Origin of the sequence: Streptomyces sp. NBC_01707 (assembly GCF_041438805.1) — a bacterium.
In the GTDB taxonomy this organism is placed as follows: Bacteria; Actinomycetota; Actinomycetes; order Streptomycetales; family Streptomycetaceae; genus Streptomyces.
In genome coordinates this window covers 4,188,343-4,244,830 of sequence record NZ_CP109190.1, presented here as the reverse complement: position 1 = coordinate 4,244,830, position 56,488 = coordinate 4,188,343, and the positions used below count along the sequence as shown (strand labels likewise).

Here is a 56,488-nt window from a genome sequence, read left to right as displayed (position 1 = left end):
GACGAGCCGACCGGCAACCTCGACGAGTCCATGCGCGACGAGGTCATGGAGGTGCTGGAGACGATGTGGAAGGAGCACGGGCTGACCTTCATCATGGTCACCCACGACAGCGCGATCGCCCGCAGGGCGCCGCGGCTGGCGACCATCCGCAAGGGCCGCGTCACGGTCACGGAGAACGCGGCGGCCTGACGCAGGCCCCACCGGCCTCCCCTGCGCGGGGCGGCGGCGGACGGAGTCGACTTCGTCCGCCGCCGCCCCGCGCCCCCGTTCGTGCATCCCACTAATCTCACACCCATGACCGCTGCCATCACCGCCATGATCACCGCAGTCGTCGGCGTGCTGGGCACCCTGTTCGCCCCGATGCTCGCCCAGCGGCTGACCGCGCGGCAGCGCGTCGAGGAAGCCGAACTGGCCGACTCGCGAAGGAGGTTCGAGGAACGCCGCGCCCAGTACACGGCCATGAACCGAGCCTCCCGGCAGTTCCACACCCTCCTCAAGGACGCCCTCCACCGGATCAGGGACCGCGTCTACACCGAGCAGGAACGCGCCCAGCTCGAAGAGGCCCGCCTCGACCACCGCGACCGCTACGCCGAGGCGCAGATGATCGTCCCCGAGCGGATCCTGCAGGCGTCGCGTGACCTCAACCGGGTTCTCGCCGACGGTGACACGGCCATCAAACGCCTGGACCGCGGGGTGGCCGGCGACAGCGAGAGCGTCGAAAGGGCCCTGGAGAACCTCAAGGCGGCGGACCCGCACCTCGACACCATGCGGAAGCTGATGCGGGAGGACCTGGGCATCAGCGACTGAGTCCGCTACCCCGGAGGTAATCGACGGCCCGTACGCCCGCGGGCAGCATGGTGCACACCGGCTGACGGAACCACCGCAGCACGCAGATCCGGAGGGCGAGACCATGACCGCGTACGCCATAGGCCACCTGCACCCCGCCGCGCACCCCGGCGAGGAGGTCCTCACGTACATCGAACGCATCCAGTCGACCATGGACCCGTTCGGTGGCCGGTTCCTCGTCCATGGCAAGCAGGTCGAGGTCGTCGAGGGCGACTGGCCGGGTGCGCTCGTCATCATCGGCTTCCCCGACCTGGCCGCCGCCCGCGGCTGGTACGAGTCGGCCGCCTACCAGGAGCTGCTGCCGCTGCGGACGCGGAACATGGCGGGCGACGTGGTGCTCGTCGAAGGCGTCGGACCTGAGTACGACGCGTCCGCGACCGCGGCCGCGATGCGGGCGGCGGCCCCGCCGGTCATCAGCTGACGACGACCGGCCCGGAGCCCGTACGGTCCGCAGATCGGCCCCGCGCGAACGCGACACCGGCCCGCTCATCCGTCGCGTTCGGCCGCTTCATCCGCCCCGGACCCAGCGCGGTGCTGCTTCCCGGGCGCCGGCCTGTGCCGGAAGGTCTCCGCCAGTGCGGTGTTCGCGACCATCACGACGGCGAGCGCCACCGCTCCCGCCGGGTGGCCGACCCGATACAGCCCGAAGGCGCCGCCGCCCAGCACCACGGCCTTGACCGCGAGCACGCCCGCCATCGGCAGCCGGATCCGGGCGCGTGGCGCGGCGAACAGCCCCCACAGGGCGATGGCGAGCGCGGTGATCCCGACGGCCAGCAGCAGTTGCCGGGCCAGGTTGCCGTCACCGGCGTGGAAGCCCCACCAGGACAGACACGCCAGCGCCGCCAACTCCAGAACGAACGCCAGGACCTCGTTGGCCGCCCACCACGGGCGTCCGGTCAGAGCAGGGATCCCCCTGTCGTCCGTGCGGTACTCACGCATCGGTGCCCCCTCGGCGTCCACGTCTGCGAGCGTACCGGCCCGGTCAGCGCCGACGTCACCCGGCGGAGGCACCCCGCAGCACCGCGGAGCTGCTCGTTGATCCGCGACGATCCATGATCCGCAGCGGCCCCGGCGAGGACACGGCGGCCGACGACCGCAGGGGCCGGCTGGACGGTCACGGAATCGCTCGGAACCCTCGCGCGTTGCAGCAGGTGGATGGGATGCCGGTGGCGTGTGAACCGAGCAGCCCGAGTGACTCAGCTGACACATATTGGAGGGCTGCAATGGCGGCGCAGACGCAGAGGGCCGTGCTGGCGGGCGGATGCTTCTGGGGGATGCAGGACCTGATCCGCCGGGTTCCGGGCGTGACGGCGACTCGGGTCGGATACACCGGCGGTGACGTGCCGAACGCGACGTACCGTAACCATGGCACGCACGCGGAGGCCATCGAGATCCTTTTCGACCCCGAGAGGACCGACTTCCGCGCGATCCTGGAGTTGTTCTTCCAGATCCACGACCCGAGCACCAGGAACCGTCAGGGCAACGACATCGGCCTCAGCTACCGCTCGGCGATCTATTACGTGGATGACGAGCAGAAGCGGATCGCGGAGGACACGATCGCGGATGTGGACGCCTCCGGACTGTGGCCGGGCAAGGTCGTCACCGAGGTCGAGCCGGTCGGCCCCTTCTGGGAGGCCGAGCCCGAGCACCAGGACTACCTGGAGCGTTACCCGGAGGGTTACACCTGCCATTTCCCGCGCCCGGGATGGCGGCTGCCCGCCCGCGCGAAGGGCTGACGGCGAGAGGCGGGCCCGGCGTCGGGCGCACGCCGACGTCGTACCGGGTAACGCCGGGGGATGGCCTTGCTATGCGGTGGGGGCGCCGGGGAATCCGGCGCCCCCACCGCGTACCGGTCAGTTCCCGCCCGCGGCCAGGACCTGCGCGGCGCAGAAGTCGCGGGACTGGACGTAGCGCGCCTTCGGGTCCCCGGAGTACGTCCACGGGGCGCTGTCGATGTAGCCGTCGATCGCGCGGTACTGCTCCAGCGCCGCGTCGTACCGGTCCTGCCAGTAGAGCAGCCAGGCGAGCATATGGCGGACCCGGACGATCCGCCGGTCCTCGGGGTCGGCCGCCGCGGCGGCCGCCACGTCGATCAGGCAGGCGTCGACTGCGGCGATCAGCTCGGGGCTCTTGTAGAACACGTCCGGGTCCAGATCCTGCTCCGCCGACTCCTGCTCGAACGCGGCGTACAGCGGCAGGAGGGAGAGCAGCCGGCCGGGGCTGCCCTTCTGCGCAGCCTCGCGCGCGAAGTGTTCGGCCAGCTCGTGCGAGCCGCGCCACTTGCGGCACCAGTACTGGAGCGCCGAGGTGTGAGCCGCGAGGTGGTGGGCGTCGCGCTTCTCGACCTCGGCCCACAGAGCGCGGAAGTCGTCGTGCCCGTAGCCGAGGCCGAGGGCGCAGGAGATCTCGGCGATGTACGGGCCCGGGTCGTCGCCGGCCAGCTCCTGGGCCTCGTGACAGGCCTCCCGGGCCTGGGCCATCATCCGGTGGAAGCCGGCGAACTGCTCCTGCGTGGTGTACTTCGCCTGCTTCGCACCACGGATGTCCGCGGCGACGCTGATCAGGGCGCCGGCGTGGACGAAGGCCGCTCCCGCGTCCTCGGGCTGCGCGGCGCGCCAGGCCAGCAGCCACGTGTCGTCGGCCGCGGCCTCGTCCTGGAGGACGCCGGCGCGCCGGTAGCGCTCCTGCCAGTCCCGGCCCGCCTCGGCGAGGAAGGCGGCGCCCGCCTGCCAGTTCCCGGACCGGACGGTGGCGCGTATCTCCTCGTCGCGCGGGTCGGGGGCGGCGGCGTGCGCGGTGTCCAGCTCGTCGGCCGGTACGAGGCCGAGCTCCGCGGCGGCCCGCGCCGGGCCGGAGTTCCGGCTCCGGCGCGCGCGGGGCGCCGAGGGGGCTGCGCCGGACGCGCCTTCCACGAACTCCGTCGTCTTCTTGCGCGCCTTCAGCCAGAAGTACACGCCGAGAGCGATCGCCAGCAGGGGTATCAGTCGTGCCACGGGGGTTCCGGTCCAATCCAGAAAGATGAGCTCGGGGAGGGGAAGGAGGAGTAGAGGAGTAGGGGGAGGCGAGAGGCCCTAGGGAGCGAGCAGTTTGCGCAGCGGTTCCGTGTCCGGCACATCCGCCACCGCCGCATCCAGCGCCGCCGGGAGCGTCTCCTCGTACCCCTCGGGCAGCTTCAGTGTCGCGGAGTCGGTCCAGGACAGCTGCCAGCGGGCCCGCCCCTGCCGTACCAGCTCGCCGCCGGCCAGCTGCAGCAGTCCCGCGCGCAGCCGGGGCCTGGCGAACTCGCGGGCCGCGCGGCCGGTCGCGGCGTGGGCCTCGTCCGACTTGGGCAGGCGGTCGGCGATCTGCCACAGCGCACCCGCGTCGATCGCGTCGAGTGCGGCGGTCAGCGAGCCGTCGCTGCCGGTCACCTCGCCGACCACCGCGCCGAACCCCTGCGCCGACTGCTCGGCGTACGCGGCCATCGACTCGTGCACCAGCTCCGGCCAGTCGACGCGGCGCAGCCGCAGTGCCTCAGGGGTCAGCACCGACTCCTCGACGGCGGCGAGCGTCCGCTCGGCATCGGCGAGCAGGCCCAGCGACGGCTCCACGGGCTCCGACGCGCGCCCGTCGTCCGGCAGCGCCTCGATCCGGGCGACGCGCTCCGCGATCGGCGGGTGCGAATCGTAAGGGGAGGCCGGCTCGGACGGCAGGGAGCCGCGCATCTCGTCCAGCTCGTCCTTACGGGCGGCCAGCAGATGCCGTACGCCGCCGAAGACCTGGCCGGGCGGCGGCAGCATCCCGGCCTCGACGCCGAGCGTGGCGTACGCGTTCATGTAGAAGCCGTGGGCGGCGTCGAGCGCCGGGAGCTCGCGCAGCGCCGACGCGGTCGCGTCACGGCCCGCGATCCGGGCCGCGGCGACATCGGCGGCGAGCTCCTCGCGGCGGGCTCCGGAGAGCGTGGCACGGATGTAGAACTTCGCGTACGCCGTGTACACCGCCGCCATCGCGCGGTACGAGAGACCCGCACCGCCGGTGTCGATCTCCTTGGCCCGCTTGCCCTTGGCGACGGCCTTCGCCGCCTTCTTCTCCTGGCGGGCCTGCTCCTTGGCGACGGTCCGGCCCGCTCGCTCCTGGAAGTGGGCGATGGTGCGGACCACCTGGGTACGGCCGCGTGCGGTGATCGCGGAGAGACGGGTGTCGGAGTTGCCGTAATGGCCCATCTCATGGGCGAGCACGGAGCGCAGCTGGGCCTCGGACAGTCCGGCCATCAGCGGCAGACCGAGGCGGAGCCGGCGCCTTCCGCCGACCAGGCCGAGGAACCTGGCGTCCTCGCTGACCGAGGCGTTCACCTCGCCGTCGAGCACGATCTCGTCGGGGGCACGGGTGCCGATCTGCCGGGCGATGTCGCGGACGGCGGCCCAGAGCCGGGGCTCCTGGCTGTCGGTGACCGGCAGCCCGGTCAGGCCGTCGTCCTTCGGCGTACGCAGCATGAACATGCCCCGCACGATCGGGATCGCCAGCACGACGCTGAGGATGAACAGCTTCGCGGCGACACTGCCCGTCGTCCACGTGAACGCGGCCCAGTCGAGGGCGCCGAGGGCGGCGAGCAGGACGAGGCTCAGCAGATAGAAGCCGGCAAGCAGGACAAGAGCGCGGGTGGCGCGCAGAGTTGGGCCCATCGGGCAGATCCCCCACAGGGACAGGTCTGGTGACAACGGTGTGGCAAGGGTGGTGTGGGGGGAACCGGAGTATGACCTACCGCAGGTCGGCGGGGCAACGTGGTCCGTGAGCGGCCCGGGACCCGCGGCGGAACAATCGCCACACAGGGGCTGAACAGGCACGGAGCCGCCGCGCGACTACCTCGGCAGCGTCGCAGGACTGCCGCCGTTCGCCTCGTACCCGGCGACCGCGAGCGCCCGGTACACCGTGTACTCGGCGGCCGGGTCGGAGTTCTGCGTCCACGGCAGCGCGCCCACATGCCCGTCGATGTGGACGAGTTGGTTCATCGCCTCCGACCAGCGCTCCATCCGCACCAGGAACAGCACCAGCAGATGCCGGACATGGGCGAGCATCGGATCGTCGGGCCGCGCCGCGTGCACCGCGAACAGCGCGCCCTCGACCGCCTTCGTCACCACCAGACCCTTGTAGAAGCCGCTGACGAGATTGACCTCGGGCAGATGCTCGTACACCGCGAACAGCGGCAGCGCGGCCAGAAGCGAGCCCTGCGGGGCGCGGGCGGCCGCCGAGACGGCGAAGCGATCGGCCTCCTCGCGGGAGCCGTGCCACTTCTCGCACCAGAAGTGCAGCGCCGCGATGTGCGCGCCCATGTGTGCCGGGGACCGATCGATGATCTTCACCCAGAGCTGGTCGAACTCCTCGTGGGAGTAGCCGAGTCCGCGGGCGACGGCCAGTTCGACGATGTACGGGACCGGGTCACCGGGCGCCAGCAGGGCCGCCTCGCCGCAGACCGTACGGGCCTCCTCCAGGATGATCCGGAAGTCGTCCGTCCCCGCGGTGGAGGACCGCCACGCCTGCTGGACGAGGAACTCGGCATGCACGGCCGCACCGCCCGCGTCCTTCGGCGACTCGGCCCGCCATGACCGCAGCCACGCACCACCGGCACCCGGGGCCTGCATCAGCTCGAGCGACGCGGCGCCGGCGAACGCCTGCACCCGCTGCCACCGCACCTCGCTCTCCTTCGGCGTCCCGGCCAGCAACTGCGAGGCCGCCCGCCAGTCCTGTGTGCGCTGCACGACATCGAGGACATCGAGGAGATCCTGATCGGGGCCCGGCATCCGGACGTCCAGCTCCTCCTGGCGGACGAAGCCGTACGTGTCGGGGTCGGCGGCGTCCGGGGAACCGGGCGCGACCTGGTGGATGCCGGACCTGCGGCGCAGCACGAAGGGGCCGATCACCGCGGCGAGCATGCACAGCGCGATGAGGAACCAGAGAATCTCCATACGCCTATTGTCACCGGACGGCGCAGTGGGGGTGGATCACCCCTGTGACGAACTACGCTCGGGCCCCATGAGCGACCAGCACAGCTTCGAGACCCTCGCGATCCACGCGGGCAACACCGCCGATCCCCTCACCGGCGCCGTTGTTCCGCCCATCTATCAGGTGTCCACGTACAAGCAGGACGGCGTCGGCGGGCTCCGCGGCGGCTACGAGTACAGCCGCAGCGCCAACCCGACGCGCACCGCACTGGAGGAGAACCTCGCGGCCGTCGAGGGCGGCCGCCGCGGTCTCGCCTTCGCGTCCGGGCTCGCGGCGGAGGACTGCCTGCTGCGTACGCTGCTGTATCCCGGCGCCCATGTCGTCATCCCGAACGACGCGTACGGCGGCACCTTCCGGCTCTTCGCCAAGGTGGTCAAGCGGTGGGGCGTCGACTTCTCCGTCGCGGACACCTCCGACCCGGCGGCGGTCCGGGCCGCGGTCAACGACCGTACGAAGGTCGTCTGGGTGGAGACGCCGTCCAACCCGCTGCTCGGTATCACCGACATCGCGGCCGTCGCGGACGTGGCCCGCACCGCGGGTGCCCGGCTGGTCGTCGACAACACCTTCGCCAGCCCCTATCTGCAGCAGCCGATCGCGCTCGGCGCGGACGTCGTCGTGCACTCGCTGACCAAGTACATGGGTGGCCACTCGGACGTCGTCGGCGGTGCGCTGATCGCAGCGGACGCGGGACTCGGCGAAGAACTGGCGTACCACCAGAACGCGATGGGGGCGGTCGCCGGACCGTTCGACTCCTGGCTGGTGCTGCGCGGCATCAAGACGCTGCCGGTCCGGATGGACCGGCACAGCGAGAATGCCGCCAAGGTCGCCGAACTGCTGACGCGGCACCCCAAGGTGACCCAGGTCCTGTATCCGGGGCTGCCGGAGCACCCGGGGCACGAGATCGCCGCCAAGCAGATGAAGGCGTTCGGCGGCATGGTGTCGTTCCGCGTCGAGGGCGGCGAGGAGGCGGCAGTCGAGGTCTGCAACCGGGCGAAGCTGTTCACGCTCGGCGAGTCCCTCGGCGGCGTCGAGTCCCTGGTGGAGCACCCGGGCCGGATGACGCACGCCTCGGTGGCGGGCTCGGCGCTGGAGGTGCCGGCCGACCTGGTCCGGCTGTCCGTCGGCATCGAGTCCGCGGACGACCTGCTGGCCGACCTGACGCAGGCACTCGGCTAGAACCTGCCCGTCCTGGGACGGGTGCGGTGACACCGAAGCGCCGGGCGGGCCGACTCGCTGCCCGCCCGGCGCGTCACCGGACGGCTTTCCTCGTCATGACGGCCTCCTCGGCTCGTTCCGCACGACGCCCGGTCCAGGTGATCCCGCGCGAAACCGGGCTCACCAGCCTTCCAGGGGTGGTGTCGTGTCGGCGGGCGGCACCTGCCACGGCTGGGTGACCACCGCCCACACCATGAACGCCCCCACCGCGAGGAACAGCACCGTCAGCACCAGCGCGCGGGCAACCCGGTGGCGGCGCAGCAGGCGGCCGCCGCGCTCCGTCGCCCGCTCCGCCAGACCGGCGGGGACCTGCGGATGCGGTCCGTCCAGCATCCGCCGGACGTGATCCTCCCTGCGGACGGGGCGCTTCACGGCGCGGCCCCCAGCGACCCCACGGTCCATCGCCTGGTCCTGCGCCGCGGGGTGGGCCCCCGGGGGTCGCCCATGGTGGCCACCGAGCGGTTGCAGATCGCCCTGACCCGGTCCACCGGAAGCCCCAGCAGCGCGGCGGTCTGTTCCTCCGGCACACCCTCGTACAGCCGCAGCACGAGAACCAGCCGCGCTTTCGGGGCCAGCGGGTCCAGCAGGCCGCCGCGTGGCCGGTGGTGCCGCCATGCCTCCCGGGCGAACCGGGAGGCCAGCTCCTGCCGGGTGCGGTTGTACGGATCCTCGCCGTGCAGCCGGTCCCAGTCCGCGTATGTACGGGCCAGTGCGGCGGTCAGCAGACGCAGCGCCCGATCGTTGCTCCCGGGCGGCTGCGAGGGTTCGGCGGTGAGCAGCGTGGCAGTGTGCAGCAGACGGCCGGCCGCGCCCGCCACGAAGGCCTCGAACTCCTGGGCGCGGCGCCGCTGAGGACCCGCCTGCCGCTCTCGCACCCCCACATGGCAGCCCCGCCGACCACCCCTGGTCAAGAGGTCGGACCGAGCGAATGCCACCCCCGAGGCATCGCCCGGCACGCCGCCCTGCTCAGTCGGTCGTCGGCTGATGCGTCTGCCGCGCGGCCAGCGACGCGTTGAACCGCGTCAGCAGCGTGCAGAAGGTGTCCCGCTCCTCCGCCGTCCACTCCTGCGTCACCTGCGACATCAGCTCCCGCCGCGATGCCCGCACCTCGTCGAGCCGGGCCTGCCCGCGCGGCGACAGCTGGAGCACGACCGCTCGGCCGTCCTCCGGGTGCGACGTGCGCTTGACCAGACCGGTGTCCACGAGCGGCGCGACCTGGCGGGTCACGGTCGAGGAGTCGATCCCCATCCCCGCGGCCAGCGCCTTGACGCCCATCGGGCCTTCCCGGTCCAACCGGTTGAGCAGCAGATACGCGGCCCGGTCCATCGAATTGCGGACCTGGCCCACACCGCCGAGGCGGGTCTGCTCGGCACGGCGGGCGAACACGGCCACCTGGTGCTGCAGAGCATCGAGGAGGTGGTCGGGACCCAGGGAATCGGGGGTGGCGCCCCCGGAAGGAGACGCAGCTGTCGTCATGTCCTGAGGGGGCATGGCCGGGGGCTCTCTTCGTGCGGTGTCGGATGGGTGGGGGACAGAGTACGCGGCCACGGGGCAACGCGTACCAGTGCCGCACAAACCTGCGGACAACGACGCGGGACGCCGCCGCGGCGGCGTCCCGCACTGCGTCCAGCTGCAAGACTTGCGCTCATGAACTTCCGTACGCCCCACCCGTTTCCCGCAGTGATCCTCGACGACGTCCGGGGCGCGCAGAAGATGCTCTCCGGTGTGGCCCGGATGACCGCGATGGAGGGCAGCCGGCATCTGTCGGAGCTGGTCGGCGCGCCGGTCCACTTCAAGTGCGAGAACCTGCAGCGGACCGGTTCGTTCAAGCTGCGCGGCGCGTACGTACGGATCGCCGGACTGTCCCCGGTGGAGCGGGCGGCCGGGGTCGTCGCCGCGAGCGCCGGAAACCATGCGCAGGGTGTCGCACTCGCCTCTGCGCTGCTGGGCGTACGGGCAACGGTCTTCATGCCCGTCGGGGCGCCGCTGCCGAAGGTCGCCGCGACCCGCGAGTACGGCGCGGAGGTCAGGCTGCACGGCCAGGTCGTCGACGAGACCCTCGCCGCCGCCCAGGAGTACGCCCAGGAGACCGGTGCGGTCTTCATCCACCCCTTCGACCACCCGGACATCATCGCCGGTCAGGGCACCGTCGGCCTGGAGATCCTCGAGCAGTGCCCCGAGGTCCGCACGATCGTCGTCGGCATCGGCGGCGGCGGTCTCGCCGCGGGCATCGCCGTGGCGGTGAAGGCCGTCCGGCCCGACGTGCGGATCATCGGCGTCCAGGCGGCGGGCGCGGCCTGCTACCCGCCCTCCCTGGCGGCCGGTCACCCGGTGGTGATCGACGGGCTGCACACGATGGCGGACGGCATCAAGGTGGGGCGCCCCGGCGACGTGCCGTTCGGGCTCGTCCAGGAGCTGGTCGACGAGGTCCGCACGGTCTCCGAGGCCGAGCTGTCCAGCGCGCTGCTGCTCTGCCTGGAGCGGGCGAAACTCGTGGTGGAGCCGGCCGGGGCGAGCCCCGTCGCGGCGCTGCTGAGCGACCCCCGGTCGTTCCGGGGGCCGGTGGTCGCGCTGCTGTCCGGCGGCAATGTGGACCCGCTGCTGATGCAGCGCATCCTGACCCACGGCATGGCGTCGGCGGGCCGCTACCTGAGCCTGCGGGTGCGGCTCACGGACCGCCCGGGCGCGCTGGCCGCACTGCTCGCCTCGTTGTCCGTCGCGGACGCCAACATCCTCGACATCGGTCATGTACGGACCGATCCGCGGCTCGGGCTCACCGAGGTGGAGGTCGAGCTGCACCTGGAGACCAAGGGGCCGGCCCACTGCGAGGAGGTCACCGCGGCGCTGCGGCAGGCGGGGTACGAGGTGACGGTCTGACACGCGGACCCCTCGGTGTGCGCGTTCACCGGGCGGCGCAAGGCGCACAATCCTAGGATCTGTGAGGGAAGTCACCCGAACGCTCTGGGGGAATCCGTATGCCAGGCGCCATCCATGCCGAAGGCCTGGTGAAGACCTTCGGCGATGTACGAGCACTCGGCGGTGTCGATCTCGACGTGCCGGAAGGCACGGTCCTGGGCCTCCTCGGCCCCAACGGGGCCGGCAAGACGACCGCCGTACGTGTCCTGACGACTCTGCTCAGGCCGGACAGCGGCAGGGCGGTCGTGGCGGGCATCGACGTACTGAAGAGACCCGACGACGTCCGCCGCTCGATCGGACTCTCCGGCCAGTTCGCAGCGGTCGACGAGTATCTGACCGGCCGTGAGAACCTGCAGATGGTCGGTCAGCTCTACCAGATGAGCCGGCGCGACGCGAAGGTCCGGGCGGGGCAGCTGCTGGAACGGTTCAACCTCGCCGACGCGGCCGACCGGCCGACGAAGACGTACTCCGGAGGGATGCGCCGCCGCCTCGACCTCGCGGCCGCGCTCGTCGTCTCCCCGCCGGTGATGTTCATGGACGAGCCGACGACCGGCCTCGACCCGCGCAACCGGCAGCAGCTGTGGGAGGTCATCGAGGAACTCGTCGCGGGCGGCACGACGCTCCTGCTGACCACCCAGTACCTGGAGGAGGCCGACCGCCTGGCGCACGACATCTGCGTCATCGACCACGGCCTCGTCATCGCCCGTGGCACCTCGGACCAGCTCAAGGCCCAGACCGGCGGCGAGCGCGTCGAGGTCGTGGTCCACCAGCCCGACCAGATCGACCCGGCCCGGGCCGTCCTCGCCCAGCTGGGCAAGGGCGAGGTCACCCTCACCCAGCACACCCGGAAACTGACCGTCCCGGTCTCCGGTGGCGCCAAGCTGCTCGCCGAGATCATCCGGGATCTCGACGCCCGAGGGGTCGAGATCGACGACATCGGCCTGCGCCGCCCGACCCTCGACGACGTGTTCCTCTCGCTCACCGGCCATGTGGCCGAGCTGACGGAGACCGACGACAACGGGACCGTCCCCCGCGGACGCGGGGCGCAGACCGGCCGCAAGGCCGGACAGGAGGCCGCGAAGTGACTGCCACGACGGAAACGCTGCACGTCGCGGCCCCCCGCCCGGGCGGCTCCCTGGGCCGCTCGGTCCGCGACTCCCTCGTCGTCGCCCGGCGCAACCTGATCCGGATGACCCGGATCCCCGAGATGGTCATCTTCGGGCTGATCCAGCCGATCATGTTCGTGGTGCTGTTCAGCTACGTCTTCGGCGGCTCGATGATGATCGGCGGTTCCACCAGTCCCGCCGAATACCGCAACTTCCTGATGGCGGGCATCTTCGCCCAGACCGTGACCTTCGCCACCGCCGGTGCCGGCGCCGGTATCGCGGACGACATGCACAAGGGCCTCATCGACCGCTTCCGCTCGCTGCCCATGGCGCGCGGTGCGGTGCTCACCGGCCGTACGCTCGCCGATCTCGTCCAGACGACGCTCACCCTGGTCGTCCTCGCGGTCGTCGCCCTGCTGGTCGGCTGGCGCACCGAGGAGAACGTCGGCAAGGTGCTCGGCGGCTTCGCGCTGCTGCTCCTGCTGGGCTACGCCTTCTCCTGGATCGGGGCACTGATCGGTCTCTCGGTCCGCACTCCCGAAGCGGCCACCTCGGGCGGCCTCATCTGGCTCTTCCCGGTCACGTTCATCTCGAACGCCTTCGTGCCCACCGAGAACATGGCGGGCTGGCTCCAGCCGATCGCCGAATGGAACCCGTTCAGCGCAACCGTGCAGGCCTGCCGCGAGCTCTTCGGGAACCCGGGCGTCTCCCCATCCGACGCCTGGCCCATGCAGCACCCCGTGTGGGCCTCGCTGATCTGGTCCGTACTGATCATCGCGGTCTTCCGCACGCTGGCGGTCCGCAAGTACCGCTCGGCGGCCGCCTGAGGCAGCAAGGAGCCCCGGCCGTCCCGCGGCCGGGGCTCCTTGCTGTTGCGGATGTGGCGGGTCAGCCCGTGTACGGCTTCGCCTCGAGGATCTTCACCGAGGCCCTCTTGCCGTTCGGCAGCTCGTACTCGGCGTCCTCACCCATCTTCTTTCCGTTCACGCCGGAACCGAGCGGAGACTGCGGGGAGTACGTCTCGATGTCCGCGCTCGCGTACTCGCGGGAGGCGAGCAGGAACGTCATGGTGTCGTCGGGATCGCCGTCGAACGCGATGGTGACGACCATGCCGGGCTCGACCACGCCGTCGTCGGCGGGGGCCTCGCCGACCTTCGCATGCTCCAGGAGCTGGGTGAGCTGGCGCACCCGCAACTCCATCTTGCCCTGCTCCTCCTTGGCCGCGTGGTACCCGCCGTTCTCCCGGAGGTCACCCTCCTCACGGGCCGCCGCGATCTTTACGGCGATCTCCGTGCGCGCGGGACCAGACAGGTACTCCAGCTCGGCCTTGAGCTGGTTGTACGCCTCCTGCGTGAGCCAGGTGACGTTTTCGCTGGTCTGGGTCACAGGTGCTCCTAGTCGGTACTGGAAATACAAGCGTCGGTACTGGGAATACAAAGCAACGCCCTACCCAGAAGCATGTGCCTCCACGGGTGGGCGAAACCACGAGCCTAACAATTCCGCAGGAAAAGGGGGAGAAGGTAAACCGCTACGACCGCGTCAACGCAGGTCAGGGACGATAGTCGCAGGTCGGAGCCGGTCCGTGCCGGTCAACGCGACGCCCCGCCGTCGGCGGTGCAGCCCAGCAGTTCCACGCTGGTCGCCCGCGACGTCGTACGCAACGAGACGATCCTGTCGATGCGGTCGGAGCGGTCGTCGAACCGGATGTCCTTCCGGGCCACGTCGTCGCCGTCCACGCGCTGCGAGCGGAGGGTGCAGTAGCCCTTCGCGTCCCGGTCCTTGCGGACCTCCAGGTGGACGTCGACCCGGTCGTCCGAGACGATCTTGAACTTGATCACCTCGGCGCTGACCTTCTGGCCCGCCACGTAGTCGTAGCCGATCCAGCCGACCACGCCGATCAGCGCGACACCCAGCACCGATCCGATGATCTTGAGCTTGCGGTCCGCGCGCTCGTCCGCGGAGCGCCCGTAGCGGCCCTCCGGAAGTGCTTCCCGCACCGCAGTCATGATTGTTCCTTCCGTACCGGGGGATCGCGGAATTTTCCACCCCCGGCTTCGGTCACTATAGAAGTCTGCCACCCGCGGCCGACCGCCACCCCGCACCGACGTCCCTACGGGACGGGCACCATTCAATGGCGACCAATCACTGAGGATCGAGTCTTGACTGAGCAGCTTCGACTGATGGCCGTGCACGCCCACCCCGACGACGAGTCGAGCAAGGGCGCGGCCACCATGGCCAAGTACGTGTCCGAGGGGGTGGACGTGCTGGTCGTGACCTGCACGGGCGGCGAGCGCGGCTCCATCCTCAACCCGAAACTCCAGGGCGACGCGTACATCCAGGAGCACATCCACGAGGTGCGCAAGAAGGAGATGGACGAGGCCCGGGAGATCCTGGGCGTCAGGCAGGAGTGGCTCGGCTTCGTCGACTCCGGGCTGCCCGAGGGCGACCCGCTGCCGCCGCTGCCCGAGGGCTGCTTCGCACTGGAGGACGACGAGAAGGCGGCGGCGCGTCTCGTCCGGAGCATCCGCGCGTTCCGTCCGCACGTCATCACGACGTACGACGAGAACGGCGGGTACCCCCACCCCGACCACATCATGACCCACAAGATCTCGATGATCGCGTTCGACGGCGCCGCGGACACCGAGACGTTCCCCGAGGTGGAGTTCGGCCCGGCGTGGCAGCCGCAGAAGCTCTACTACAACCAGGGCTTCAACCGTCCGCGCACGGTCGCGCTGCACGAGGCGCTGCTCGCCCGCGGCCTGGAGTCGCCGTACGGCGAGTGGCTGGAGCGCTGGAAGGAGTTCGAGCGCGTCGAGCGGACGCTGACCACCCACGTTCCGTGTGCCGAGTTCTTCGAGATCCGGGACAAGGCGCTGATCGCGCACGCCACCCAGATCGACCCCGACGGCGGCTGGTTCCGGGTTCCGATGGACATCCAGCGGGAGGTCTGGCCGACCGAGGAGTACGAGCTGGCGAAGTCTCTCGTCGATACGTCCCTCCCCGAGAGCGACCTCTTCGCGGGCATCCGCGACAATGCCTGATATGTACGCGACCCAGGCACTGACCCACGTCGTTCCTCTCGCCGAGGAATTCGACAAGAACAAGGTGACACCCGGCGTCCTCGGCTTCATCGTCTTCGCGGCGCTCGCGGTGGGCGTGTGGCTGCTGATGAAGTCCATGAACCGGCACATGGGCAGGGTGAACTTCGAGGAGGCGCCGGATCCCGACGCGGTGTCCGCCGACGCCAAGACGTCGGGGACCGCCACCGGGCACGCCCGGTAAGGCTCCGTCCCGACCTGCCGGACGGGCTTGATCCACCGCCCGTCCGGCAGATCCGAGTGCCCGGCATCAGGCCTGGGCACCGTCCTACGGCCTCGCCCCCACCGGTACGCCCATGATTTCGCGGGCGTGGCGGGTCGGAGTCATGCCCAGGCGCCAGGCCTGCCAGCCGTCCTCCAGGTCGACCCCGCGGTTCAGGACCACGGTGAACGCCTCCGCGCAGTCCTCCAGCTTGCTGTCACGGGTCGGACGGCCGGCCCCGAGCAGGTCGGCGAGCTCCTGCTGGGCCACCACCGCGCCCACCTCCGTGCCGCCCGCCGACGCGTACGGCAGCAGAGTGCAGCGCAGGAAGCGGGCCCAGTCGGCGCCCCGCGTGTCGCCGTACGAGTCGAACAGCTGCGCCGCCTCGTCGCACAGAGCCAGTGCCTGCGGCGCGCGGTTGTTGCCCGCGTCGATCAGGACCAGCTCCAGGCAGGTCCACGCCTCGCCGTGGGCGACACCGATCCGCCGGAAGTCGGCCCGGGCGTCGACCAGGAGCTGCCGGGCGAAGCCGGAGTTGCGCAGATTGCCGGTCTGGGCGGCCCGCTGGTCGCGGGTGACCCGGCCCGAGTGGTGCCGGGCACACGCCAGCCCGTACACGTCCCGCATCCGGGAGAACATCGTGCGCGCCCGTTCCAGCTCCCGTACCGCCTGATCGGTGTCGCCCGTCTCCTCAAGGGCCTGCCCCAGGTAGTACAGCGTCCACGCCTCGCCGCGCGCGTCCTCGCTGTCCCGGTGCAGGGACAGCGCCCGGCGCAGCTCGTCGACCGCCGGGGCCGCCTCGCCGTCGAGCAGCCGGGCGCGCGCCAGCTGGGTCAGCGCCCAGGCCTCGCCGCGCTCGTCACGGGTGCGGCCGTACAGATCCAGCGCCGTGCGCAGCGCCTCGTCGGCCCCCGCCACATCGCCCATCCGCAGCAGGGTCTGGCCCAGCTGGAACCGCGCCCACGCCTCGCCGTGCAGCGACTCGCCCTCCCGGTGCAGGATCAGCGCCGTGTCGAGGAGGTCCATGGCCTCGGCGAGACGGCCGCGGTCACGCTCGACGGCGGCCAGCGCGTGCAGCGACCAGGCCCGGTCCGCGGCCTGCCCGTCCGAGGACTGCAGCCCGATCGCCTCACGCAACCGCGCCGCCGCCTCGGTCAGGTTGCCCTGGTGATGCAGGGTGATGCCGAGCGAGCAGAGCGCCAGCGCCGTGCCCGCCTCGTTCTGCGCCTCACGGTAGAGGCCGACGACCGACGACAGGGTGGTACGGGCCTTGTCCAGTTCACCGAGCTGCCGGGCCGCGATACCGGTACGCCACTGCACCGACCGCTCGAGCAGCCCCTTGTCGACGGCCTGCGTCAACTCACTGATCTCGCCCAGCCGGTAGAGGTCGCCGCGCAGCAGGCAGTAGTCGCACAGCGCGCCCAGCAGATCCAGCACGGCCCCCTGGTCGACGCCCTCCGCGTGCCGCAGCGCGGAGGTGATGAAGCTCGACTCGTCGTCCAGCCAGCGCAGCGCCGCGTCCAGCGAGGCGAAGCCGTGCGAGCCGAACTGCCCCGCCCGGGTGGACATCTTGCCGTCGACCATCCGGATCACCGCACCGGCGAGCTCCGCATAGTTGTGGATCAGCCGCTCCTGCGCGGCGGTACGCTCCGCCGCCTCCTCCTCGTCGAGCAGCCGGGCCAGGGCGAAGCCCCGCACCAGATCGTGCAGCCGGTAGCGCGAGCCCCGTACATGATCGAGGAGCCCGGCTCGGCACAGGACCGTCAGCAGGCGCTGCGCCTCCTGCTCCTCGGCGGACAGCAGCGCCGCGGCTGCCGCGGCGCCCAGGCTGGCGCGCCCGGCCAGCGCGAGCCGGCGCAGCAGTCGCCGCGCCTGCTCGGATTGGTCGGTGTAGCGCAGCCACAGGGCACGCTCGACGGGAGCCACCGGACCGTACGCGGCGAGATCGGTGGCCAGCGAGCTGCGGGTACGCGCCCCGAGCGAGGAGCCCGCGACACGCAGTGCCAGCGGCAGGCCGCCGCACAGCTCGGTGACGGTGTCGGTCGACTGGGAGTCGTACGGCCCCAGCTCCTGCTCCTCGGCCGACGCGCGCAGCAGCTCCTCCGCGCCCGCCGCGTCCAGCGGACCCACCGGCAGCTGGTGCACCCAGGCCGGGACGTCGGCAGGCAGGTCCAGGGGCGCGCGGGCGGTGACGAGGACCAGGCTGTCGGAGCGCTCGGGGATGAGCGTGCGGACCTGCGCCGGGTCGCCGGCGTCGTCGAGTACGACCGTCACCGGTGTACCGGTCAGATGCTGGTGGTACAGCTCGCCGAGCCGTCGCACCTGCTGCTCAGCGGAGGACCTTCCCCAGTCCTTCGACCCCGTTCGGCCGGAGGAGCCCCCCTCCCGGAACAGCAGCTGCTCACGGGGCGCTCCCAGGCGGTTCAGCAGATGCAGCAGTGCGTCACGGGTCGGCAGCGGGTTCTCGCCGGTGACGTCGGAGCGCAGATCCACCACGCAGGCACCCCGGAACTGGTCCTTGAGTTCGTGTGCCGCCCGCACGGCGAGGGTGGTGCGCCCCGAGCCGGGCTCGCCGTGCAGCACGACGACGGTCGGCTTCGTCTCCGTCGAGGCCCGGGCCGCGTGCACCCACCGGGCGATCTGTGCCAGCTCGGCCCGGCGGCCCGCGAACGGCCCGTCGGGGGCGGGCAGATGGCTGAAGGACTGGCTGAGCAGCGACCGGGTGCGCGCCGCCGAACTGCGGTCCCCGCCGCGCAGCTGCGGCACGACGGTGGCGGCCTTCTTCTTCGGAACGCGGGACGACGCGGTCAGCATCCGCTGCTGGTCCAGGAACGGGCGTATGCCCCGCACCTCCAGTGCCGCCAGCCACTGCAGCCGCAGCTGCTCGGGGCCGCCGGGCTGACTCAGCGCGCCCGCCTTGCGGTGGGCGGCGGGCCAGTGCGAGGCGGTCACCTTGGCGACGGTGGTCGCGGCGCCCGCGACGGCGACGACGGCGCCCGCGCCGAGCGCAGGCCCGGCCGCAGTGCCGAGCACGACATCCGCGCCGAATGCAGCGGCCGCGGCAACTCCGGTCACCAGTAGGGGGGTTCCCATCGTCGCCTTGCTGAACCGCTTCGACAGGGGCTGCTGTCCGGCCTCCGTCGCGTCGAGTGCCTGGACGTACGCCGCGTACTCCTCACCCGCGTCGGCCACCAGTGAATCGAGGGCGGCCCGCCCGCGCGCCAGCAGCGCCGCGGCGTCGGTCCGGCCGCCCGATCGGCGTACCTCTTCCTCCACGGCGCGTACCAACAGCCGTTCGGCTTCGGCCCGGTGGCTGTCCCGCATGTTCGTCCCCCTCCGAGAGCTTCGGTTCGGGACAAGTGTCCTGTGTGGGGCGGCTGAGCGCGAGAGCAAGCGGGGTAAGTGCCGTCGCCTGAGCAGCTGTTGCGCGCGGTCGACGGGCCCGGATGCCTGGTGGGGCGAAGCATGCCGCTGAGCGCGACAGGCGCTGTGTGCGCCGTCGGCAGCGGGAAGCCCTTGTATGCGCCGAGGGAGCGGCGTGCCCGGCCGAACGGGCGAGAAGGCCGGGCCGAGGTACCCGGTCGGTGGGATTTCCGGCAGCGGCGGGGAGACCTGGCAGGCGTGGGACCGGGAAACGGGCGCTTCCGAGAGCAGCAGGAGCCGGAGAGCACGTGCAACCACATCTGCAGCGGAGCCACCGGCCGGGGCTACGGGCGCTGCGCGATCGGCGGCCCGCTCGCGGACGACGCGATCGGGAGGCATCCGGTCCGGAAGAAGGCGGACCGAGTGGCGGCATCGATCCTGCGGTTCGAGGGCCGGGTCATGGGATGGAGCGGGTCCGTTCAGGCAGGATGGAGGTATGCCGAACCGCCTGGCCCATGAGACGTCTCCGTACCTCCTCCAGCACGCCGACAATCCGGTCGACTGGTGGCCGTGGTCGCCCGAGGCGTTCGAGGAGGCGCGCAGCCGGAACGTGCCGGTGCTGCTGAGCGTCGGCTATGCGAGCTGCCATTGGTGCCATGTCATGGCGCACGAGTCGTTCGAGGACGGGGAGGTCGCCGCTTATCTGAACGCGCACTTCGTCCCGGTGAAGGTCGACCGCGAGGAGCGGCCCGACGTCGACGCCGTGTACATGGAGGCCGTGCAGGCCGCGACCGGTCAGGGCGGCTGGCCCATGACCGTCTTCCTGACCGCCGGCGCCGAGCCCTTCTACTTCGGTACGTACTTCCCGCCCGAGCCCCGCCACGGCATGCCGTCCTTCCTCCAGGTGCTCGAAGGTGTCGTCTCCGCCTGGACCGACCGCCACGACGAGGTCAACGAGGTCGCCGGGCGCATCGTCCGCGATCTGGCGGGCCGCTCGCTGGTGCACGGCGGCGAGGGACTGCCGGGCGAGTCGGAGCTGGCGCAGGCGCTGCTCGGGCTGAGCCGTGAGTACGACGAGAAGCACGGCGGCTTCGGTGGCGCCCCGAAGTTCCCGCCGTCCATGACGATCGAGTTCCTGCTGCGCCACCACGCGCGTACCGGCGCCGAGGGTGCCCTCCAGATGGCCGCCGACACCTGTGAGGCGATGGCCAGGGGCGGGATGTACGACCAGCTCGCCGGCGGGTTCGCCCGGTACTCGGTGGACCGGGAATGGGTCGTGCCGCACTTCGAGAAGATGCTCTACGACAACGCGTTGCTCTGCCGGGTGTACGCCCATCTGTGGCGGGCCACGGGGTCCGAGCTGGCCCGCCGGGTCGCTCTGGAGACCGCCGACTTCATGGTGCGGGAACTGCGTACCGCAGAGGGCGGGTTCGCCTCCGCGCTCGACGCGGACAGCGAGGACGGCGACGGCAAGCACGTGGAGGGCGCGTACTACGTGTGGACGCCCGCGCAGCTGCGCGAGGTGCTGGGTGACGAGGACGCCGCGTTCGCCGCCGAACTCTTCGGGGTGACGGAGGAGGGCACCTTCGAGGAGGGCTCCTCCGTGCTGCAACTGCCGCGCACCGACGCGGCGGTGGATGCGGAACGGGCCGTCGGCGTACGGGCACGGCTGCTGGCGGCCCGCGAGGAGCGGGCGCGTCCCGGACGGGACGACAAGGTGGTGGCGGCCTGGAACGGTCTGGCGATCGCCGCGCTCGCCGAGACCGGGGCGTACTTCGACCGTCCCGATCTGATCGAGCGCGCCACCGAAGCGGCCGACCTGCTGGTCCGGGTCCATATGGGAGATGTCGCCCGGCTGGCCCGTACGTCCAAGGACGGCCGGACGGGAGACAACGCCGGGGTGCTGGAGGACTACGGCGATGTCGCGGAGGGTTTCCTCACGCTGGCCGCCGTCACCGGCGAGGGGGTCTGGCTGGAGTTCGCCGGCTTCCTGCTCGATATCGTGCTTCAGCACTTCACCGGTGAGGGAGGGCAGTTGTACGACACGGCGGACGACGCGGAACAGCTGATCCGCCGCCCGCAGGACCCCACCGACAGTGCGACACCGGCGGGCTGGACGGCGGCGGCCGGTGCGCTGCTCTCGTACGCGGCGTACACCGGCTCGGAGGCCCATCGCGCCGCGGCGGAGGGCGCGTCGGGGGTGGTGAAGGCGCTCGGGCCGCGGGTGCCCCGGTTCATCGGATGGGGCCTCGCGGTCGCGGAGGCGCTGGTCGACGGTCCGCGCGAGGTGGCGGTCAACGGTCCGGTCGGCGGCGAACTGCACCGCACGGCGCTGCTGGGGCGTGCGCCGGGCGCTGTGGTCGCGGTGGGCGGGACGGGCGGTACGGAGTTTCCGCTGCTGGCGGACCGGCCGATGGTGGACGGAGCGCCGACCGCATACGTCTGTCGGCACTTCGTGTGCGATGCGCCGACGACGGATGCGCAGGAGCTGGCGCGGAAGCTCGGGGGGTGACCGGGGGCGGCCGGGCTCGGTCGCGCGGGTGACGACCGCGCCGGAGGCGTCAGAGCGTCAGGCCGCCCTCGAGCGTGTCCAGGGCCTGGTCGACCATCGCGATCAGGTCACCCTTCTGACCGTGCTCGCCCCAGTACAGCGTCACCTCGCGCAGCGCCCCCAGCACCGCCGCGACGAACACCCGGACCTCGAGGTCGTCGGCGCCGCGGCCGCTGCGGTCGGCGAGCACTCGGGCCAGGACCTTCGCGGTGTCCGACATGGTCTCCGACATCCGCGCGCGGATCGCGGGGACCTCCACCATCAGCCGGGTGCGGCGGCGAAGCTCCTCCTCCTCGGTGGCGAGGAGCGTCGCCAGCGCCTCCGTCACGACGAACCGCATCGACTGCAGCGGGGGTTCGTCCGCCGGGCGCTTGCGTGTCTCCGCTTCCAGGAGGGGGTTGTACTCGTCGGTGAGGACGATGTCCTCCTTGGTCGCGAAGTACCGGAATACGGTGCTCGGCGACACCTCGGCTGCTTCCGCGATCTGTTCGATCGTGGTCGCGTCGTACCCCTGCTCGGCGATCAGTCGGTACGTCGAGCGCCGGATAGCCGTCCTGGTCTTGAGCTTCTTCCGTTCGCGCAGCCCCGGCCGGGGCTGCACCTCGACGGAGGTGGGAGGCGAGGTACGGGGGGTGGCGGCCATGATCGCCATTGTCGGGCATCGGCGGGCGCCGGGGCCATGCCGGTGTCCGGCGGTCCGTGCCGGAGCGGGGCATGCGAAGTGGCCGCGGCCTTCGGGTCGCGGCCACTGAGGGGCACAAGGGGAGGGCGCTCAGCTGTGGTTGTACGCCACCAGCGAGATGCCGACGTAGTGCACGACGAACGCCGCCAGGGTCAGCGAGTGGAAGACCTCGTGGAAGCCGAACCATCGGGGTGACGGGTTGGGCCGTTTGATGCCGTAGATGACGCCGCCGGCGCTGTAGAGCAGCCCGCCGACGATCACCAGGACGAGCACCGCGATCCCGCCGGTGCGCATGAAGTCGGGCAGGAAGAAGACCGCCGCCCATCCCATCGCTATGTAGCAGGGTGTGTAGAGCCAGCGGGGGGCGCCGACCCAGAACACCCGGAAGGCGATGCCGGCCACGGCCGCCGCCCAGACCGCCCAGAGCAGCGGGCGCCCGGTCGACTCCGGGAGCAGCAGCAGGGTCAGTGGTGTGTAGGTGCCCGCGATGATCAGGAAGATGTTGGCGTGGTCGAGCCGGCGCAGCACCGCCTCGCCGCGCGGGCCCCATGTGCCGCGGTGATAGACCGCGCTCACTCCGAAGAGCAGGCATGCGGTCACGATGTAGATGCCGCAGGCGATCCGGCCGCGGGTGCTGTCCGTGAGTGCGATCAGCACGATCCCCGCGATCAGTACCGCGGGGAACATTCCGGCGTGCAGCCAGCCGCGCAGGTGTGGCTTCACCGGGAACGGCAGCGCCACCTCGGCCGGGTCGGGCCCGGCTGGTTCGACCTCGGGTTCGGCCTCGGCTGGTTCGGGCGCGGCGGCAGCAGTCATGTCCGCATGCTACCTACGCCTCCGTAAGTTGCGAACATGAGTGGTGATGCTCACGTGGGCGGCCCCCTGGACATATGGGCGAATCGGTCGGATGATCAAATGAGTGCGGTCGGCACCGGATGAGCGGCTACGAAGCATCCGGGTCGCGGCCCCCACGGGGCACCTACCAAGAAGACACCCTCAACAAGGAGCGATCGTGGCGCGCGACATCGCGGCTCCCCTCACTGTTCCCACCCGTCACCAGGAGCTCGTCACCTGGGTGAATGAGATCGCAGCCCTCACCCAGCCGGACCGTGTGGTCTGGTGTGACGGCTCCGAGGCCGAGTACGAGCGCCTGTGCGGGGAGCTCGTGGGCAACGGCACGTTCACCAAGCTCGACGAGACGAAGCGGCCGAACTCGTACTACGCCGCCTCCGACCCGAGCGATGTGGCCCGTGTCGAGGACCGCACCTTCATCTGCTCCGAGAAGGAGGAGGACGCGGGCCCGACGAACCACTGGAAGGCCCCCGCCGAGATGCGGGAGATCTTCACGGGTGAGCAGGGCGTCTTCCGCGGTTCCATGCGCGGTCGCACGATGTACGTCGTCCCGTTCTGCATGGGCCCCGTCGGCTCCCCGCTGTCCGCGATCGGCGTCGAGATCACCGACTCCGCGTACGTCGCCGTCTCCATGCGCACCATGACCCGCATGGGCCAGGAGGTCCTCGACGAGCTCGGCACCGACGGCTTCTTCGTCAAGGCCGTCCACACCCTGGGCGCGCCCCTGGAGGAGGGTCAGCAGGACGTTCCGTGGCCGTGCAACTCCACCAAGTACATCTCGCACTTCCCCGAGGACCGCGAGATCTGGTCGTACGGCTCCGGCTACGGCGGCAACGCGCTGCTCGGCAAGAAGTGCTACGCGCTCCGTATCGCCTCGGTGATGGCCCGTGACGAGGGCTGGCTCGCCGAGCACATGCTGATCCTGAAGCTCACCCCGCCGCGGGGTGAGTCGAAGTACGTGGCCGCCGCGTTCCCGAGCGCCTGCGGCAAGACCAACCTCGCCATGCTGGAGCCCACGATCTCCGGCTGGACCGTCGAGACCATCGGCGACGACATCGCCTGGATGCGGTTCGGTGAGGACGGCCGCCTCTACGCGATCAACCCCGAGGCCGGATTCTTCGGCGTCGCGCCCGGCACCGGCGAGCACACCAATGCCAACGCCATGAAGACCATGTGGGGCAACTCCGTCTTCACGAACGTCGCGCTCACCGACGACGGTGACGTGTGGTGGGAGGGCATGACCGAGACGGCCCCCGCCCACCTCACGGACTGGAAGGGCAACGACTGGACGCCCGCGTCCGAGACGCCCGCCGCCCACCCCAACGCCCGCTTCACCGTGCCGGCCGGGCAGTGCCCGATCATCGCGCCGGAGTGGGAGGACCCGAAGGGTGTGCCGATCTCGGCCATCCTCTTCGGTGGCCGCCGCGCCTCGGCCGTACCGCTGGTCACCGAGTCCTTCGACTGGCAGCACGGTGTCTTCCTCGGCGCGAACGTGGCCTCCGAGAAGACCGCCGCCGCCGAGGGCAAGGTCGGCGAGCTGCGCCGCGACCCGTTCGCCATGCTGCCGTTCTGCGGTTACAACATGGGCGACTACATGAACCACTGGATCAAGGTCGGTGCCGACAAGCCCGACCAGTCCAAGCTGCCGAAGATCTACTACGTGAACTGGTTCCGCAAGAACGAGGCGGGCAAGTTCGTGTGGCCGGGCTTCGGTGAGAACAGCCGCGTCCTGAAGTGGATCGTCGAGCGCCTGGAGGGCAAGGCCGAGGGCGTCGAGACGCCGATCGGCATCCTGCCCGCCAAGGGTTCGCTGGACACCAACGGCCTGGACCTCTCGGAGTCCGAGCTGGACTTCCTGCTCACGGTCGACAAGGAGGTCTGGCGCGAGGAGGCGGCGCTGGTCCCCGAGCACCTCAACACCTTCGGTGACCACACGCCGAAGGAGCTGTGGGACGAGTACCGCGCGCTGGTCCAGCGTCTGGGCTGACGTCCGCCGGGGCGCACTCCCGAAGTGCGCCCCCCATGCACACTCCGCGGCCGGGTCACCCGACATCCACCCTGACCTGTGGTTCAACGGCCCGACGCGGTACGGCCCCCGGAATCCCCTTACGGTTCCGGGGGTCGCCCTTGCCCGCCCCTTTTACAGGGAACGTCCGCACAATGCTGCAGGTCTACGCATGAGATCTGCACATTTCTGCACTATTCCTTCACATGACCTCCGGCGGGGCCGCCGGGAGGCCGGCCGGGCGTGCGGGGCTCAGTTCGCCCCACCCCGGTCCTCCAGATACCGCGTGTGCGTCTGCTGCCGGCGTGCCTCGGCCTCCCGCAACCCCGTGGCCAGCGACTCCGCCTCCCGGTGCAGCAGCGACAGCTGCTGTTCGAGCGGGCGCTCGGGCGGCTCGTTCCCCGGCGTCAGCCGCGTCCACCAGCGGGTCCGCAGATACGTGTCGACTGATTCCGGGATGTCCTGGTGCACGGCGCGGGACAGGGAATGGATGGCTTCCGGGTCGGTGGCGAGGGCCTCGGAGACCCAGCCGGGTGCGAGCAGCCCTTCCAGCAGCCCGGTCAGCTCGACGAGCCGTCCGGAGGCGGCCGGCGGCAGATCCACTTCGGCCAGATACTCCCGCAGGGTCGCGAAGTCGGCCCGCACCGTCTCCAGCTGGGCGGACGGATCGGGGAAGTCCGGCGCGGGCGGCCGCTCGGGCGGGGCGATCAGTGCGCCGGCGCCGTACAGCCCGACGATCACCACCGGCCAGTACGCACCCGCCAGTCCCGTGAAGGTGAGGGCGAGCCCGGCGATCCCGCACGCACTTCCGGTGAGGTTCTTGCGGGACTCGACGTACGCCATGACCCTGCCCGGCGTTCTACTGGTAGCCACGGATCTCCTCGAATGCCCCGTCCAGGGAGCCCGGCCCCTGGTCCTTCGTCGCGTCGAAGAGCCGGCCGCCGGTCAGGGTGGCGATCGCGTCCAGTTCCGCGCGGTCCGAGTCGCCGAAGACGACCGGGAAGACGGGGGTGGCGCGGCGCGCCGCCGGGAGCGAGCGGTAGAAGGCGGTGAAGTCGTCGGCCGAGTCGCCCGTCGTGTTCTCGCCGTCCGTCATCAGGACGATCGAGGTGAACGCGGACTCGGTGTCCGGACCCAGCCGGTCGTAGGCCGACTCCAGACTCGAGAAGATCGCGGTTTCGCCGCTCGCGGTCAGGGCGGCGGTGTCCGCCTTGATCGCCGCGAGGCCGGCCCGTGGGTCGGCGGGATCGACCGTATGCGTACGTGCCCGCTTCACCGACGATCCGAACGGCAGCAAGGTGACCTCCTCGCGTTCCCGGAAGTCCGCGGTCAGCCCGGTCAGCGCCGCCTTCAGCTTCCGTAGCCGCTCGCCCTGCATCGACCCGGACGTGTCCAGCACGTACACGGTGCGCGAGGGCCGCCGGAGCTTGTTCTCGTAACTGTCGAGCAGCCCGTCCGCGACGGATCGCGAGCCGGGGAACGGAAGTTCCCGACGGGCCTCGGCGGCCAGCGGCGCCGCCGGCCGTACGGAGGCGACGACCGGGCGGCGGAACGTCTCCCGGGTCAGCTGCCGCTGAACGGCGGGGGAGCGGAGGTACGAGGTCAGGGCGCGGACCGCGTCCTTGGCGTCGGGCGAGGCGGCGGCGAGCAGGCTCAGCGGGTAGTCGGCCGTCACCACACCGTCGCGCGGGCGGATCACGGTGAGCCCGGTGTGACTGTCCCGGTTGAGGGAGAGCAGCACGGACTCGTAGTTGATCAGCGCGTCGACCGTGCCGCGCCGGGTGTACGCGGTGGCCAGCCAGCCGGAGGAACCCGAGGTCAGCCGCTGCCCGCCGAAGAACTCCTTCAGCTTCCCGTCGGCCTTGCGGACATCGGCGTCGGTCAGCGCGGACTGGGCGCCGGACAGCGCAGAGGCGACCGAAACCAGTGCGGAGAAACCGGAGTTGGAGCGCGCCGGATCCGTCATGCCGTACGTCAGCCGCCCGTCGGCGACCGCCTGGTGCACCTGCGTCCAGGTGACGTCCACCTGGTCCCAGCCGAGTCGTTTCACCACCGACGGCTTGACGCCGAGGGCGACCGGCGACGTCATCAGCGGGGTCTCGGAAGTGATCCGCTTCGCCGCGTCCGGACGGAGCCGCAGATAGTCGTCGGACGACAGCCACACCGCGTCGTACGCCCCGTCCGCCTTCCCGGACCCGAGCTGTTCGACGGCGTCGAGCGTTCCGGTCCAGGTGGGCCGCACGGTGATCCCGGTCGCCTTTCGGGCCTGCTCCAACAGAGGCTTCATATCGGCGAGTTCGCTGGAAGCGAGCACCCGCAGCGTCCCGGTCCGAGGAGCGCCGTCATCCTTCTTCCCGGGCGGCTCGGGACCGTCCGTCGCCGAACACGCCGCCAGCGGTACGAGCACCGCGGCGGCCAGCAGCGACGCGAGTGTGCGCGACACCCGGCGTCGCAGTCTTCTCAGCCGGCTGGTCATCCGAGACCACCGCCCTCGAGGGCGCCCGCGGACCGGCTGCGCTCCAAGTGGCTGCTCGCCTGCTGGAGTTCGGCCGTCAGTGACTCGACGGTCGCCGCCATGGACTCGGTCGCCTGCACCTTGTACGTGTCGATCGCGTCCAGCGTGCGGTAGATCTGCTGGAACGCCGTCCGCAGCGTCTCCGCACCCACCGCAGGGTCGGCGGCGATCCGCTGGATCTCCCCGCTCTGCGTGGCGAGCATCTCCGCATTGCCGCGGATCAGATCCTCCGTCGTGGAGCGCAGCACCTGCACCTGTTCGCTCACCTTGCGCTGGCTCTCCAGCGCCGATGCCAGCATCACGGCGATCCGCAGCGCGGAGACCGTCGTGGTCGCGGCGCGGTCGACGCCCCTGATCAGCTCCTCGTTGTTGCGGCGCACGACGTCCATCGCCAGATACCCCTGCGCGCAGACCGCGAGCTGGGTCAGCAGATCCTGGTGCTTCTGCCGTACAGGGAACAGCACATCGGCCCGCAGGGCGTCCGCCTGCACGGGGTCGGCGGCCTCCGTCGCCCGGATGCGCTGCTCGACGGCGCCGTCCAGGGCCTCGGTGAGGACCACGTACTCCTGGAGCTTGCCCATCGTCTCCCAGAGCCGGGTGCGCTCGGTGTGCAGAGCGGCGTTGTCGCGGCGCAGTTCGTCCTGGCCGCCGCGGAGCGAGCCGACGATCCTGTTGAGGGTGGACTGTGCGGAGGCGTACTTCGCGACATGGTCGCGCAGCCTGTTGCCGCCGGGAAGTCTCGCCAGCAGCCGGCGGGCGCCGCGGCCGGGGGTGTCGCGCGGATCGAGGTCCTCGACGGTGCGGCGCAGCTCGACGAGCGAGGCACCGACCCTCGACTGCGCGTCCCCGTCCCCCGATCCGGCGGAGAGCTCGCGGACCGTACGGTCCAGCATCCGGTTGGACTGCTGGGCGGCGCTGCGGATGTCGCCCTGCCCGAGGGCGGCGATCTCCCCGATCCTGGTGGTGAACTCGGGCGAGCGGGCGTCGAGCCCGGCGAGGCTGCCGACGTACTCGGTGGCACGTCGGGTCATCTCCGTGCGCACCGAGTCGTCGACCGGGACGAGACCGGCGGCCTGCTCGGTACGGACGGGGGCGACGGGCTCGGGCGGAGTGAGGACGAGCGGCTGCGGCTCGGCTCCGGTCATGGGTGAGGTCTCCCGGGAAGCGTGGGTCATCAGCCGCGGGTCCGGCGGGCCATCGCGCGCAGCACCGTTGCGGTGGGCACGGGCGCCTGGCGGATCCCGGTCAGCTGTTGGTCGATGTAGTCGGTGTGACCGGCGGTCGCGGCGGTGAACTCGGCCGCCGCGCCCTGGGGGCGGAAACCGTGCCGTACGGCGAGCTCGCGCAGGCGCCGGTCGGTGGAGAGCAGTTCGCCGAACTGCCGTCCCGAGTCGGTCAGCGGTACGAGGGTGTGGTCGCTGGAGACGGTGGTGTCCGGATAGAGGACGACCAGATCCCCGAGCTCCTGCTTCTGCAGCAGCAGCGAGGCGACCTGTGACTCGTACACCAGGACCAGCGGATTGCCGACTCCGCTGATGAAGTCCCGGAACGGCGCGTCGCTGCTGGTCTGCTGCGCCCCCTGCACCTGGATCAGCTTCTTCATCAGCGGCGCGGTGCGGTCGACAGCGGCCTCGTCGGCGGCGACCCGGCCGCCGTCGGCGACGTACGAGGCGGCGGCGAGGTAGAGCGCGCCGGAGTTGGACGCCACGGGGTCGGTGCTCGTGATGAACACCGTGCCCGTCAACTCAGCATGTTCTCCCGCGCCCTTGAGCTGCTGCCAGGTCCGGTCCGCCTTCGCGGCCTTCAAGTACGGGGCCATGAGCAGCTTTCCGCTGGACTTGCCGCTCAGTGTCGCCAGCCCGTTGTCCGCCAGCACCTGCGCGGCGCCGCGGTGGGCGACGACGACGAGCGGCGAGTAGAAGGGCCGGATCGGTCCGCCCTTGACGGACGACCTGCGCTGCAGCTCATCGGCGGGTGCCTTCGAGCCGGGGAAGGCGAAGTCGTAGTCCTTGAGGGGAAGTTGGTCCATCGCCCAGGACCCGGACGTCTCCGCCTTCACGGTGAACCCCTTGGCAGCAAGGGCCTTCACCACTTCGGGATCGGCGAAGAACTCCGCCTTCTCCGACCCGATCACTCCACGCACGGTCTTCGTTGCCGTGCTCGTGTCCTTGCTGTCGCGGCCTGCTACGACGGCTACTGCCACTCCGCCGATCAGCAGCACCGCCAGGACGATTCCCACGATGCGTCTCACACGGGAAGCGTGCTCGCGGAAACCCACATTCCGGACGGAGTTGAGTGGACGGAAGGTGAAGTGCGCATCCCAGTACGCAACGGGAGCAGCCGATGGCAGATGTGTGGCACCCGGTCCACGCGCCTCCGCGGCCCGTGGACCGGGGCCGTCAGAGGGCGCCGACCAGCCGTACGGGGGCGGGGGCGGGCGCAGTGGTGCCGGACGTGGTGACGGGCGGCGGGGTGGTCGCGGCGGTCATCGCCGCCGTGTGCGCGTCCATCCGCTCGGCCGCGAGGATCGCGGCCGCGGTGTCGGCGCGGGACGCGGCCACCACCAGCGCGCGGCCCGCGAGGGCGTGCGCGCGGCGGTGGAGCGTGTCCGGTGCGGCGTCGGTCAGGCCGGCGTGCCGGGCGGGAGGTGCGCCGCGCAGCCGGGCGACCTGCTCGGCGATGCGGTCGCCCGCCACGCCGAGGCCGAGCTCGTCGGTGACCGCGAGGAGTGCGGCCAGGTGTCCGGCCAGCTGGATGTCCAGCTCCTCCTCGCGGGAGCGGTGCGGGAAGTCGTCGGCGTGGTCGGCCGGTGTGTGGACCGATTTGGTGCGGATCGGTTCGTACATGGATGGCCTCCTGGTGTTACTTGGAACCATCCTAGCTTGGAATCAGTCTAAATTTGTCCACGATCCGATATTGCGTGCCGCCACCAGGGTCAGGGCTGGCTGTATCCGTCCAGGAAGTTCCCGATCCGCTGGACGGCGTCCGTCAGGTCCTCGGTCGAGGGCAGTGTCACGATGCGGAAGTGATCGGGCTCCGGCCAGTTGAACCCCGTACCCTGCACGACCATGATCTTCTCGGCCCGCAGCAGGTCGAGGACCATCTGCCGGTCATCCTTGATCTTGTGCACCTTCGGGTCGAGCCGTGGGAAGAGATACAGCGCCCCCTTCGGCTTCACGCAGGTGACCCCGGGAATCTGTGTCAGCAGGTCGTACGCGACGTCCCGCTGTTCCAGGATCCGGCCGCCCGGCAGCACCAGGTCGTTGATCGACTGCCGCCCGCCGAGCGCCGTGGCCACCGCGTGCTGCGACGGCATGTTGGCGCAGAGTCGCATATTGGCGAGGACGGTCAGCCCCTCGATGTACGAGGAGGCGTGCGCCTTCGGGCCGCAGACCGCCAGCCACCCCGACCGGTATCCGGCGACCCGGTAGTTCTTGGAGAGCCCGTTGAACGTCAGCACCATCAGATCGGGCGCGATGGTCGCGGTCGGGGTGTGGGTCGCTCCGTCGTACAGGATCCGGTCGTAGATCTCGTCGGAGCAGACGACCAGATTGTGGCGCCGGGCGATCTCCGTCAGCCCGCGCAGCATCTCGTCGTCGTAGACCGCACCCGTCGGGTTGTTCGGGTTGATGATCACGATCGCCTTGGTGCGATCGGTGATCTTCCGCTCGATGTCGGCGAGGTCCGGCATCCAGTCGGCCTGCTCGTCGCACCGGTAGTGCACCGCCGTGCCGCCGGCCAGCGACACCGAGGCGGTCCAGAGCGGATAGTCCGGAGCGGGTACGAGCACCTCGTCGCCGTCGTCGAGCAGCGCCTGCATCGACATCTGGATCAGCTCGGAGACGCCGTTGCCCAGGTAGATGTCCTCGACGCCGAGGTCGATCCCCTTGGTCTGGTAGTGCTGCATCACCGCCCGGCGCGCCGACAGCAGGCCCTTCGCGTCGCCGTAGCCGTGCGCCCCGGCGAGGTTGCGCAGGATGTCTTCGAGAATCTCGGGCGGGCACTCGAACCCGAACGCGGCAGGGTTGCCGGTGTTCAGCTTGAGGATGCGGTGACCGGCCGTTTCCAGCCGCATGGCCTCCTCGAGCACCGGGCCCCGGATTTCGTAACAGACATTGGCGAGCTTCGTGGACTGGATGACCTGCATGTCAGCGAGCTTACGGCGGTGTTTCACCGGCTGCGCGGGGATTCCCCGCAGGTTGACCCACCCGGGTAGCGCCGTCCGCCCGCCGCGTCTTCCATCGCCATGTGCGCCCCGCCCCGGACAGTGGGAACCCCTGGCGGCGGCGGGGGCCGGGCTTGGAATAGGGGTGTGAGGGGCCTGACCGGTGAGATGCGCCACGTGAGGGACGCGGGCGGCGGGGGAGGCAGGGCGGGGCCCCGCTGAGCCGAAGCCCTCGGCCCGCCGCGCGGCGCGTTCACTCCGGCAGGCGGGTGCCCTCCGGGAGACGGATGCCGAAGTCGGCCGCGAGGACCCGCAGCACCTCGTCGCCGTCCACGAGTTCCCGCTCCTTGCGCGTACCGTCCGGCGCGGTCTCCACGAGCCTGCGGCCCACCAGTGCGAGATGGGCCTCCGGGGTGGTGCGCTGGACGTACAGCAGGTGCTGGAACGGGGAGCGCGGGTTGGTCGCGATGTGCCAGTTGATGACCTCGTAGTCCGGCGCCTCGAACGGTTCCAGTGTGAACGCGTACTGGTCCTCCCACTTCCCGTCCGGGGTGTGCGTCTGCAGTTTCCACAGCTCCAGCGGCCCGTCGTGCGGTGCGTGGACGAGCCGGTGACGACGCGGGGCGTCGTGGAGCTCCGCGTCCGCCACCAGTCGAATCGGCTCCAGCAGTGAACTGCTCGCACCGAAGCCGACGTCGGCGAGATACGGGGTCGGCTCACCCGGTACCTCGGCCCGCATGAGCATGTGGGTGCGGGGCCGTACGTCCCCGGGCGCGACACCCAGCAGTACGCGGGCGCAGAGCAGCGTGATCTTGAAGCCCAGGGCGGTCAGTGCGGCGGCGAGCAGGCTGTTCTGCTCGTAGCAGTACCCGCCGCGCCGGCTGCGTACGAGCTTCGCCTGCAGATCCGCGAGCGCGAGCGAAGGCGCGCTGCCGAGCACGGGGTCCAGGTTCTCGAACGGGATGCCCAGTGCGTGGGCGCGGTGCACGGAGCGGAGCACCTCCACGGTGGGGACCCGCTCGCCGGTCCAGCCGATACGGGCGAGGTACGCGTCGAGGTCGAGCGCGGACTCGTGGTCGGTCGTCATGGACCGACCGTACGCAATCGAGCCGGCGGGACGTCTCCGGCCGGCGGCGTGATCCGGCCGGAGCGAGGGACTTGCACGGACGCCGGCCAGGGTCCGGGGCTTCCTCGGCAGACCGTGCCCGGTCCGGCCTCAGCAGACCGTGCCCGGCCCGGCCGCCGTGGCTCGCAGCAGGTCGCGCACGAGGTCGAAGTCGATGTTCTCCGGCTTGCGGAAGCGCAGGCACGCCTTGCCCATGTCGTATCCGGCCAGCCGCTCCGCGAAGGCCTCGCGGACGTCGGAGCGCAGCAAGTAGAAGGAGATGTAGTTCTTCTGGCCGGCGAAGGCGACCTCGCCGACGCCGTTCCGTTCGTAGGCGGGCATCCCGTACGCCATCACCTCGGTGAACCCCTTCAGTTCCTGACGGCACATCTGCCGCAACCTGCCCAGGGCCTCCCGGCGCTCCGGCGGGGTCTCGGCCAGGTATCCGTCGACATCTTCAGCCTTGCTCTGCACCATGCGACGACCCTAAGGGCGGTCCCGTTCTCCCTGGCGGGCGCACGCCGACAGCTGCGGCACCTCGCCGCGTCGTCGCACACCCGAATACATCCAGTATGCGGACGTCCCTCCGCCTTACGATGCACCGCATCTGACGCCGTGTACTGATCCACCAGGGATCACGGCACAGCCTCAGGCCGAAAACAGGCTCTTGCTCCGCGCGGGCACGCACTTAACAATGCGCATGACAAAGCCGAAGGAACCCTTCGGTCATAGAGGTCACAGAGGGGACCCCCACATGAACAAGCCTCTCGTCGGCGCGCTCTTCGCCGTTCTGCTCCTCGGAGCGGGAACGGCGCCTGCTGTCGCGGCCACAAGCCACGACGCGGTCGCGCCCACGGCCAAGGTGGCCGCGCCGCAGGCGGTCAAGGCCAAGGCCGTCAACTTCGCCGGGACCGTCGCGCTCAGCAACTGTTCCGGCTCCGTCGTCCGGACCGCAGCTTCGCTGCCGTCCGACCCGGCCCTCGTGCTCTCCAACGGGCACTGCATGGAGACCGGCTTCCCGGGCCCGGGCGAGGTGGTGATGAACCGGTCGTCCACCCGTAGCTTCACCCTGCTGAACTCCGCCGGCACCGGTGTCGGCACCCTGCGCGCCAGCAAGATCGCGTACGGGACGATGACCGACACCGACATCTCGCTGTACCAACTCACCCGCACCTACGCCCAGATCGAGAGCACCTACGGCATCAAGGCGCTGGAGCTCAACGCCGCACATCCGGTCCAGGGCACCGCGATCACGGTGGTCTCCGGCTACTGGAAGCGCACCTACAGCTGCAATGTCGACGGCTTCGTCTACCGCCTCAAGGAGGGCGAGTGGACCTGGAAGGACTCGGTCCGCTACACCTCCGCCTGCCAGACCATCGGCGGCACGTCCGGCTCCCCGGTGATCGACAACGCGACCGGCAAGGTCGTCGCCGTCAACAACACCGGTAACGAGGACGGCCAGCGGTGCACGGACAACAACCCGTGCGAGGTCGACGAGAGCGGCAATGTGACGGTCCGCCAGGGCATCAACTACGCCCAGGAGACCTACGGCATCGTGCCGTGCATCGGCACCGCCAGCAGGATCGACCTCAACCGGGCCGGGTGCACCCTGCCCAAGCCGTAGTCGGTGAGGCGCGCCGTGGGACCCGGACCCGCGGGCCTCACGGCGCAGCCGACCGTCGTACCGCCGCCTCGATCCCGTCCAGCAGCACGCCGAGCCCGACGGTGAACGTCTCGCGGGCCTGGCGCTCCAGGTAGGGCACCGGGTCGTCGGCGGGCGGCGGCTCGGGTGCGCTCTCGCTCTCCAGCCGGCCGACGTCCGGGAAGCGGTCGGCGAAGTCGGGTGCCACTTCGCCGAGCAGCGCCGACCGGGCGAACCACCACTCCTCGTCGGACTGGCCCGTCACCGCCGCGGCCTGCCGGGACTCGGCGACCGTCTGCGCCGAGCCCCGCACGAAGTGGAAGAGCGTGCCGATCAGCCGCCGCACGACATGCGCGTCGAGCCCGGTTCCGTACAGCAGGCGTACGAGGGTGTCGAGTCCGGCGTACTCGTGCGGGCCCAGTACCGGGCGGGCCTGTGAGACCTGGAGCACCCACGGGTGGCGGAGGTGGAAGGTGAGGGTGTCGTCGGCCCAGCTCGTCAGCGACGCGCGCCAGTTGCCCGTGTCGGGGTAGTCGGCGGGCAGTTCGGCGTGCACCGCGTCGTACATCAGGTCCAGCAGCTCGCTCTTGCCGGGCACGTACGTGTAGAGCGCCATGGCGGTCCGGCCCAGTCGCTCGCCCACCGCGCGCATCGACAGTGCCGCCATGCCGTCCTCGTCGGCGACGGCGACGGCGGCGGTCACGATCGCGTCCACGGTGAGGCCCGGCTTGGGCCCGGACCGCGCCGGTCCCGTTCCGCCCGGTGTCCCGGCGTCCTCCGTGCGCCACAGCAGGGCCATCGAACGGCGGGCGTCACCCTGCCCCGCGTAGACCACCACTTGCGACTCCTTACGCCATAAAGTAACTTCGCGATAATGATTTACGGCATAAGCTATCAGGGAGAGAGTGGGTGGCCACGCCGATGAGTCCGTCGCTGCCGGTGTCGTACGTACAGGTCACGGCCGTGGAGCGGATCACGCCCCGGATGGCACGCATCACCTTCACCGGCGATGCGCTGGCCGATGTGATGGAGGACCGGCCTGATCAGCAGATGAAACTCTGCTTCCCGAGGGGGCGGGGCGTGCCGGTCCTGCCGGAACAGCACCCCGACGACACGTACGGGATGCGGTGGTACGAGGCGTATCTCGCGATCCCGGAGGCCGAGCGCCCCTGGACGCGCAGCTTCACGGTCCGGGCGTACGACCGGGCGCGCAATGAGATGACCGTCGACTTCGTGCTCCATGGCGAGACCGGTCCCGCGAGCCGGTGGGGCAGGGCCGCGCACCCCGGTGACGTACTCGGCATGGTCGGCCCGTCGTCGATGTACGCAAGGCCGCTGCCCGCCTCCGACTGGCTGCTGCTCGCCGGGGACGCGACGGCGCTCCCGGCGATCGGGACGCTGCTCGAAGCGCTGCCGGCCGGTATGCCGGCGGTGGCGTACGTCGAGGTCGCCGATGAGCGGGAGGAGCAACGGCTCATGTCCGCCGCCGACGTGGCCGTGCACTGGGTGCACGGCCCGGGGCGGACTCTGGTCGACGCGGTCCGGGCGGCGGACCTGCCCGGTGAGGCGGCGACGGGCGCGGCGTGGCTGGCAGGGGAGTCGGGGGCGGTACGGGCGCTGCGCCGCCACCTGGTCGAGGAGCGCGGGCTGGCCCGGCCGACGGTGGAGTTCAGCGGTTACTGGCGGCGCGCGCTGACCCAGGACGACGCTCCGACCGAGGAGGACCTGGCCTGGGCGAAGGAGCGGGCGGAAGGGTTCTGAGCGCCGTGAGCCGCATGCCTGCGCGGAGGGCTACGACGTCGACCGGACCGCCCGCCCCGCCAGTACGGAAGTCCGCCTGCCGTCCTCGATGACGAAGCGGCCGTCGATCAGGACGTGCGGGATGCCCACCGGCAAGGTGCGCGGCTCCTCGAACGTCGAGCCCGCCGCTACCGTCTCCGGGTCGAAGAGGACGAGGTCGGCGCGGTAGCCCTCGCGGACGTGCCCCCGGTCGGCCAGGCGCAGCCGGGCTGCCGGGCGCGAGGTGAGGTGGGCGACACACTCCTCCAGCGAGAGGATGCCCAATTCCCTTGCGTACCGGCCGAGGTATTGCGGGAACGTGCCGTACGCACGCGGGTGCGGCTTGTCGCCCTGGAGGATGCCGTCGCTGCCGCCCGTGTGGACGCGGTGCCGCATGATCTGCCGGACGTTCTCCTCGTGGCCCACGTGCTGGAGGATCGTCGTGCCGAGCCGGTCGTCGAGGAGCAGGCGGCGGGCGGTGACCCACGGCTCCTCGCCGCGCAGCCGCGCGGACTCGGCGACCGTGCGGCCGACATGTCCGGCCAGCTCCGGCACGCTGACGCCGGAGATCTCGATCGTGTCCCACTCGATCGGCACGCCGTGGCAGCCGTCCGAGCCGAGCTCCTCCAGATGGTGCCGGATCCGTTCGGCCGTCACCTCGTCCGCGAGACGCGTGAGGATCGACTCCGGGCCGCCCTCGCTCGCCCAGCTCGGCAGCATCGCGACGAGCGTCGTGGAGCCGGGCGTGTACGGGTAGGTGTCGAGGGAGATGTCGGCGCCCGCGGCGACGGCCCGGTCCAGGAGGGCGATCAGCTCGGGGGCCCTGCCCTTGTTCACGCCGAAGTTCATGGTGGCGTGGGCGAGATGGAGGGGGCAGCCGGCGTCGCGGGTGAGCTGCACCATCTCCTCGTACGCGGCGAGTGCGCCCGCGCCGTACGAGCGGTGGTGCGGGCAGTAGTAGCCGCCGTGCTCCGCCACGACCCGGCACAGTTCGGTGAGTTCGGCATCCTTGGCGTACATGCCCGGGGTGTAGGTGAGGCCGGACGACATGCCGACCGCGCCCTCCGCCATGCCCTGGGCCACGAGCTCCTTCATCCGGGTCAGCTCGGCCTCGGTGGCCGGGCGGTCGTCCCAGCCGACGGCGTACATCCGGACCGTGCCCTGCGGGATGAGGTAGGCGGCGTTGACCGCGATGCCCTGGCCGCCGAAGTTGCGGTCGAGGCGGTCCAGGTATTCGCCGACCGTGCGCCAGTCGAAGTCGACGTCCGAACCGTCGCCGTTCCAGCCGGTGATCGCCTTCCGTACCTCGGTGAGGGTGCGGTCGTCGACCGGGGCGTACGACAGGCCGTCCTGGCCGAGGACTTCCAGGGTGACGCCCTGGGCAGCCTTCGCGCTGTGTTCCGGATCGCGGAGAAGGGCCAGGTCGCTGTGGGCGTGCATGTCGATGAAACCGGGGGAGAGGGCGAGGCCGGTGGCGTCGAGGGTGCGGGTGGCGGTGGGGCGGGGCCCCGGAGCGCCCTCGGGGTGGATCTCGGCGATCCGGCCTTCGGCGATTTTGACATCGGCCCGGTAGGAGGGGGCGCCGGTGCCGTCGATGACGCCGGCGTTGCGGATGACGAGGTCCATGGTTGTGCAGCCTTTCGGTGACGGTGTCGCCTCCCCCGCCCCACCCCACCCCTCCGCCCCGGGGATCGGGTTCGGGAGGGGCGGAGTGGTGGGAGTCGGCCCCGCAGGGGTCAGAAGAACGTGCGGATGTAGTCCGTGACCGTGCCGTCCGCCTCGACCAGCGGAATCAGCTGCCACTTGTCGAACGACGTGCACGGATGCGAAAGCCCCATCCCCACCCAGTCGCCGACCTCGAGCTCCGCCCCCGCCTCGGTCCGCACCCACGTGTGCTGGTCCGACAGTCCCGTGACCGTGACCCCCGTCGCCGCCCGCACCGAGCCGTCGCGCCCGGACCGGATCACCTGCGCCTCCGGGAGGTCGAGGTCGTACGCCGCGTCCCGCTTCCCCGCGTTGAGGAACGCCTGCTCGGCGGTGGGACGTGACACGACCTGGGCCCACAGCCGGAAGGCCGGCTGCAGCGTCCCCTCCTCGGACACCCGGTTGAACGGTGTGAGTCGCCGGTAGTGACCGTCGTCGTGCGAGACGTACGCACCTGAACGCAGCAACTTCACCACAGGTACGGAGAGTTCGGGGATCTCGGCGAAGACCTCGGCCACCGTGTCGAACCACGCGCTGCCGCCCGCGCTGACCAGAACCGCGTCCGCGCCGGCGAACCGTCCCGCCTTGTCGAAGTCCGCCGCCAGCGCGACGAGCCGGTGCAGCCAATCCCGTACGCGCTCCGGCGACGCGTCGGGCACCTCGCCCTCGTAACCGGCGACGCCCACCAGCCGCAGGGTCCCCGTCGAGGCCACCGCGTCGGCGACCGCCGCGCAGTCGGCCTCGGTACGCGCACCGGTGCGGGCGCCCTCGCCCGCGCCCAGCTCCACCACGACATCCACCGGGCGGGAGGCGCCCGCGGTGCGCAGGGCCTCGTCCATCAGCTCGACACCGCGCACCGAGTCCACGTAACAGACGAAGTGGAACTCCGGGTCGGCCGCCAGCTCACCGGCCAGCCAGCGCAACGCCACCGGGTCGACGAGCTCGTTGGCGAGGAAGATCCGCCGGATGCCGTACGCCCGGTAGACCCTCGCCTGGTGCGGGACGGCCGCGGTGATGCCCCACGCGCCGCGCTTCAGCTGGTCGGCGAAGAGCTGCGGGGACATGGAGGTCTTGCCGTGCGGGGCGAACGCGAGGCCGTGGCGTTCCGCGTAGGCCTCCAGGAGGGCGAGGTTGTGCTCGACCGACTCGGCGGAGAGGGCGAGGACCGGGGTGGTGAAGCCGCCGGTGAAGAGGTTGCGGCGTTCGGCGGCCAGGGCGCCGACGGTCAGGCCGTCCGCGTCGGGCGGGAGTGCCTTGAAGCGGTGGTCGACCCGTTCGTCGGCAAGTCCGGCGAGTTCGGCGAGTCCAGCCGGGGTGACCGGGTGGTCGGCGGCCAAGGGAGCCTCCTCAAGAAGTAATCGTTGCAACATATGCAACAGTCATTGCGCATATCGCTTAACGCTGTCTAACATCCGAGCCGATGCCGGGTCAATGGTGAACGCCGGCGCTGAACGCTGATCATCGAGGAGCCCAGAGTGTCCGGACCCGCAGCGGGGGCGGCCCACGCCGCCACGACGAGCGATGTCGTCTGCCTCGGCGAGTCCATGGTCACGTTCCTGCCCTCGCAGCCCGGACGCCTCGCCGACGTGCCGTCCTTCAGCCGTGCGATCGGGGGCGCCGAGTCCAATGTTGCCTGCGCGCTCGCGGCGGCGGGGCACCGGACGAAGTGGGTCAGCCGCGTCGGCGCGGACGGGTTCGGCGACCATCTGGTCGAGGCGATCTCCCGGTACGGCGTCGACACATCGGCGGTGGAGCGCGACCCGGCCCGCCCCACAGGCATCTACTTCCGTACGGCGACCGACCGCGCGACCGACACCCACGAGGTCGCGTACTACCGGGCCGGGTCCGCGGCGTCGGCGATGTCCCCGGCGAACGTCCCGGCGGAGGACGCGCTCTGCGGCCGCATCCTGCACCTGTCCGGGATCACGGCGGCGCTGTCCGACGACTGCCTGTCCCTGCTCCATTCCCTGACGGCGCCCCGCCCCGGACGCCCGTTGATCTCCTTCGACGTGAACCACCGGACGGGGCTGTGGCGCGACGCCGACGCGGCACCGGCCGTGCTCCTCGACCTGGCCCGCCGCTCCGACCTCGTCTTCGTCGGTGAGGACGAGGCGGAGGAGGCGTGGGGGCTGCACGGCGCGGAGGCGATCCGTGCGGCGCTGCCGGAGCCCGGGGTGCTCGTCGTGAAGCGTGGGGCCGAGGGGGCGACGGTCTTTTCGAGGCCCCACACCGGATCCCGCGCCGCTGTCGGCGGCGGGCCCGAGACTGTCACCACCGTCCCCGCCCTCCGGGTCGACGTCGTCGCCCCGGTCGGCGCCGGCGACGCCTTCGCGGCCGGATTCCTCTCCGCCACCCTCCGCGACCTGCCCGTACGGGACCGCGCCCGGCACGGTCACCTGATGGCCGCCGCCGTCCTCACCGTTCCCGGCGACCTCACCGACCCTCCGGCCCGTGCCCACGCCGACCGGCTGGTGGCTCTCGACGACACCGCCTGGGAGACACTTCGTCTCGGCCCCGGCTGGACAGCGGCCGAGCGGGCAACCGAGGAGGTACCCACCCCATGAGTCAGACCGTCGACCGCGCGCTGAGCATCCTTCCGCTCCTCGCCCAGGGCCCCGCCGATCTCGGCCAGGTCGCCGACCGCCTCGGCGTCCACAAGTCCACCGCGCTGCGCCTGCTCCGTACGCTGCACGAGCACGGGCTCGTCTACCGCCAGCAGGACCAGCGCTACCGCCTCGGCGCCCGCCTGTTCGCCCTGGCGCAGGAGGCCGTCGAGAACCTCGACGTACGCGAGATCGCCCACTCCCACCTCGTCGAGCTCAACGAACAGTGCGGGCACACCGTCCATCTCGCGGTGTACGAGGAGCACGAGGTCCTCTACATCGACAAGGTCGAGAGCCGCTACCCGGTCAGGATGTACTCCCGGATCGGCAAGCCCGTCGCGATCACCGTCGCCGCCGTCGCCAAGCTGCTGCTCGCCGATCTGACCGAGCCGGAACGGCGTGCGATCGCCGAGAAGCTCGACTACCCCATGTACACGTCCCGTTCGATCCCGAACGCCGGCGCGTTCCTCAAGGAGCTCGCCACCGTCCGCGAACAGGGCTGGGCCACCGATCTCGGCGGCCACGAGGAATCCATCAACTGCATCGGCGCCCCCATCCGCGGCGCGGACGGCCGGGTCGTCGCCGCCATGTCGGTGTCCGCGCCGAACGTCGTCGTCACGGCCGAGGAACTCCTCACCCTGCTCCCGCTGGTGCGCCGCACCGCCGACGCCATCACGCGGGAGTACTCCGGCACGCCCACCCCCCGACCCAAGAAGGCCTGAACCGTCATGACCGAGAAGACCGCCCTCACCCCCAGCACCCACACCGCCCCGCCCGCCAAGTTCTCGCACGGCGTGAAGAAGGGGAACATCCTCCAGGTCGCCGGCCAGGTCGGCTTCCTGCCCGCCGTCGAGGGCCAGGCGCCGACCCCGGCCGGTCCGACGCTGCGTGAGCAGACCCTCCAGACGTTCGCCAACGTCAAGTCGATCCTGGAGGAGGGCGGCGCGAGCTGGGACGACGTCATGATGATGCGCGTCTACCTCACGGACGTGGACCACTTCGCGGAGATGAACGAGATCTACAACGCGTACTTCGGCGAGCAGAACCTCAAGGAGGCCCCCGCCGCCCGTACGACGGTCTACGTCGGCCTCCCCAAGGGCCTGCTGATCGAGATCGACGCGCTCGCCGTCCTGAGCTGAACGAGCCGACCGATCCACGGCTGATCCGCTTGCCGCACCGCAGCACCAAGCCCCACGGCACGGCGCCCCGCACCACCGGGACGCCGTGCCGCGCCCCACCCTGCCCGAAGGACCCCCACACCACGGAGTCGTCCCATGCTGCTCGCCGCCACGCCACCTCCGGTCGAGGCACCACCCCACACCGGTGGACTCCTCCTCCTGATCGACGGGACCGCCGGTCTGCTGACCGTCGCCGCCCTCGGAATCGCGCTTCTCCTCTTCCTGATCATCAAGGTCAGGCTGCAGCCGTTCGTCGCGCTGCTCGCCGTCTCCATAGCCGTCGGCCTGGGCGCCGGTCTCTCCGTCACCGAGCTCTTCGGCACGGTGCAGAAATCGGCCGCCGTCTCCGTCATCGAGTCCGGCATGGGCGGCATCCTCGGCCATGTCGCGATCATCATCGGCCTCGGCACGATGCTCGGCGCGATCCTCGAAGTCTCCGGCGGAGCAGAGGTGTTGAGCGCCCGTCTGCTGAACCTCTTCGGTGAGAAGCGGGCCCCGCTCGCCATGGGCCTGACTGGTCTCATCTTCGGTATCCCGGTCTTCTTCGACGTCGGCATCTTCGTCCTCGCGCCGATCGTCTACGCCGCCGCGAAGCGGTCCGGCAAGTCGATCCTGCTGTACGCGATGCCGCTGCTCGCCGGCCTCTCGATGACCCACGCATTCCTGCCGCCGCACCCGGGTCCCGTCGCCGCCGCAGGTCTCTTCCACGTCTCCCTCGGCTGGGTCATCCTCATGGGCGCCGTCGTCGGTATCCCGTCCGTCCTCGCCGCCTGGGTCTACGCCGCCTGGATCGGAAAGCGGATCTTCGTCGAGGTCCCGCAGGACATGGTCGAGGCAGCCGAGGAGGCGAAGGCCGCGGTCGTCGCCGAGCAGCGGGCCGCAGGTGTCTCCCCGCGCGAGGAGCCGGTCGGGCTCGCCACCGTACTGGCGATCATCGGCACCCCGCTGGTGCTGATCCTCGCCGCGACGTTCTCCTCCATCGCCCTGGATCCCTCCACCGTCCGCTCGGTCATCGAGTTCTTCGGCAACCCGTTCGTCGCCCTCTCGATCGCGCTGCTGCTCGCGTACTACCTGCTGGGCATCCGGCGTGGCTGGTCCCGCAAGTCCCTGGAGTCGGTGTCCACTTCGTCGCTGAAGCCGGTCGGCAACATCCTGCTGGTCGTCGGCGCCGGCGGCATCTTCGGCGCCGTCCTGAAGGCCAGCGGCATCGCGGACGCGCTCGCCGACACGTTCAACGACGTCGGCCTGCCGGTCATCCTGCTGGCCTGGCTGATCTCCGTCGTCCTGCGCGTCGCCCAGGGTTCCGCGACGGTCGCGATCGTCACCACGGCGGGCATCGTCGTGCCGCTGGTCGAGGGCCAGGACATGTCGCAGGCGCATCTGGCGCTGATCATCATGGCCATCTCGGCGGGTTCGATCTTCGCCTCGCACGTCAACGACGGCGGCTTCTGGATGGTGTCGAAGTACTTCGGCATCACCGAGCGCGACACCCTGAAGTCCTGGACGGTCCTCGAAACGGTCCTGTCGGTGGCGGGCTTCGCGGTGGCGGCGCTGCTCAGCCTGGTGATCTAGGGTGCTTCGTTCGGATCAGGCGGGATCAGGCTCGGCTCGCGCCTGATCCACTCGGCTCGTGCCTGATCCAAGCGAAAGGCCTCAGGGCCGGCCGGCGGCGGGATCAGTCGGTCTGTGTCGTGCACAGGACGTTCTTCCCGCCGTCCACGTCGTAGATCCAGTAGTTGTTCCGGTCCCCCTGGCTGCGGGCGCAGTAGCCCCGCGGATAGCTCTTCTGCGCCCGGTGGTAGCCAGTGATCTGCAGGGTCGCGTTGTAGCCGGAGGGGACCTTGGCCGCGTCGCAGCTCCAGACGTTCATGAGGAGCGACTTGGTGACGGAGGTGTTGCTGATCTTGGCCACGAAGCACTGGCCCGTGCGGAACTGGCGCTCCAGGCAGAGCGACACGGTGAAGTCCGACACCGAGCCCGCGTGGTACCAGTACGAACGCCCGTTACCGGTCGGGCAGTCCGCGAAGCTGATCCCTTTCCGCGCGGACGTCACCCGGGTGTAGGCGTCGGCGGCACCGCACGACACGGTACGCGGCGCGGTCGTGGACCAGTCGTCGTAGCCGTCGGCGTACGCCGTGAGGCAGTCCCCGGTCGATACGGCGCGGAAAGCGGCATCGGTGGCATCGGGCGTCGGGTCGGGGTCCGCGACGGTGCCTGAGGAGGACGAGCCGCTGCTGCCGGACGACGACGTGTAGCCACTGCTGCTGGAGGTGCCGCCGCCCCCGCTGCTGCTTCCGGCGTCCGGCTCCCACGGCCGCCAGACCACCATCACGAGGAAGATCAGCGGGATGAGCCACCAGCCGCTCGAAGAGCCCTTCTTCGCAGGCGGGGCGGTGACGGACGCCACGGACAAGGGCGGCTGCCGGGACGGCGACGAGGAAGCCCGCTTGCGGGCCCGCTCCTGGCGGCGCTCCTCGGCGCGCCTCTGCTCCGCGACGCGTTCGGCCTCGAGTCGCGCGGCCTGCTCGCGGGCGGCCTGCTTCTCGGCCCGTTCGCGTTCCGCACGCTCGTGCTCGCGCGCCGCGCGTTCCTTTTCGCGCTCCGCCCGTTCGCGTTCCTGCTCCTTCTCCCGTTCCTGTTCCCGCTCGCGTTGCGCCCGCGCCCGGGCGGCCTCCGCCTCCGCGTCCCGGGTGTACATCTGGGTACGGCCCGGATGCGGTACCGCCGATGTCCGCTGATCGACGGTCAGGTCGTCGGGGTCCGCCGCCGCGCCGCGCAGCAGGGCGTGACTCTGGCGTTCGTACACCTCGATCAGGGCTGTCCATCGGGGCGGCAGCCATCGGCTCCCGCTCTGCGAGAGCGGCAGTCCGGCCATCGCCCGGCGGAACTGGTCCAGCACGTCCGCCGGTGCGGGGCGGTCCGCCGGGTGCACCGCCAGACAGGGACGGATGAGAGGTACGAGTTCCTTCGGCAGCCCGTCGAGATCCAGTTCACCGCGCTGCACCCGGGCCAGCAGGGCGAGGGTGTCCCCGTCGGCGCGGTACGGCGGCCGCCCCGTGGTGAGGTGGAAGAGCGTCGCGCCCAGCGAGTACACGTCGGACGCCGCCGTCGACGTCTCGCCGCGTGCCTGCTCGGGCGAGGTGAAGGCGATGGTTCCGAGGGTGAGGCTGGTCCGGGTGAGGTCGCTGGCGTGCGAGATGCCGAAGTCGATCAGCCGGGGGCCCGTCAGCGGAAGCAGGATGTTCTGCGGCTTCACATCCCGGTGGATGATGCCCTCGCGGTGCAGCGTGACGAGCGCCTCGGCCGTTCCGGCAGCCAGCCACCGTACGGCGGACGCGGGTAACACCCCTGCGGCTCGGACGAGTTCGGAGAGGGCGGGTGCGGCGATGTAGTCGATGGCCATCCAGGGCTGCACGGCGTCCGGGTCCGCTTCCCGTACCCGCGCCGTGAACGAGCTGTCGATCCGCTGCGCCAGCTTCACCTCGCGGGCGAACCGGCGCCGGTCGACGTCGCTGACCTCGCCCTCGGCCAGCAGTGTCTTGACCGCCACGAGCTGCCCGTCGGCGGCCTGGGCGAGGTAGATCCGTCCCATGCCGCCGGACGCCAGCCGGCCGAGCAGCCGGTTGGTCCCGAGTGCTGCCGGATCGCTGTCGCTCAGCCCTTCCAGCCGTGCCCCCGCCATGTAGCTCCCCCCGTCACTTCATCGCGCGGTGAACAGGGTCCCACGAGGGCTCGGAAGGTGCCACGACTCACTCTGTACCAGGTCGGCAACTTCCCTTTCCCGCAAGGAAATACGGGCGAGGGTGACCGGAGGTCGCGGCCGGCACTCGGACGCGGACATGCAGCAGCGCCACCGGGGGAGCGGTGGCGCTGCTGGTCACTGATACCGGACGGTGGTTACGGCAGGCCGTGCACGTGCGGGCCCACCGCGTTCGACCAGGCGTTGCCCGACTTGGCGTCCCAGTTGGTCGACCAGGTCATCGCGCCGCGCAGCGACGGGTAGGTCCTGGACGGTTTGAACGAGCCGCAGTTCGTGCCACGGGCGAGGCAGTCCAGGGCGTTGTTCACGATCGTCGGCGAGACGTAGCCGCTGCCCGCGCCGCTGGTCGATGCGGGCACACCGAGCCCGACCTGGTCCGGTGAGAGGCCGCCCTCCAGCTGGATGCAGGCGAGCGCGGTGAGGAAGTCCACCGAGCCCTGCGAGTAGACCTTGCCGTCGCAGCCGAGCATCGAACCGCTGTTGTAGTACTGCATGTTGACGACGGTCAGGATGTCCTTGATGTTGAGCGCCGTCTTGAAGTACTCGTTCGACGTCGACTGCATGTCGATGGTCTGCGGCGCCATCGTGATGACGAGCTTGGAGCCCGCCTTCGACGAGAGAGACCGGAGCGCCTGCGTCATGTACGTGGAGTTGAGGCCGTTCTCCAGGTCGATGTCGACCCCGTCGAAGCCGTACGTCTGCATCATCGAGTAGACGGAGTTCGCGAAGTTCGTCGCGGAGGTGGAGTCGTTGATCGAGACGGTGCCGTTCTGGCCGCCGATCGAGATGATCACGGACTTGCCGGCCGCCTGCTTGGCCTTGATGTCGGCCTTGAACTGGTCGACGGTGTAGCCGCCGAGCCCCGCCGAGTCGAGGTTGAAGGTGACGCCGCCCGGGGTGCCGGTCGCGTCGGCGAAGGAGACCGCGATGATGTCGTAGTTGGCCGGCACGTCGCTGATCTTCTGGACGGTGGCGCCGTTGTTGAAGTTCTGCCAGTAGCCGGTCACCGCGTGCTTGGGCACGGTCCCGCCGCCCCCGCCGCCACCCGTGGCCGAGGTGGTGCCGGTCACCGCCGTGGACTTGGCGGACTCACCGGCCGCGTTGGTCGCGGACACCTGGAAGGAGTACGAGGTCGAGGCGGTCAGTCCGGTCGCGGTGGCCGAGGCCCCGCTCACCGACTGCACCTTGGTGCCGTTCCGGTAGACGTTGTAGCCCGTCGCTCCGGACACGGCGTTCCAGGACAGGGCCACGGAGGACGAGGTCACGGAGCCCACCGCGAGACCGGCCGGGGTGGCGGGCACGGTCGGCGCCGGGTCACCGCCGCCGCCCCCGTCCGGCCCGGTGACGGAGATGTCGTCGGCGAGGTAGGGGGCCTGCCCGTACCAGCCGTGGAGGTACACGGTCACCGAGGTGGTGCTCGGGCCGGTCGTGAAGCTGGTGGAGAGCTTGGTCCAGCCGCTGGAGTCGGGGGTCCAGGTCGACACGTCGGTCGTTCCGGTGCCGGTCGCGCCGATGTACGTGTATCCGCCCTGCACCCAGCCGCTGAGGGCGTACGTGGAGTTCGGCTTCACGGCCACGGCCTGTGTGCACTGGGCGTTGTCCTGGCCGGCCGGGGTCGCCTTCAGGGCCGCGGCTCCCCCGTGCACGGGGGAGGAGACGGTGGTACCGCTGCCGTTGGAACAGGTCCAGTTGGCGAGTCCGGACTCGAATCCCGCGTTCTTGGCGTTGTTGACGTCGGCGGCCTGGGCGGTGCCGACGAGACCGGTGAAGGTCACCGCCGCTGCGGCGACGACGGCCATGACGGAGCCGAGGACCGGGCGGATGCGGCGTCTGCCGTGCCGGGTGCCGGGTGAGCGTTCCACGTGCTTGCCTCCGTGGGGGAGTCGGGGATGCAGGGGGATGCATCGGGGGTGCAGGCCGGTGCCGGGGGGTATGACACGGGCGTGAACGTGCTGCGCATGGAGGTGCGTTGAAGAACGGTGGCCACCGTTGGCCGACAAAGCTGGTCCAGACCAATCGAGTTGTCAAGACCTCTGGCGACCACGGGTTCCGAAGAGGGGTGCGGCGGGCGTGCGCCGGCCGGGGTCCGGATCGCCGTGGTTGCCCTCCAGGGGCACGATCGGCCTCTGTCGTCAGCGAGTCGGGTGGTCGGCGGGTCAGGTCGGCCTGGGTGGTCGGACGGTGACGGAATTCGCGCCTCCGGAATGGTGCACCAACACCCGAGATCCATTCTGACGTGCGCGAATGAATTCAGTCCGACGAAAATCGGAAGGCGTTTCGGTAACCCTCCGCAGTGGTACAGAAGTTAACCACTCTCTGTTTCGCCCGATTTCGCACCGGGCTGTCGCCCGCCTGTCGCGAGGGTGTTGCCCGGATGTAGCTGTACTGGTCCACGAAAGGTGTTCTCTGGCTGGTAAGACGTGGATAAAGTGCTGTGGCAGAAGCACGGAGCAGGAGCGATTGCGGCCGCCGTCAGCGCGACGGTGGCCGGAGCCGAACGGGGACCAGCGTGCCGACCGCAATAGCAGTGACCAGTGCTGATCTTGTGCTGCCACCGACCGATCAGCAGACACCCACGGCGGCCTTGCTGCAGGCTCCGGAAGACCAGACGATGGATCTGGCGATCAGTGACATGCATGTGCTGCTGGAGCAGCACGGCTATGTCGTCGCCGTCTACTCGGCCGGTCTGCCGGCCGCCCACGAGCGCAGGCTGCATTCCGTCAGATCGGTCCTGGAGAGCGACCGGATCGCCCTGCTCAAGGTGGATCTCCCGCCGCTCGGTATCGCCGTACTCGTAAGACAGCTGCGCCAGTTGTCGATCTGCGACTTCAGCCCCGGGGTGGTCGCCTCCGCCGCCCGGCTGCTGCCGCACTACATCCACGCGGGCGCCCTGCTGAACTCGGTCACCAAGCTGGACCGGGTTCCGGTCAGTCTCAAGACGCATGCCAAATCATGGGTGCCGGGCTCCCAGTTCGCCGTGGTCGCGGGGCCGAACCCGCAGCTCGTCAAGGTCGGCCCGGCCGTGGAGCCGCCGTCCGGGCCGGAGTTCGGAACGCATCTCCTGATCGCCAAGGGCCAGTCGCAGTCGGACTGGGTGCACACGACTCTGGCTCCCGCCTGGAAGGTCCAGGCCATCCAGGAGGCCACTCTGCCTTCTGACTCCTCGCGCTGGTGGGGAACCGGAAAGCTGGTGGAATTTGCCGCCTATCTTCCGGACATCTCCGTTCTGTACCAACTGGTGGCCTCCGTAAGGCGCGAGAACTGTCACTGGTGCGGAATGGAACTCATCGGAGATCGTTGTGGGTTCTGTTCCTCACCACTTCCTCCACCCGAGAACCGAATGCACCCCGGAAGTGTCCTGAACCAAGGAGCGGCCGTGCAGCCACGGTCGTGACGTCCCCGCATTTCCGCAACACGCGTAGATGCAGACGTCGTACAGGCACAGTCCCAGACGCGAATCCCGACCGACTTCCAGACGTACGCCCAGTCACCGCGCATCCTTCTGTCCGCTGCCCCACGCATCCGATACGAACGAGGTTGTCCGGCCCATGAACTCCCGCCAGCGCCGCGGCGTGATACTCCTGCTCCTGTCAGTCCTGTGCGCCTTCGGCGCCTTCGCCGGCGTGCTCTCGGTGATCAGTGACGTCAACTCGAAGGTCGGTCCCGAGGTGTCGGCCTACCAGCTGAAGTCCGACATCGCCCCCTACACGGCGCTGTCCTCCGGACAGTTCGAGAAGATCAAGATGCCGAAGCGCTGGCTGTCGACCAACGCCGTGACCGACCTCTCCGAGATCAACGGAAAGATCGCCGTCACACAGCTGCGCAAGGGCTCGCTGCTCCAGTCGGACATGATGCAGAAGAGTCCCGAACTGCAGCCCGGTGAGCAGGAGATCGCCATCATGATCGACGCCGCCACCGGCGTCGCCGGCAAGATCACCCCCGGTTCGACGGTCAACATCTACGCCACGTTCGCCGGCGAGCAGGACGGCGCCCCGTCCCAGTCGAAGGTCATCGTCTCCAACGCCAAGGTGCTGGACGTCGGCAAGCTGACCGCACTGGAGCCCGGCCGGGACGCCAAGACGAACATGGGTACCGAGGCCGTCCCCATCACGTTCGCGCTCAACACGCTCGACACCCAGCGCATCGCCTACGCCGAGTCCTTCGCGGAGCACGTACGCCTCGCGCTCCTGGCCTCCGGCAGCGACAGCACCATCCGACCGGGCGACCGCACCTACACGCTCGACAAGGACAAGTGAGGATCGAATGACCACAAGGATCCTCCCGGCCGTCGGTGACCCCGACGCGGCCAGATCCGTCACCACCCTGCTCAGCCAGCTTCCCGACGCAGAGCCGGCCGCACCGGTCGGCGACTCGACACAGCTCATCGACACCCTCGCCCGCCTTGCCGGCGAGTCGCTCGACGAGCTGCCCGAGGTCGTGCTGGTCCATGAGCGGATCGGTCCGGTGCCGGCTCTGGAGCTGATCCGGGAGGTCTCCCTGCGCTTCCCCGCCATCGGGGTCGTGCTGATCACCGCGGATGCCAGCCCCGGGCTGTTCTCCGCGGCGATGGAATCGGGCGCCCGCGGCCTGGTCACCCTGCCGGTGAGTTACGAGGAACTCGCCAACCGGGTCCAGTCCGCAGCCCAGTGGTCGGTCGGGGTCCGTCGTCACCTGGGCAGCGGAGGGGACGTCTTCACCGGCCCGGGCGGCACCGTCATCACCGTCAGCGGCGCCAAGGGCGGTGTGGGGGCGACCGTCACGGCGGTCCAACTCGCCCTGGCGTCACAGGCGTCGGGGCAGACTGTCGCGTTGGTCGACATGGACCTCCAGTCCGGCGACATCGCCTCGTACCTCGACGTGCAGTTCCGGCGCTCCATCGTCGACCTGGCGGCGATCGCCGACATATCGCCCCGCGTCCTGTCCGACGCCGTGTTCAGCCACAGCACCGGGCTCGCCCTGCTGCTGGCGCCGGGGGAGGGGGAGCGCGGTGAGGAGGTCAGCGACCGGTCGGCCCGCCAGATCGTCAGCGCCCTGCGCTCGCGGTACGAGGTGGTGGTCATCGACTGCGGCAGCCAGCTCCAGGGAGCCGGCGCGGCGGCCATCGAAATGGCCGACACGGCGGTGCTGGTCACCACCCCCGACGTGATCGCGGTGCGCGGCGCGAAGCGCACCGTACGGATGTGGGAGCGGCTCCAGATCCGTAAGGCGGAGGAGACGCTCACTCTCGTCAACCGGTTCATCCGCAACACCGAGATCCAGCCGCCGCTGATCGAGAAGATCACCGGGACCAGGATGGCGAACACGGCCGTTCCCGCGAACTTCAAGGAGCTCCAGGGCGCCGTCGACGCGGGCCGGATGCACGAACTCGATGCCAAGAGCACGGTGAAGCAGGCGCTCTGGGGCCTGGCCGGTGAGCTGGGGATAGTGAAGCTCCCCGCCGGCACGGACAGGAGCGGTGGGAAGAACGCCGGAAAGTTCAAGAACGACCGAGGCTCCATCGGGCGCCCGCGCAGACGGCGCGACGGTGACTCCGGGGGCCGTGGGACGACCGAGGGGACACGTTGACCAATGGCAGCCACCGAGATGAGAGGCCTGAGGATACGGAGGAGGCGTGACGGTGATTCCTTCCGTGAGCGCGATCGCGGCCAGACCGCGATCGAGTTCGTGGGCGTCACGCCGCTGATCATCCTGTTACTGATCGCGCTCTGGCAGTGCGCGTTGATCGGCTACACGTTCAGCCTGGCGTCGAACGCGGCAGACGAGGCGGCCCGGGCGGGTACCGGGGCGGAGTACCTTCCGACGCTGGCCTGCAAGCGCGCGGCCCGGGAGGACCTGCCGGACGCCTGGGAGAGCAAGTCGAGAACGCACTGCCAGGCGACGCCCACCCTGTACAAGGCCGAGGTCAGCCTGAAGGTGCCGGTCCTGGTGCCCGGCGTACTCAACTGGCCGATGACGATCACCGGCGAAGCCGCGTCGCCGACGGAGGGCTGACCGATGAGCGAGAGCACAGGCACCTCCCGCCGTGACCGCGGCCAGGTGGCCATCGAGTACATGGGCTTCATCCCGCTGCTGCTCCTGGTGGGCCTCCTGGCGATCCAGCTGGGCGTGGCCGCGTACACGGCCAACCAGGCCGGCACGGGCGCCCGCGCGGCGGCCCGCACGGCCAGCCACGACATGCCGCTGACGCTTCCCGAAAAGGCGGGCCGGGACGCGATGAGCGACTGGCTCGCCGACGACTCGCTCTTCATCCCGAGCTACGGCATCGACGAGGTGACCTACACCGCACGCGTCAAGATCCCCTCCGTCGTCCCTGGACTCAGCTGGGGCTACGCCAACCGAAGCTCCACGTTCCCCCGGGAGTGACCGAGCCCCGCATCGCGCGGCCGGAGCACCATCTGTACGTCGGATCAAGGGAGTTACGGAATGAGCCTGCGGGCCCGCATCACCGCCCCCGAGAAGAACAGCGGGGGGCGGGAGGACAGCCACATGGTGGCCACCTACCGCGCCAAGCTGCTCGAGGAGATCGACCTCGCGGAGATGTCCTCGCTGGCCGCCGCCGACCGGCGGGCCCGCCTGGAGCGCGTACTCAGCCACATCATCAGCCGTGAGGGCCCGGTCCTCTCGACTGTCGAACGCACCCAGCTGATCCGCCGTGTCGTCGACGAGGCCCTCGGCCTCGGCATCCTGGAGCCGCTCCTCGAGGACGCGTCCATCACCGAAATCATGGTGAACGGACCGGACCAGATCTTCGTCGAGCGCAGCGGAAAGGTCGAGCAGCTCCCGATGCGGTTCGGTTCGCACGAGCAGTTGATGCAGACCATCGAGCGCATCGTGTCGACCGTCAACCGCCGTGTGGACGAGCAGAATCCGATGGTCGACGCGCGACTGCCCAGCGGTGAACGTGTCAACGTGATCATCCCGCCGCTGTCCCTGACCGGCGCGACGCTCACCATCCGACGGTTCCCGCGTGCGTTCACGCTCCAGGAGATGATCAACATCGGCTCGCTCGACGAGCAGATGCTGATCCTGCTGTCCGGGCTCGTCCAGGCCAAGCTCAACATCATCGTCTCCGGTGCCACCGGTACGGGCAAGACGACGCTCCTCAACGCACTCTCCGGTCTGATTCCGAACAGCGAGCGCATCGTCACCATCGAGGACTCCGCCGAGCTCCAGCTCCAGCAGAGCCATGTGATCCGGCTGGAGTCCCGCCCGGCGAACGTCGAGGGGAAGGGCCAGATCACCATCCGTGACCTGGTCCGCAACTCGCTGCGTATGCGCCCCGACCGGATCGTCGTCGGTGAGGTCCGTGGCGGCGAGTCGCTCGACATGCTCCAGGCGATGTCGACGGGTCACGACGGCTCGCTCGCCACCGTCCACGCCAACAACGCCGAGGACGCACTGATGCGTCTGCAGACCCTGGCCTCGATGTCGGAGATCAAGATCCCGTTCGAGGCGCTGCACGACCAGATCAACAGCGCCGTCGACGTCATCGTCCAGCTCACCCGGCACGCCGACGGCTCCCGCAAGGTGACCGAGATCGCCGTCCTCGACTCGCACGGCCGCGACGCCTACCGCATCGTGTCCGTCGCCCGGTTCCGCGCCCAGCCGATGGCCGCGGACGGGCGGATCTACGGCGAGTTCCAGTACCTCCCGCTCCCGCGCAAGATCGCCGACCGTCTCTACATGGCCAGCCAGCCCATCCCGCAGGCCTTCGGAGTCGCCGTGTCCGACGAACAGCTCGCCACCCGAGAGGCCAAGTAGGTACCGCGCCATGAACAATCTCCCTCTGCTCACGATCGGCGTCACGCTGCTCTTCGGAGTGACAGGCGTCATGGGCCTGTACGCCTACTCCGGCGGGAAGGCCGACCGGGACGCCCTCGTCGACCGGCTGTCGCACACCGGCCAGATCCCGGCAGCCGGTCGCCACCGCCGGTTCCAGGGCGTCGACCGCAGGCTGCGCAAGACGGGCCTGGGCCGCAGGCTGGAGCTGAAGCTCGCCGCCACGGGTCTGGAGATCACCCCGGGCGAGTTCTTCGTCTACGCGCTCTTCGCCATGGCCGTACTCTGGATGGCCGCCTCGTCGATCCTCGCCAGCTTCTTCGGCCCGGTCGCGGCGCTCATCGGTCTCTGGGGCACGAATGCCTTCCTGAACTGGCAGCGGACCAAGCGCACCGAGCGCTTCATCAACCAGCTTCCCGAGCTCTCCCGCATCCTGGCCAACGCCACCCAGGCGGGCCTCGCCCTGCGTACCGCCATCAGCATGGCGGCGGACGAGATGGAGGACCCGGCGGGAGAGGAACTGGCCCGGGTCGCCCGCCGCCTCGCCGTCGGCGAGTCGCTGGACGACGCGATGAGCGAGCTGACCGACCGGCTGCCGTCGCGCGAGCTCGTCGTCCTGGTGACGACCCTGGTCCTGTCCAACCGGGCCGGCGGTACGGTCGTCAGCTCGCTGCGCAACCTCACGGAGACGCTGGAGGAGCGCAAGGAGACCAGGCGTGAGGTCAAGACGCAGCTGTCACAGGTGACCGTCACCGCATACGCCGTGCCGGTCTTCGGCTTCGGCGCGATGCTCCTGATGAACGCGGTGATGCCGGGCGCACTCGACCGGATGACCGGTGCCCTCATCGGCCAGGTCGCCGTGATCGTCTCCCTCGTCCTGTACACGATCGGATTCATCGTGATCCGACGCATGTCCCGTATCGACGTCTGAGGGGAGGAGCTGACATGGACCTGTTGCTTGCGCTCGTCGTGGGTCTCGCGGTGTTCGGAGCCATCGCCGGCATCCGTATGTACCGTGCCGACGCCAAACTCCCCGGCGACCTCGCCATCGCCCTGGAGGTCGGCGCCACCCGCACCAGCGCGGTGGGTTCCGGCATCGACCGGCTCGGCATGCGCTGGGCCCCCATGGTGCTGCGGATGATGGGCCCCAAGGCCGTCAACAAGAAGCGCCGCCAGATCGACATGGCGGGCAACCCCGGCGGTCTGACCATCGACCGCTACGCCGCGCGCCGCTTCGTCTACGGTGCCCTCGGCCTGCTCGGCGCCTTCTCGATGATCCTGCGCGGCCAGCTCTTCCTCTCCCTTCTGCTGATCGCCTTCGGCCTGTTCTGGGTGGAGGTCGGCATCTGGTCGGCGGTCCGGGTCCGCAAGGACCACATCGAGCGGACGCTCCCCGACTTCCTCGACGTCCTGGCCGTCGTCGTCTCGGCGGGCCTCGGCTTCCGGCAGGCACTGGGGCGCGTCGCCGACAAGTACGAGGGCCCGTGGGCCGACGAACTCCGCATCACCCTGCGTCAGATGGACATGGGCGTCAGCCGTCGCCAGGCCTTCGAGGAGCTGCGCAAGCGCAACGACTCGGAACAGGTCGCGATGTTCGTGACCACGCTCCAGCAGGGTGAGGAGCTGGGCGCCCCGATCGTCGACACGCTGATCCAGATCGCCAACGACATGCGCCGTACGGACGCCCAGAACGCCCGCCGGAAGGCCGCCAGGGCCGTTCCGAAGGCCACCTTCGCGGTCACGACCTTCCTGCTCCCGGGAACCCTGGTCCTGCTGACGGTCGGCTTCGTCTACGGAGCCAACGTCGACTTCAGCTTCCTCACGGGCGGATGACATGCATGACGGGGATCTTGAGCACGATGACCAGGGGGAGGTGACAGGCTCATGTCGTTCCAGCTCGGCAGTTCACAGCTCGGACTGACCGCCGAAGTACGTCAGGCGATGGCCGACCCCGGATCGCGCCCGGCGTTCGCGATCCAGCTCAACGCGCTCCAGGCCATGTGCCGCCAGGTCTTCGGCTTCCGGCTCGCGATGATCGCCATAGCCACGCCGTTCGCGATCGATCACACGGCGTCGGGCGTGGCCACCTGGCTGATCGGCTCGGCCGTCCTCGTCACCTTCATGGGGTCGTACGTCCTCTTCCGGGACTGGGAGCGCTTCGGCCCCGTCCTCCTGCGCCATCCCTGGCTGCTGGGCATCGACGCGTTGTTCGGAGCCCTGCTGCTGATCACCGCCACCCCCGAGTCCACTCTCGCCTACGTCACCGTGTGCACCCCGCTGCTGGCGGGACTCGTCTACGGCTGGCGGGGTGCGGCGGTCTTCGCGGCGCTCCAGACACTGATCGTCTTCGGCGTGTACGGGACCGACTCGAGGCTGCAGGCGAGCGACGCCACCGCGCTGCTCCTGCCCGGCTTCTGCGTGATCGCGGGCGCCGTCGGAGTCACCCTGCGCAATCTCCTCCTCCGCTTCGGCACGGCCAGCCAGGCCCTCACCGAGACCAGGGCCCGGCTCGCCGTGAACGAGGCCGTGGAGGGCGAGCGCACCCGGCTCGCCCGCGAGATGCACGATTCGGTGGCCAAGACGCTGCACGGCCTGGCGCTGGCCGCCGACGGCCTGGCCAGCTCCTCCGACCGGATGGACCCCCTCACCGTCAAGCACCAGGCCGAACTGGTCGCCCGATCCGCCCGCCGGGCAGCGGCGGAGTCGCGGGAGCTGCTCTCCGACCTGCGCCGCGACTCCGGACTCGACGGCGGTGTGGACGTCGTCTCCGAACTCCGGTCGAGGGCGGACGACTTCACCCGGCGCCACGGACTCACAGCCACCTTCCGGATACTCAACGGGGCCCCGGTCCCGCTCGTGCCCCAGGTGGTTGCCCGCCAGCTGCTCACCGTCGCCTCCGAAGCGATGGAGAACGCCCATCGCCATGCCCACCCGACCTATCTCATCGTGCTGGCCGGCGTGAAGGGCGATGTCCTGCGCGTCAGCGTGTACGACGACGGGCGTGGTCTGCCCCCGGGCACCACGCTCGACGACCTCAAGCGCGCCGGCCACTTCGGTCTCGTCGGCATGGTCGAACGTGCCGCGTCCATCGGGGCCCGTATCCGCATCGGCAAGGGCAAGGCGGCCAAGGGGACCGAAGTACGCCTGGAACTTCCGGTGGCCGCTCTCGCAGCCGGCCCCCACGCACAACAACAGAACTGACCCGCTCCACACCACCCCCCCAAGAACCTGAGAGGAGGTCGCAGATGCCGGACGACGTCTCCCGTGCGTCGGGCCAGAACTGGGCCGCACAGAACCACGCCTCCCAGCACACGTCCTCGCACGTCACCCCGCTCAACTCGGAGCTCAGCTCCTCCGGGTTCCCCGTCCCCCAGCAGTCCGCGGCATCCGAGGCCACGCCTCACCCCTTTCCCGCCGCTCCTCCGACGCCGGTGGCCGCACCG

Annotated in this window: 53 protein-coding genes (2 of these 53 running past the window's edge); 28 read left to right on the top strand and 25 right to left on the bottom strand. The window is 70.4% G+C overall.

The window, feature by feature from the left end:
• The 3 genes from OG963_RS18965 to OG963_RS18955 all read left to right on the top strand — a co-directional run.
• Positions 1–189: the 3' end of an ABC transporter ATP-binding protein gene (locus OG963_RS18965; protein ID WP_030914729.1), read on the top strand. 495 nt of this gene lie to the left of the window's left edge; the window shows 189 of its 684 coding nt (coding positions 496–684); the start codon falls outside the window, past its left edge; the stop codon is at positions 187–189.
• A 105-nt stretch (positions 190–294) separates the two neighbouring features.
• Positions 295–807: a hypothetical protein gene (locus OG963_RS18960; RefSeq protein WP_093773044.1), complete on the top strand. Its 513-nt coding sequence runs from the start codon at positions 295–297 to the stop codon at positions 805–807.
• Positions 808–910: 103 nt separating this feature from the next.
• Positions 911–1,267, top strand: coding sequence for a DUF1330 domain-containing protein (locus OG963_RS18955; protein WP_319736900.1), 357 nt, complete (start codon positions 911–913; stop codon positions 1,265–1,267).
• Between the two features lie 65 nt (positions 1,268–1,332).
• Here the strand turns inward: OG963_RS18955 and OG963_RS18950 are convergent, their stop codons facing one another.
• The gene (locus OG963_RS18950) at positions 1,333–1,746 is read right to left on the bottom strand and encodes a YrdB family protein (RefSeq protein WP_093773413.1); all 414 of its coding nucleotides are present in this window, start codon (positions 1,744–1,746) and stop codon (positions 1,333–1,335) included.
• A gap of 323 nt (positions 1,747–2,069) precedes the next feature.
• On the opposite strand from OG963_RS18950, the gene msrA reads away from it, so the two are divergent.
• Positions 2,070–2,582 carry a peptide-methionine (S)-S-oxide reductase MsrA gene (msrA, locus tag OG963_RS18945; RefSeq protein WP_371799268.1) on the top strand — a complete coding sequence of 171 codons (513 nt, stop codon included), beginning with the start codon at positions 2,070–2,072 and terminating at the stop codon, positions 2,580–2,582.
• Between the two features lie 117 nt (positions 2,583–2,699).
• On the opposite strand, the gene OG963_RS18940 is transcribed toward msrA, so the two are convergent.
• The 3 genes from OG963_RS18940 to OG963_RS18930 all read right to left on the bottom strand — a co-directional run bounded on the left by OG963_RS18940 (position 2,700) and on the right by OG963_RS18930 (position 6,788).
• On the bottom strand, positions 2,700–3,839 hold the full coding sequence (locus OG963_RS18940) for a hypothetical protein (protein WP_371799267.1): 1,140 nt from the start codon (positions 3,837–3,839) through the stop codon (positions 2,700–2,702).
• A gap of 78 nt (positions 3,840–3,917) precedes the next feature.
• The gene (locus OG963_RS18935) at positions 3,918–5,507 is read right to left on the bottom strand and encodes a M48 family metallopeptidase (RefSeq protein WP_093929502.1); all 1,590 of its coding nucleotides are present in this window, start codon (positions 5,505–5,507) and stop codon (positions 3,918–3,920) included.
• 177 nt (positions 5,508–5,684) lie between these two features.
• Positions 5,685–6,788 (bottom strand): hypothetical protein, encoded by a 1,104-nt coding sequence (locus OG963_RS18930; RefSeq protein WP_030914747.1) that lies wholly within the window; start codon positions 6,786–6,788, stop codon positions 5,685–5,687.
• A 67-nt stretch (positions 6,789–6,855) separates the two neighbouring features.
• Here OG963_RS18930 and OG963_RS18925 point away from each other — a divergent pair, with 67 nt between their 5' ends.
• Entirely contained in the window at positions 6,856–8,001 is a 1,146-nt protein-coding gene (locus OG963_RS18925; protein WP_093773034.1) for a cystathionine gamma-synthase, read from the top strand.
• Between the two features lie 159 nt (positions 8,002–8,160).
• On the opposite strand, the gene OG963_RS18920 is transcribed toward OG963_RS18925, so the two are convergent.
• The 3 genes from OG963_RS18920 to OG963_RS18910 all read right to left on the bottom strand — a co-directional run bounded on the left by OG963_RS18920 (position 8,161) and on the right by OG963_RS18910 (position 9,531).
• Complete coding sequence (locus OG963_RS18920) at positions 8,161–8,373, bottom strand: hypothetical protein (protein WP_107441109.1); 213 nt, start codon at positions 8,371–8,373, stop codon at positions 8,161–8,163.
• Positions 8,374–8,408: 35 nt separating this feature from the next.
• Positions 8,409–8,915: a sigma factor-like helix-turn-helix DNA-binding protein gene (locus OG963_RS18915; protein WP_051877947.1), complete on the bottom strand. Its 507-nt coding sequence runs from the start codon at positions 8,913–8,915 to the stop codon at positions 8,409–8,411.
• Between the two features lie 91 nt (positions 8,916–9,006).
• Complete coding sequence (locus tag OG963_RS18910; protein ID WP_030914757.1) at positions 9,007–9,531, bottom strand: MarR family winged helix-turn-helix transcriptional regulator; 525 nt, start codon at positions 9,529–9,531, stop codon at positions 9,007–9,009.
• Positions 9,532–9,687: 156 nt separating this feature from the next.
• On the opposite strand from OG963_RS18910, the gene ilvA reads away from it, so the two are divergent.
• The 3 genes from ilvA (at position 9,688) to OG963_RS18895 (ending at position 12,889) form a co-directional block, all read left to right on the top strand.
• Complete coding sequence (gene ilvA, locus OG963_RS18905; RefSeq protein WP_093773032.1) at positions 9,688–10,917, top strand: threonine ammonia-lyase; 1,230 nt, start codon at positions 9,688–9,690, stop codon at positions 10,915–10,917.
• Positions 10,918–11,015: 98 nt separating this feature from the next.
• Positions 11,016–12,041 carry an ATP-binding cassette domain-containing protein gene (locus OG963_RS18900; RefSeq protein WP_107441100.1) on the top strand — a complete coding sequence of 342 codons (1,026 nt, stop codon included), beginning with the start codon at positions 11,016–11,018 and terminating at the stop codon, positions 12,039–12,041.
• A complete protein-coding gene (locus OG963_RS18895; RefSeq protein WP_030914764.1) occupies positions 12,038–12,889 on the top strand; it encodes an ABC transporter permease in 852 nt (283 codons plus the stop codon). The genes OG963_RS18900 and OG963_RS18895 overlap by 4 nt, the downstream gene beginning before the upstream one ends.
• Before the next feature lie 61 nt (positions 12,890–12,950).
• Here OG963_RS18895 and greA read toward each other — a convergent pair whose 3' ends face one another.
• The gene (gene greA / locus OG963_RS18890) at positions 12,951–13,448 is read right to left on the bottom strand and encodes a transcription elongation factor GreA (protein WP_313938893.1); all 498 of its coding nucleotides are present in this window, start codon (positions 13,446–13,448) and stop codon (positions 12,951–12,953) included.
• Between the two features lie 203 nt (positions 13,449–13,651).
• Positions 13,652–14,068, bottom strand: a complete 417-nt coding sequence (locus OG963_RS18885; RefSeq protein ID WP_093773030.1) for a DUF4307 domain-containing protein — start codon at positions 14,066–14,068, stop codon at positions 13,652–13,654.
• Between the two features lie 153 nt (positions 14,069–14,221).
• Here OG963_RS18885 and mca point away from each other — a divergent pair, with 153 nt between their 5' ends.
• Positions 14,222–15,103 (top strand): mycothiol conjugate amidase Mca, encoded by an 882-nt coding sequence (gene mca, locus OG963_RS18880; protein ID WP_030914768.1) that lies wholly within the window; start codon positions 14,222–14,224, stop codon positions 15,101–15,103.
• A gap of 1 nt (position 15,104) precedes the next feature.
• Entirely contained in the window at positions 15,105–15,344 is a 240-nt protein-coding gene (locus OG963_RS18875) for a hypothetical protein (RefSeq protein WP_093773028.1), read from the top strand.
• 84 nt (positions 15,345–15,428) lie between these two features.
• On the opposite strand, the gene OG963_RS18870 is transcribed toward OG963_RS18875, so the two are convergent.
• Positions 15,429–18,686, bottom strand: coding sequence for a tetratricopeptide repeat protein (locus tag OG963_RS18870; RefSeq protein ID WP_371799266.1), 3,258 nt, complete (start codon positions 18,684–18,686; stop codon positions 15,429–15,431).
• 535 nt (positions 18,687–19,221) lie between these two features.
• Here OG963_RS18870 and OG963_RS18865 point away from each other — a divergent pair.
• Positions 19,222–21,237, top strand: coding sequence for a thioredoxin domain-containing protein (locus tag OG963_RS18865; RefSeq protein ID WP_093773024.1), 2,016 nt, complete (start codon positions 19,222–19,224; stop codon positions 21,235–21,237).
• A gap of 49 nt (positions 21,238–21,286) precedes the next feature.
• Here the strand turns inward: OG963_RS18865 and OG963_RS18860 are convergent, their stop codons facing one another.
• A complete protein-coding gene (locus OG963_RS18860) occupies positions 21,287–21,919 on the bottom strand; it encodes a TetR/AcrR family transcriptional regulator (RefSeq protein ID WP_093773411.1) in 633 nt (210 codons plus the stop codon).
• A gap of 129 nt (positions 21,920–22,048) precedes the next feature.
• On the bottom strand, positions 22,049–22,774 hold the full coding sequence (locus OG963_RS18855) for a hemolysin III family protein (protein ID WP_030914778.1): 726 nt from the start codon (positions 22,772–22,774) through the stop codon (positions 22,049–22,051).
• A 196-nt stretch (positions 22,775–22,970) separates the two neighbouring features.
• Here OG963_RS18855 and OG963_RS18850 point away from each other — a divergent pair, with 196 nt between their 5' ends.
• Positions 22,971–24,797: a phosphoenolpyruvate carboxykinase (GTP) gene (locus OG963_RS18850; RefSeq protein WP_093773022.1), complete on the top strand. Its 1,827-nt coding sequence runs from the start codon at positions 22,971–22,973 to the stop codon at positions 24,795–24,797.
• Between the two features lie 270 nt (positions 24,798–25,067).
• On the opposite strand, the gene OG963_RS18845 is transcribed toward OG963_RS18850, so the two are convergent.
• The 8 genes from OG963_RS18845 to OG963_RS18810 form a co-directional block, all read right to left on the bottom strand.
• Positions 25,068–25,688 (bottom strand): hypothetical protein, encoded by a 621-nt coding sequence (locus OG963_RS18845; protein WP_371127903.1) that lies wholly within the window; start codon positions 25,686–25,688, stop codon positions 25,068–25,070.
• Positions 25,675–27,291, bottom strand: a complete 1,617-nt coding sequence (locus OG963_RS18840; RefSeq protein WP_093773018.1) for a substrate-binding and VWA domain-containing protein — start codon at positions 27,289–27,291, stop codon at positions 25,675–25,677. The genes OG963_RS18845 and OG963_RS18840 overlap by 14 nt, the downstream gene beginning before the upstream one ends.
• Entirely contained in the window at positions 27,288–28,505 is a 1,218-nt protein-coding gene (locus OG963_RS18835; protein ID WP_093773016.1) for a toxic anion resistance protein, read from the bottom strand. Before OG963_RS18835 ends, OG963_RS18840 begins: the two co-directional genes overlap by 4 nt.
• Positions 28,505–29,608 (bottom strand): substrate-binding domain-containing protein, encoded by a 1,104-nt coding sequence (locus tag OG963_RS18830; RefSeq protein WP_176902148.1) that lies wholly within the window; start codon positions 29,606–29,608, stop codon positions 28,505–28,507. The genes OG963_RS18835 and OG963_RS18830 overlap by 1 nt, the downstream gene beginning before the upstream one ends.
• Positions 29,609–29,729: 121 nt before the next feature.
• Positions 29,730–30,176, bottom strand: a complete 447-nt coding sequence (locus OG963_RS18825; protein ID WP_256223449.1) for a hypothetical protein — start codon at positions 30,174–30,176, stop codon at positions 29,730–29,732.
• Between the two features lie 89 nt (positions 30,177–30,265).
• Complete coding sequence (locus OG963_RS18820) at positions 30,266–31,477, bottom strand: pyridoxal phosphate-dependent aminotransferase (RefSeq protein WP_093773014.1); 1,212 nt, start codon at positions 31,475–31,477, stop codon at positions 30,266–30,268.
• Between the two features lie 271 nt (positions 31,478–31,748).
• On the bottom strand, positions 31,749–32,582 hold the full coding sequence (locus OG963_RS18815; RefSeq protein WP_093773012.1) for an arylamine N-acetyltransferase: 834 nt from the start codon (positions 32,580–32,582) through the stop codon (positions 31,749–31,751).
• Positions 32,583–32,711: 129 nt separating this feature from the next.
• Positions 32,712–33,077, bottom strand: a complete 366-nt coding sequence (locus OG963_RS18810) for an iron chaperone (RefSeq protein ID WP_093773010.1) — start codon at positions 33,075–33,077, stop codon at positions 32,712–32,714.
• A 277-nt stretch (positions 33,078–33,354) separates the two neighbouring features.
• Between OG963_RS18810 and OG963_RS18805 the strand changes: the two genes are divergently transcribed.
• Positions 33,355–34,224 carry a serine protease gene (locus OG963_RS18805; RefSeq protein WP_093929496.1) on the top strand — a complete coding sequence of 290 codons (870 nt, stop codon included), beginning with the start codon at positions 33,355–33,357 and terminating at the stop codon, positions 34,222–34,224.
• Between the two features lie 37 nt (positions 34,225–34,261).
• Here the strand turns inward: OG963_RS18805 and OG963_RS18800 are convergent, their stop codons facing one another.
• Positions 34,262–35,080: a TetR/AcrR family transcriptional regulator C-terminal domain-containing protein gene (locus tag OG963_RS18800; RefSeq protein ID WP_371799265.1), complete on the bottom strand. Its 819-nt coding sequence runs from the start codon at positions 35,078–35,080 to the stop codon at positions 34,262–34,264.
• 83 nt (positions 35,081–35,163) lie between these two features.
• Between OG963_RS18800 and OG963_RS18795 the strand changes: the two genes are divergently transcribed.
• Entirely contained in the window at positions 35,164–36,003 is an 840-nt protein-coding gene (locus tag OG963_RS18795) for a siderophore-interacting protein (protein ID WP_371800307.1), read from the top strand.
• 30 nt (positions 36,004–36,033) lie between these two features.
• Here the strand turns inward: OG963_RS18795 and OG963_RS18790 are convergent, their stop codons facing one another.
• The gene (locus OG963_RS18790) at positions 36,034–37,647 is read right to left on the bottom strand and encodes an amidohydrolase family protein (RefSeq protein WP_371799264.1); all 1,614 of its coding nucleotides are present in this window, start codon (positions 37,645–37,647) and stop codon (positions 36,034–36,036) included.
• 110 nt (positions 37,648–37,757) lie between these two features.
• Positions 37,758–39,062: an alanine racemase gene (locus OG963_RS18785; protein ID WP_319324616.1), complete on the bottom strand. Its 1,305-nt coding sequence runs from the start codon at positions 39,060–39,062 to the stop codon at positions 37,758–37,760.
• Positions 39,063–39,200: 138 nt separating this feature from the next.
• Here OG963_RS18785 and OG963_RS18780 point away from each other — a divergent pair, with 138 nt between their 5' ends.
• From OG963_RS18780 to OG963_RS18765, 4 genes are all read left to right on the top strand, one after another.
• Positions 39,201–40,289: a sugar kinase gene (locus tag OG963_RS18780; RefSeq protein WP_093773002.1), complete on the top strand. Its 1,089-nt coding sequence runs from the start codon at positions 39,201–39,203 to the stop codon at positions 40,287–40,289.
• Positions 40,286–41,050 carry an IclR family transcriptional regulator gene (locus OG963_RS18775; RefSeq protein WP_093773000.1) on the top strand — a complete coding sequence of 255 codons (765 nt, stop codon included), beginning with the start codon at positions 40,286–40,288 and terminating at the stop codon, positions 41,048–41,050. The genes OG963_RS18780 and OG963_RS18775 overlap by 4 nt, the downstream gene beginning before the upstream one ends.
• 6 nt (positions 41,051–41,056) lie before the next feature.
• The gene (locus OG963_RS18770) at positions 41,057–41,467 is read left to right on the top strand and encodes a RidA family protein (RefSeq protein WP_093772998.1); all 411 of its coding nucleotides are present in this window, start codon (positions 41,057–41,059) and stop codon (positions 41,465–41,467) included.
• 135 nt (positions 41,468–41,602) lie between these two features.
• Positions 41,603–43,078, top strand: coding sequence for a GntP family permease (locus tag OG963_RS18765; RefSeq protein WP_093772996.1), 1,476 nt, complete (start codon positions 41,603–41,605; stop codon positions 43,076–43,078).
• A 103-nt stretch (positions 43,079–43,181) separates the two neighbouring features.
• Here the strand turns inward: OG963_RS18765 and OG963_RS18760 are convergent, their stop codons facing one another.
• Both OG963_RS18760 and OG963_RS18755 read right to left on the bottom strand, forming a co-directional pair.
• Positions 43,182–45,188, bottom strand: a complete 2,007-nt coding sequence (locus OG963_RS18760; RefSeq protein WP_371799263.1) for a serine/threonine-protein kinase — start codon at positions 45,186–45,188, stop codon at positions 43,182–43,184.
• 215 nt (positions 45,189–45,403) lie between these two features.
• The gene (locus OG963_RS18755; RefSeq protein ID WP_371799262.1) at positions 45,404–47,128 is read right to left on the bottom strand and encodes a chitinase; all 1,725 of its coding nucleotides are present in this window, start codon (positions 47,126–47,128) and stop codon (positions 45,404–45,406) included.
• A gap of 665 nt (positions 47,129–47,793) precedes the next feature.
• Between OG963_RS18755 and OG963_RS18750 the strand changes: the two genes are divergently transcribed.
• From OG963_RS18750 to OG963_RS18705, 10 genes are all read left to right on the top strand, one after another.
• A complete protein-coding gene (locus tag OG963_RS18750) occupies positions 47,794–48,660 on the top strand; it encodes a hypothetical protein (protein ID WP_030914838.1) in 867 nt (288 codons plus the stop codon).
• Positions 48,661–48,814: 154 nt separating this feature from the next.
• The gene (gene cpaB, locus OG963_RS18745; protein ID WP_093772992.1) at positions 48,815–49,522 is read left to right on the top strand and encodes a Flp pilus assembly protein CpaB; all 708 of its coding nucleotides are present in this window, start codon (positions 48,815–48,817) and stop codon (positions 49,520–49,522) included.
• A 7-nt stretch (positions 49,523–49,529) separates the two neighbouring features.
• A complete protein-coding gene (locus tag OG963_RS18740; protein WP_093772990.1) occupies positions 49,530–50,831 on the top strand; it encodes an AAA family ATPase in 1,302 nt (433 codons plus the stop codon).
• A 3-nt stretch (positions 50,832–50,834) separates the two neighbouring features.
• Positions 50,835–51,257 (top strand): TadE/TadG family type IV pilus assembly protein, encoded by a 423-nt coding sequence (locus OG963_RS18735; protein WP_078878608.1) that lies wholly within the window; start codon positions 50,835–50,837, stop codon positions 51,255–51,257.
• A 3-nt stretch (positions 51,258–51,260) separates the two neighbouring features.
• The gene (locus OG963_RS18730) at positions 51,261–51,629 is read left to right on the top strand and encodes a TadE/TadG family type IV pilus assembly protein (RefSeq protein ID WP_093772988.1); all 369 of its coding nucleotides are present in this window, start codon (positions 51,261–51,263) and stop codon (positions 51,627–51,629) included.
• Positions 51,630–51,689: 60 nt separating this feature from the next.
• Positions 51,690–53,027 carry a CpaF family protein gene (locus tag OG963_RS18725; RefSeq protein ID WP_030914851.1) on the top strand — a complete coding sequence of 446 codons (1,338 nt, stop codon included), beginning with the start codon at positions 51,690–51,692 and terminating at the stop codon, positions 53,025–53,027.
• Between the two features lie 10 nt (positions 53,028–53,037).
• Entirely contained in the window at positions 53,038–53,976 is a 939-nt protein-coding gene (locus tag OG963_RS18720; RefSeq protein ID WP_030914854.1) for a type II secretion system F family protein, read from the top strand.
• A 14-nt stretch (positions 53,977–53,990) separates the two neighbouring features.
• Entirely contained in the window at positions 53,991–54,878 is an 888-nt protein-coding gene (locus tag OG963_RS18715) for a DUF5936 domain-containing protein (protein WP_030914858.1), read from the top strand.
• 51 nt (positions 54,879–54,929) lie between these two features.
• Positions 54,930–56,246, top strand: coding sequence for a sensor histidine kinase (locus OG963_RS18710; protein WP_093772987.1), 1,317 nt, complete (start codon positions 54,930–54,932; stop codon positions 56,244–56,246).
• A 44-nt stretch (positions 56,247–56,290) separates the two neighbouring features.
• Positions 56,291–56,488, top strand: partial view of a response regulator transcription factor gene (locus OG963_RS18705; protein WP_093772986.1) — the beginning only. The gene runs 885 nt beyond the window's last position; 198 of the gene's 1,083 nt are visible here — the first part of the coding sequence; the start codon lies at positions 56,291–56,293; its stop codon lies off the right edge, out of view.

What these genes read in the sequence shown, in the direction of transcription:
- OG963_RS18825 (WP_256223449.1), bottom strand. Translation starts at nt 30,176, where the DNA reads ATGTACGAACCGATCCGCACCAAATCGGTCCACACACCGGCCGACCAC.
- OG963_RS18930 (WP_030914747.1), bottom strand. Translation starts at nt 6,788, where the DNA reads ATGGAGATTCTCTGGTTCCTCATCGCGCTGTGCATGCTCGCCGCGGTG.
- OG963_RS18760 (WP_371799263.1), bottom strand. Translation starts at nt 45,188, where the DNA reads ATGGCGGGGGCACGGCTGGAAGGGCTGAGCGACAGCGATCCGGCAGCA.
- OG963_RS18805 (WP_093929496.1), top strand. Translation starts at nt 33,355, where the DNA reads ATGAACAAGCCTCTCGTCGGCGCGCTCTTCGCCGTTCTGCTCCTCGGA.
- OG963_RS18875 (WP_093773028.1), top strand. Translation starts at nt 15,105, where the DNA reads ATGTACGCGACCCAGGCACTGACCCACGTCGTTCCTCTCGCCGAGGAA.
- OG963_RS18810 (WP_093773010.1), bottom strand. Translation starts at nt 33,077, where the DNA reads ATGGTGCAGAGCAAGGCTGAAGATGTCGACGGATACCTGGCCGAGACC.
- OG963_RS18935 (WP_093929502.1), bottom strand. Translation starts at nt 5,507, where the DNA reads ATGGGCCCAACTCTGCGCGCCACCCGCGCTCTTGTCCTGCTTGCCGGC.
- OG963_RS18955 (WP_319736900.1), top strand. Translation starts at nt 911, where the DNA reads ATGACCGCGTACGCCATAGGCCACCTGCACCCCGCCGCGCACCCCGGC.
- OG963_RS18715 (WP_030914858.1), top strand. Translation starts at nt 53,991, where the DNA reads ATGGACCTGTTGCTTGCGCTCGTCGTGGGTCTCGCGGTGTTCGGAGCC.
- OG963_RS18730 (WP_093772988.1), top strand. Translation starts at nt 51,261, where the DNA reads ATGAGCGAGAGCACAGGCACCTCCCGCCGTGACCGCGGCCAGGTGGCC.
- OG963_RS18725 (WP_030914851.1), top strand. Translation starts at nt 51,690, where the DNA reads ATGAGCCTGCGGGCCCGCATCACCGCCCCCGAGAAGAACAGCGGGGGG.
- OG963_RS18920 (WP_107441109.1), bottom strand. Translation starts at nt 8,373, where the DNA reads ATGCTGGACGGACCGCATCCGCAGGTCCCCGCCGGTCTGGCGGAGCGG.
- OG963_RS18860 (WP_093773411.1), bottom strand. Translation starts at nt 21,919, where the DNA reads ATGGCCGCCACCCCCCGTACCTCGCCTCCCACCTCCGTCGAGGTGCAG.
- OG963_RS18720 (WP_030914854.1), top strand. Translation starts at nt 53,038, where the DNA reads ATGAACAATCTCCCTCTGCTCACGATCGGCGTCACGCTGCTCTTCGGA.
- OG963_RS18710 (WP_093772987.1), top strand. Translation starts at nt 54,930, where the DNA reads ATGTCGTTCCAGCTCGGCAGTTCACAGCTCGGACTGACCGCCGAAGTA.
- OG963_RS18765 (WP_093772996.1), top strand. Translation starts at nt 41,603, where the DNA reads ATGCTGCTCGCCGCCACGCCACCTCCGGTCGAGGCACCACCCCACACC.
- OG963_RS18960 (WP_093773044.1), top strand. Translation starts at nt 295, where the DNA reads ATGACCGCTGCCATCACCGCCATGATCACCGCAGTCGTCGGCGTGCTG.
- OG963_RS18840 (WP_093773018.1), bottom strand. Translation starts at nt 27,291, where the DNA reads ATGACCAGCCGGCTGAGAAGACTGCGACGCCGGGTGTCGCGCACACTC.
- OG963_RS18820 (WP_093773014.1), bottom strand. Translation starts at nt 31,477, where the DNA reads ATGCAGGTCATCCAGTCCACGAAGCTCGCCAATGTCTGTTACGAAATC.
- OG963_RS18885 (WP_093773030.1), bottom strand. Translation starts at nt 14,068, where the DNA reads ATGACTGCGGTGCGGGAAGCACTTCCGGAGGGCCGCTACGGGCGCTCC.
- OG963_RS18735 (WP_078878608.1), top strand. Translation starts at nt 50,835, where the DNA reads ATGGCAGCCACCGAGATGAGAGGCCTGAGGATACGGAGGAGGCGTGAC.
- OG963_RS18900 (WP_107441100.1), top strand. Translation starts at nt 11,016, where the DNA reads ATGCCAGGCGCCATCCATGCCGAAGGCCTGGTGAAGACCTTCGGCGAT.
- OG963_RS18865 (WP_093773024.1), top strand. Translation starts at nt 19,222, where the DNA reads ATGCCGAACCGCCTGGCCCATGAGACGTCTCCGTACCTCCTCCAGCAC.
- ilvA (WP_093773032.1), top strand. Translation starts at nt 9,688, where the DNA reads ATGAACTTCCGTACGCCCCACCCGTTTCCCGCAGTGATCCTCGACGAC.
- OG963_RS18795 (WP_371800307.1), top strand. Translation starts at nt 35,164, where the DNA reads ATGAGTCCGTCGCTGCCGGTGTCGTACGTACAGGTCACGGCCGTGGAG.
- OG963_RS18870 (WP_371799266.1), bottom strand. Translation starts at nt 18,686, where the DNA reads ATGCGGGACAGCCACCGGGCCGAAGCCGAACGGCTGTTGGTACGCGCC.
- OG963_RS18855 (WP_030914778.1), bottom strand. Translation starts at nt 22,774, where the DNA reads ATGACTGCTGCCGCCGCGCCCGAACCAGCCGAGGCCGAACCCGAGGTC.
- OG963_RS18925 (WP_093773034.1), top strand. Translation starts at nt 6,856, where the DNA reads ATGAGCGACCAGCACAGCTTCGAGACCCTCGCGATCCACGCGGGCAAC.
- OG963_RS18770 (WP_093772998.1), top strand. Translation starts at nt 41,057, where the DNA reads ATGACCGAGAAGACCGCCCTCACCCCCAGCACCCACACCGCCCCGCCC.
- OG963_RS18740 (WP_093772990.1), top strand. Translation starts at nt 49,530, where the DNA reads ATGACCACAAGGATCCTCCCGGCCGTCGGTGACCCCGACGCGGCCAGA.
- OG963_RS18910 (WP_030914757.1), bottom strand. Translation starts at nt 9,531, where the DNA reads ATGCCCCCTCAGGACATGACGACAGCTGCGTCTCCTTCCGGGGGCGCC.
- msrA (WP_371799268.1), top strand. Translation starts at nt 2,070, where the DNA reads ATGGCGGCGCAGACGCAGAGGGCCGTGCTGGCGGGCGGATGCTTCTGG.
- OG963_RS18815 (WP_093773012.1), bottom strand. Translation starts at nt 32,582, where the DNA reads ATGACGACCGACCACGAGTCCGCGCTCGACCTCGACGCGTACCTCGCC.
- OG963_RS18835 (WP_093773016.1), bottom strand. Translation starts at nt 28,505, where the DNA reads ATGACCCACGCTTCCCGGGAGACCTCACCCATGACCGGAGCCGAGCCG.
- cpaB (WP_093772992.1), top strand. Translation starts at nt 48,815, where the DNA reads ATGAACTCCCGCCAGCGCCGCGGCGTGATACTCCTGCTCCTGTCAGTC.
- OG963_RS18775 (WP_093773000.1), top strand. Translation starts at nt 40,286, where the DNA reads ATGAGTCAGACCGTCGACCGCGCGCTGAGCATCCTTCCGCTCCTCGCC.
- OG963_RS18790 (WP_371799264.1), bottom strand. Translation starts at nt 37,647, where the DNA reads ATGGACCTCGTCATCCGCAACGCCGGCGTCATCGACGGCACCGGCGCC.